Below are 57,290 nucleotides of genomic sequence, written 5' to 3'. Positions count from 1 at the left end.
ACACCACCAGCACAGGTTTATTTGGCATGCGGCTCAAATCACCGATGGTTTGCTTAACGTCGCTGACAAACTGTTGAGTCACAGAAGGGTCAAGCGCTAAGTAGCTGCCCGCTGAAGTCTGGCGAATACCGTTACGGATCGTATCTTCCAAGCTCTGATCCAACAGATACGCAGGCAGCATGTTTTGACCGCTGGCATACTTGTAACAGATGTAGCGTTTCAAGCTGGAACGGATGTATTCCGTCAGTTGAACCACGTCTTTCTCTTTTTGTCCCCACTCAACCATTGCTTCTAAGATCACACGTAAGTTACGAATAGAAATATCTTCAGAAACGAGGCGTTGCAGGATTTCCGTCATCTTTTGTAGAGGCACAATACGTTGCGCTTCTTTCACTAATTCGGAGTAGCTGCCTTCCATTTGTTCAAGCAAGTAACGGGTCTCTTGAATACCGATAAAGTCTTGCGCGTACTCTTTCAGTACGTGAGACAGGTGGTAAGTCAGAATGCGGTCGGGAGTCAAAAAGCCCACATGGCTGTTTTGCAGTTTTTCTCGGTGACTGTGGTCAACCCAAATACTCGAAATGCCCGGCAGAAAGTCGTCATCGCTTTCGTAAGGCACACCCAGTAAATCGATCTGCTCATTGCCCTCTGTCACCAGCAATTTTTCGCTTTCAATTCGACCGCGAGCAACTGGTACTTCTTGCAATTGAATCAGGTATTCACCATTGCTCATCCCTTCATTAAATCGCAAGTGAATGCCCGGGAATGGCACACCTAGATCGAGGTACAGCGCGCGTCTGACTCGTGCGAGTTCATCATTTAATGCCACAGCTTCTAGGCTCTCTTGTAAGCGAGAATCCAAGTCGATGAGCAGCGGTACTGTCATCGCAAACTCTTCTTGTTCACCCAATTTGCCTTTGCTGTTGCGAGAAGGGGTTGGTTTATTCGGTTTGGCAGCTGGCGAGCCCGCCCCTTGGGCGACAAAACTAGGCAGATCAGAACTGTCAGATTCGCTTTGCTTTCTCTGTTGATAGAACAAGAAGAAACCACCACCGCCTACAACAACGGCAAGCACAAGGAAAGTGATTTTCGGGAAGCCTGGAATGAGTGCAAACAGCACCAATAGGACACCACCAATCAATAAAGCTCTTGGTTGCGCGGTAACCTGACCACCGATATCTGAACCTAGGTCAGAGGAATCTTCATTTGAAACACGTGTAACGATAATACCGGCCGTAATAGCGATAAACAGAGCTGGAATTTGCGATACCAGGCCATCACCGACGGTCAAAATAGCAAACAGTTCAAGCGCTTCAGACGCAGACATGCCCTTTTGAGTCACACCAATGGTCACACCGCCCAGAATGTTCACCACAATGATCACCAGACCGGCAATGGAGTCCCCTTTTACGAACTTCATTGCACCGTCCATCGAACCGTACATTTGGCTTTCTTTTTCGATCAATGAACGACGATGACGCGCCTCATGAACGTCGATCACCCCAGCACGCATATCGCCGTCGATACTCATTTGCTTACCCGGCATCGCATCAAGGGAGAATCGAGCACTGACTTCCGCAACCCTTTCAGAACCTTTGGTGATCACCATAAACTGAACGATGGTGATGATCAGGAACACCACGATACCCACGACCAAGTTACCGCCAACTACGAAGTTACCGAAGGTATAAACGATCTGACCGGCGTCGCCTTGCAGAAGGATAAGTCGCGTTGTCGTAATAGAAAGTGACAAGCGAAACAGCGTTGTGATCAAAAGAACCGCCGGGAATGCAGAGAATTCCAGCGGTGAGGTAATGTAGATAGCAAGCATCAAAAGGACGACCGCTATACTCATGTTGGTACCGATTAGTACATCCACCAATGCCGTCGGTAAAGGCAAAATCATCATAAAGACGATCGCCAATAGCATCACGGCGAGCATGATGTCTTTGCGTTGTCCAACTTTGTTTAGAATATCGATCAACTTATTCATTTGATTCACTATTTAGAGATTTCAGATAACGTCGATGAGCACGGCGTGCCCCCTCAACATCATTTTGTTTCCAGCGCGCTTGGCTGAGACAAAACCATAAGCCCGCTTTATTTGAGTTGTTTGCTTCCAATAAGCTTTCGCACAGCTCGATTGAACGTGTGTAACGACCAGAATTCAGGCATGCTACCGCCAGTGTTTGGCGAGCTTCTTGATGATCTGGTTCGATTTCCAACAACGCATCCAGCAACGTGATCGCCTGTTCGGGCTTTTGATATTGAACTTGGAGTGCAGCGTGGATAAGCAATAGCTCCACATCTTTTGTTTGCAACATGGGGCTTAAACCTGAATCAGTAGATTCAACGCCATGGTGAGATAACGTTGGTCTAATTGCGTGTTTTGCAGCGTTTCCACCGCTTGGGAAAGCGCATGAGAACCATTTTGCTGTGCCAATTCCTGAAGTCGCTGCTGAGTCGTATCAAACTGCTGACGATACTTGTCTGGGCGAAGTAGCTCTGAATGGGTAAGCTTTGGCTTGGCGAGCGACATCAAGTACTGCTCAGACGGGCGAAGCTCATACAGTTTCTCTAAGTGCGTCGCGATGGCTTGACCATCAGGCAGCAGTTGAAAACGCTGTGGGAAATCGTTTTCAACTTGCTCAAGAGAGACATGAGTAAAGCCTTCAATACCAACGTTTAACGTACTAATTCTACTCATGAATTCGCCACATCATTGTGTAAGCGAACCAAGAGCGCGAATGCTTGTTCGATAGTTGGCAATGTCACTTCATCACCTTCAATTTGCGCAGAGAAAACCAGCGTCTGTTCATCGAGCAATCCGGTTTTAATGGTAAATGGCCAACCTTGCCCTGCATGGCAAAAGCTCAGTGCCTTCTTGATCGGCTCATTAGATTGATGCCACGGCAGCGCTTTCGCCAACATAAGAAACAAACAGTCCTGATGCTTCTCAAGGTGCAAAGTACCGCTCTGTTCAAAGCTCAACTGAACACGCCCTGCTGACGAGAAATCCACAGCGTCAAGCCCCATTCCTCGGCAAAAATCATCCACTGACGCATCAATCCAATTCATCGTCCCACATTTCCTCTTCTTCTAAATCAATCGCTTCATCAAGCGCTTTTTGCACGGCTTGTATTAGGTTTTGTCGCTGCTCTTCATCGTTAAACACATCAATTGGGATATGCCGAACCAGTTTATGCAGCTCTCTGAAAAAGCTAATTTTTCGCTCGGTGGATTCCAATTCCATGGCATTCGCTAAGTTCCAGATCTCTTCACTGCCTACCCAGCGCTGCTCAACCAAAGCAATGACATCTGACATCAAATCAGTAACTTGATAAGCCATGGCTTGCCTGCTGAGGTTTAAACATCTGATAGAGATTGCCAACTTGGTCTTGAAGGGTGTTCAGCGTTTTAAGCTTTTGCATATCTGACATCAAAAGCTGCAACTTAACTGAGTCGATATTGCTGCCTTGAACGCTTAAGTCAGCACTCATGCCTTGCAACATAAAGTCGACCGCTGTAGACACCTCTTTTTCACCAAAGCGCTCAACCACATCCTTGTATGCTGAGCCTAAACCTTGGTAGCTATGTACGGTGTCGCGATAGAAACCACGCAGTTGGTGCAAACTGCTGAAGCCTTGTTCTTGGCTGTATTCGTCAGCAAAACTGGATACGCGAATTTCAGTATCAATTTGAGACCACGAATCTGGGTTTTGCTCAAAGTTCAGAAGGGCTTGGTCGATCAGCGCCAGTAGGTTCTTACTTTCTGGGTTCGCGCCAAGAAACTTTTTCACCGCTTTTAATGCAAGGTACTGGTGGCTTTTCTCTTCAGAAAAACCATTAAGGTACGCTTGTAACTGGGCAATTGTTGATAAGTTGCCACTTGCCATTTTGGCAGCAAGGTCTTTGATCTTTTGGTTCTTCTCAAGATCAGGCACTTTTCTTAGGTAATCAGAAACCAACTCGTGGGCTTCATTAACGCGAATACCGCCATCTTTCACTTTGCGTTTGGTCAGATCTTTTTCCGCTTTTTCTGAGCCTAATGACGTCAGCTCTTCCATCGCGTCAAACAGTGATTGAGTAGCATTGTGTACACGGACAGTTTCGCCTCGATAGTTGCCACCAATTGACTCCCCAGAACGTGAAGACTCAAGACCGCTTCGAATTGGCGTGTCAAACTTGTTACCCGTTGTAATTTGATTATTGATAATACTCATTCACTTGCACTCCTTTCGTACAATATGAGCGAATTATAAGAATTGCATTTGCAACGGGCTGTCAAAATCAGACGTGTTTTTTTAGGGCGTTTTAAGTTTTCTAAAAACTCCCGACCAATAGTCACTATAAATACTGCACCATCCTTTTTATTCTCTCAGCATCAGTTATTGCGCATGTTTTCCTAAATTGAACGACTTCTCATACATCACCGAAACCCAACAATCTGCAATCAAACAGACACGTTTGATCCAAATCCGCGGTCGAGTTACTCAAGTTACCGGCACCATCATCAAAGCCGTGGTGCCAGGTGTACGTGTCGGTGAACTTTGTGAGTTGCGTAATCCGGATCAAACCTTGTCACTACTAGCGGAAGTGGTTGGCTTTCAACAACATCACGCGTTACTCACCCCACTTGGCAACATGTTTGGTATTTCCTCCAATACCGAAGTAAGCCCGCTTGGGAAGATGCACGAAGTGGGTGTTGGCGATCACCTGTTAGGGAAGATTCTGGATGGTCTGGGTCGTCCGTTTGATGGCACCCAAAGCAAAGAGCCGAGTGCTTGGTATCCGGTTTACAGAGACGCGCCGCCGCCGATGCAGAGAAAACTGATCGAGAAACCCATTTCCATGGGGGTTCGTTCGATAGACGGATTGCTCACCTGTGGCGAAGGGCAAAGGATGGGTATTTTTGCGGCAGCGGGCGGTGGTAAAAGTACCCTACTCGCAAAACTTATTCGTTCTGCCGATGTTGATGTAACGGTCCTCGCCCTTATCGGTGAAAGGGGTCGTGAGGTAAGAGAATTTATCGAGCACGACCTTGGTGAAGAAGGCATGGCAAGGTCAGTATTGGTTGTTGCGACCTCCGACAGACCAGCAATGGAACGTGCCAAAGCAGCGTTTGTCGCGACCTCTATCGCGGAGTACTTCCGAGACCAAGGTAAACGTGTCTTGCTGCTTATGGATTCAGTGACGCGCTTTGCCCGAGCTCAGCGTGAAATTGGCTTGGCTGCTGGTGAACCACCAACACGACGAGGCTATCCACCCTCTGTTTTCGCTGCACTACCAAAACTGATGGAACGTGCGGGTCAATCAGACAAAGGTTCCATCACCGCGCTGTATACCGTGCTTGTAGAAGGTGACGATATGACAGAGCCAGTTGCCGATGAGACCCGTTCGATACTGGATGGTCACATCATTCTTTCTCGCAAACTGGCAGCGATGAACCACTACCCAGCTATTGATGTACTTCGCTCCGCGAGCCGTGTGATGAACCAAATCGTGGACAAAACTCATCAAGCGTCGGCAGCTCATATGCGTGAAATGTTGGCAAAATATGAAGAAGTGGAACTGCTGATCAAAATTGGTGAATACCAACATGGTGCTGACAGCCGCGCGGATATGGCGATTGCACAAGGTGATGATATCCGAGCGTTTTTACGCCAAGGCACACACGAACCAAGTGAACTCGACGAAACCGTGGCTCAGTTACGAGGACTGGCGGGCTTATGATCGAGCAGTTACTAGAGATAAAAAAGATTCGAGCTGATCGAGCAGACAGTGCCGTTCAGCAGCAAGAGTATCGAGTCAATAGTGCGCTTTCTTTATTGCGAAAAGCCGAGCAGTCCGTGGTCGATTATCACCAATGGCGAAAAGAGGAAGAAGAGCGACGGTTTGCCAAAGCGAAGCAGAAAACGGTGGTACTAAAAGAGCTTGAAATATTACGCCAAGAAATCGCGCTATTAAGGGAGAGAGAAGCAGATTTAAAACAACGTGCCGCAGAGGCAAAAAAAGCATTAGAACAAGAAAACCAACGGCTTAAAGAAAGAAAACAAGAAGCCCTTGCCGCTCATAAAACAAAAGAAAAATTCATTCAGCTAAACGAACAAGAAATTGCTGAACAAATGCGTCAAGTGCAGTACCAAGAAGAGCTCGAACAGGAAGAGTTTCGTAGCGTCGTTGTTTCATAGAAGGTAAAGATGCGAGTCAAACACGATCACCCAAACACAACAGAATTCTCACAACAAGGTCAACAGAGTCCAGCAAGCAACATCTCTGAAGAACTTGAGTCTCGCTTTAACAACGCTCTTAAGCCAATGCCGTCAGAAGCGGAGCATGGTCAAGAGACGACTCGTTTGTACAAAGCGGCATTGAGTTTAGATAAGTTCGAACCCCTGAAGCCTAAAGCTCAGCCTGACCATCTTCAGCAAAAAAAAGCCAAAGACCAAGCTTCTTCTGAAAAAACGGACAAAGCTGGCAGTACAAACGGTGCTGACAGTTCAGACAGTGCGAAACATGCTGCTAAAGCCAATCTTTCTCCGTTAGAAAAAGACTCTACGCTAGGCACAAATCATCAAGCTTCAAAAGACGCTTCGAATAGTGATGTTGTAGAACAGCCAAAGACCGCGACAGAAGCGGAATCAGATATCACAAAACCCGTTAAGCCTAACTCGTTAGTCGAGCAAGCGATTGGGGATAAAGAACGCATAAAGCATGAGAACAGCTTGCACAATACGGGGATAACGGAGCGCCCAAGCAAGGACAAATCTCCTGCCGAAAACAACGATAAAGACGCTGCTCAATCTCTATCTGAAAAAGCGCCTCTGAGTAATATGGCAGGTAAACATGCACAGCAGCAAGAGGAAATCATTGTGAAAAACCAATCCGTCGGTTCCTCAGCAACAAAAGAAAAAACGACTCGTGATAACCAAGCTGATTCAGCAGGTTCAACCGCATCTCTTGATGGTCTGTATCACGATCCTAAAGCCATTATTAGCGGTTTCCAAAAAGACTTGAATAGTCAACCAACGCCAATCCAGCTTGATGGCAAAGCTGCTACCGCCGTGCAAAACGTATTAAATGGTCAGCGACAAAAGCCAGATACGACAACAAAAGACGCAGGCACTTTAAGTAACGCGCAAACTAATGCAGAAGCGAAAGCTGCGTTGTCAGCGTTTGAAGAGAAGCTAAAACACTCGAAGCACATTGATTTACATCATTCGACGCCTGAAGCCGACACCAAATTGTTCTCGGCGTCGAATATAAGCCAGCCGACCACCCAAGGTGATGTGATCCTCAAGAGTATGGAGGCACAAGCACCACAAAGTTCGGCAAGAGATGTGAACGAGCTGATCAGCAAGTTGGTTGACAAGATCTATGTGTCTTTGCCAAGTGCGAACGAGAAGGAAGTCCGACTGCTTCTCAATGAAGGTCAGTTAAAAGGTGGCGAGATCTCGATTAAACATGACAGTTCTGGTTACAGCGTCCTGATCAAGCAAGAGCATGCCCTGTCACTGATCAATCAAAACGCTAAACAAGAATTGGTTGAGCGCTTGCAACGCTTGGGTATCGACCAACCAATTCGAATCTCGGTCAGCGAACAAATGAACCAACAACAAGATCAACAACGCTCGCGACAACAACGCAGTATTTATGATGAATGGAAACCTGAGGACGAACGATGATACTTGATTTTCCCAAGGTCGACGCATCGAGCATCGCACTAAGCAACCAACTGTGTGCGAAGCAATGTCACTTTCAAGATAGCCAGAGCAACAGCCTGTCGGTCACGCTTGGACAAAAGCCTGAATTTTCGGGCTACCGTTTAACGCTACTCATTGGCGGACAAACGATTCAAATCGATTTTTGTGGTGCGCAGCTACAACAGTGGCTACATGGCATGCTTGACTCAACGGCATTTGAATCGCTGCCAAACTCATTGCAAATGGCGCTACTCAGCAGTCAGATTGAGCCCTACACCGATGTCATTAAGCGTCTGTTTGGGCAACTGCCAGTGTTGAGTAAGTTGCAACCTCATGAACAGCAAGCTCAGCAAGAGAATGTGTTGATGCTTACCATCAACCGTGATGACGCCTCTCTTAGCCTATGGGTAAATGAAGGTCGAGATGTGCTGATTGACGCCTTGCCACAAGCACCGTCTTACCTAAGCCAAAACATTGCGCTGCCGTTCTGGCTGAGCTTTGGCAAAACACGTTTAGCACTCGGTCAATTTGAACAATTGGAACTGGGCGATGTGGTGTTCTTCGATGATTGCTACATCGCACAACATCAAGTGCTCTTTCAGGTATCCAATCAAAACCTTTGGCGATGCCAACTCGACGAAACCACACTCCATATCCTAGAAAAAGAAACCAATATGAACGATATCAATAGCTCTGAAGCACTTACCGACCACCAGCAACTACCAATTGAACTCACGTTTGATGTTGGTCAGCAGACCATTACTTTAGAGCAACTTAACGCTCTGCAACCTGGTTTTACCTTTGAACTTAACCAACCAATTTCTAACCCAGTGACAATGCGAGCAAATGGCAAAATCATTGGTGAGTGCGAATTGGTGAACATTAATGAACGCCTAGGTGTGCGTGTACTCGAACTGTTTGGCGGTAGTCAGGAGCCAGCATGATCCAGTTACCTGATGAACTGAACCTCATCGTTACACTCGCCCTACTTGCTTTGATTCCTTTCATTGCAATGATGGCGACTTCTTTCGTTAAGTTGGCGGTGGTGTTTTCCCTATTGCGAAACGCACTGGGTGTACAACAAATACCACCTAACATGGCGCTCTATGGATTGGCGATCATTCTGTCGATCTTCATCATGGCACCAGTGGGTTTTGAAACCTATGACTACGTGACGCAGCATGAAATATCCCTAGAAGATTCCGAGAGTATCGAAGGACTGATTGAGAGCGGATTGCAACCGTATCGTGAGTTTTTGAAGAAGCACATTCGTGAAACCGAATCGGTATTTTTCACCGATGCGGCAAGAACATTGTGGCCACAAAAGTACGTCGATCGTTTGGAATCAGACAGCTTATTGTTGTTGCTCCCCGCCTTTACGGTAAGCGAGTTGACTAGGGCGTTTGAGATTGGTTTCTTGTTGTACCTACCTTTCATCGCAATCGACCTGATCGTGTCCAACATCCTATTGGCAATGGGCATGATGATGGTATCGCCGATGACGATCTCGCTACCGTTCAAACTGCTGCTGTTTGTATTGCTAGACGGTTGGACCAAGCTGACTCATGGCTTAGTGCTCAGTTACGGATAGTAAGGAGAGAAGCATGAATCCGGCTGAAATAATCCACTTTACCACTCAAGCTTTGACGCTTGTTCTGTTCTTGTCGCTGCCACCGATTGTCGTTGCAGCGCTGGTTGGTACTTTGGTCTCGCTCATTCAGGCGTTAACTCAAGTGCAGGAACAGACGTTGGGTTTTGTCGTTAAACTGATCGCCGTCATCATTACCTTGTTCGTCACCACACAGTGGCTAGGCGCAGAACTGCATGCCTTTGCAACATTAGCTTTGGATAAAATCCCGCAAATACGATGAGTTACGATGATTTGCACCAAGCGTTGTTCCTATACAGCTTAACGCTTCCTAGGTTAATGGCTTGCTTTATATTTCTGCCCATCTTAAACAAGCAAACTCTGGGCGGCACCATGGTGAGAAATGGTGTCTTGTGCTCCCTTGCGTTGTTTATTTTTCCGATGATTAACCAGCAGGATTTGCCCACAGAAACGGATGGGATCTGGTTGATGATCATCTTGGGCAAAGAGGTACTGTTAGGTCTGCTGATTGGCTTTGTTGCGGCGATCCCTTTTTGGGCAATCGAGGCGGCAGGCTTTCTCGTGGATAACCAACGAGGCGCAGCAATGGCGAGTATGTTCAACCCAACCCTCGGCTCACAATCGACGCCAACCGCAGTACTGTTGACTCAAACTCTCATCACCTTGTTCTTCTCGGGCGGTGGCTTTGTCGCTTTTATTTACGCGCTATTTAACAGTTATGCTTCTTGGCCCGTCATCAGCTTTTTCCCGTCCGTAACGGAAGAGTGGGTACACTTTTTCTATGCCCAGTTCGAACAATTAATGTGGCTTGGGGTATTGATGTCTGCGCCTTTAGTATTGGCGATGTTCCTCGCCGAATTTGGTCTGGCATTGATCAGCCGTTTTGCACCGCAGCTAAACGTTTTCTTCTTGGCAATGCCAATCAAAAGTGCCATCGCCAGTGTGTTGTTGATTGTGTACCTGGCGTTGATGATGAATCACTTTCAAGCACTTTTCTCTGAAATTGTACTGTTCAGAGAGCAGCTCAATACCATTTGGTGATCGCATAAGAACACAGTGGAGAGAGGCGAATAGGTGACTGTTCACTAGCTTCCGCCTCTCCGATGATTAAAACGCTTTTAGATTGAACTAAATTTAACTACGAAAGATAAACAGGCCCAGTAATGAGCGGAGAAAAAACAGAACTCCCCACCCCGAAAAAACTCCGGGATGCCCGTCAAAAAGGGCAAGTTGCAAAAAGTCAGGAAATCGTTTCATCGGCGTTGATTCTGGCTTTGATCACCGTGCTATTTGCGTTTGCCGATTACTATATGTCGCATATCTCCGCCCTACTTTTATTACCAAGTGAGCTGGCGTATCAGGGCTTTCAAGATGCTCTTCTCGATGTAGCAATCGCCATTGCCAAAGAAATGGTTTATCTGCTCGCACCGATCATCTTAGTCGCCGCTCTCATCGCCATCATGGCGAACATGGGTCAGTTCGGCTTTCTGTTTAGTGGCGAATCTGTCAAACCAGATATCAAGAAGATCAACCCTGTCGAAGGGGCTAAGCGAATTTTCTCGTTAAAGAGCATTATTGAGTTTATTAAGTCGATCCTTAAAGTTTCGCTGCTTTCATGCATTATTTGGGTAACGTTAAAAGGTAACTTAAACACTTTACTGCAAATTCCTACTTGTGGATTAGAGTGTGTGCCGACCATCACTGGCGTGCTAATCAAACAATTAATGATCATTTCGGCAGTTGGTTTTATTGTGATTGCTGCTGCCGACTTTGCTTACCAAAAGTTTGACCACACCAAACAATTGAAGATGACCAAGGATGAAGTGAAGCGCGAATACAAAGAGATGGAAGGCAGTCCAGAAATCAAAAGTAAGCGCCGTCAGTTGCACCAAGAGCTGCAAGCCTCCAACCAAAGAGATAACGTTAAACGCTCAAATGTTTTGGTAACAAACCCAACGCACATTGCCATTGGTTTGTACTACAAGAAAGGCGAAACACCTCTACCTGTAATTACCCTGAAAGAGACCGATGCGATGGCGAAACGCATGATTGCAATAGCCAAAGAAGAAGGGATTCCTGTCATGCAGAAAGTGCCACTCGCACGTGCGTTATATTCGGATGGCCAGCTAAACCAATACATACCTGGCGATCTTATTGAAGCCACCGCAGAGATCTTACGTTGGGTTGCGTCTTTGGAGCAATCTGAAGAGCAATAAGCAGAAGCAAGTTTTGTCTTTACAACAGCAAGCCTTGACCACGGTTGTTTTGACGTTTTTTCATTAGACGGTTTTTCATCAAAAACAAAAGGGAGCATCTGCTCCCTTTTGTGTTTTCTTGTTCGCTAGGATTTCACTGCGGACTTTGGTTTAAAGCCAAATCAGTTAAATCCAACCTTCTGCTAAGTACATCAAACGTAGTTGGCTTGGTGAACCTAGCTTTTCCAGCGCCGAAAGTTGCCCATCATCAAGGTTCGGGCTTTTATCCAAGTACACGCGTCCGTTCGCTGCATCAAGAGGCAGTTTGTAGGTCAAAGTCTTATTGATGTCTTGTGCCTTACCTTGATCAATGGCTCGGACGGCTGGCATCAACCAGTCCCAATCTTCATTGAGCAGTTTCTTAAACGCACCATTCGCCACCGATTCAGTTTGACTTGGAGCATCTTCCACACTCAGTTTAAGCATAGGATCGACATCTGGTACTAAATGCTCGCTAGCATCTGAGCCCAACATCTTCTTGAGCGTCAAACGCGCAGCTTCCATTTCTTGCGCTTCTTTTGGTGCTTGAGGCGATGTCATAGACTTGTCTTCCTTTGGACCTAAGTACGCCATTAAAGCGCGCACTGATGCTGCATCTTGCATGCTGAAAGTAAAGTCACCCTTGCTGTTAGACACTTCAATACGTGGTAACACGCCAGACATCGGCTCTTGACGAAGTTGATCTTGAACTTCGTTGTTCAAGCCGTAAGAGCCAGCTTGACCAGCAACAAAACCAGAGCCACTGATTAAGCCCGATGCTGCCACACTGCCTAGAGCTTCTTTTGCTACAGGAAGTACACCTGCGGTACCTACGGAGGTAACACCAAATGCTCCAAGGCTACCTGTTGCCATACCTAACGTGGCACCAATCGCGCCTTCTGCCGACAGAGTGGCGTGCCCGTGTGCAAGTGCTTGCTGCATTGGCAGTGCCAACCTTTGGTCGCGACCGGGTAACTGGGCAATTTGATCCAATTGGTGGTGGTATGCCTCTGCATCGCCATTGACGGCGGCTTTATGCAATTCACGCCCAGTGGCAACCAACAAGCCAACACCCGGTAGCGCCAAGTTAATCGCTGCGTTGACACCAGTCCCTTTAATCTTCTCTTTCGCCATCTCAAGTAACTCAGCACCAAAGCCATCCATCTTTCCTGGGTATTGGTTTTCGATGCTGACTTGTAAACGTGGGTCTTTGCTGATCGAATCGAACGTGCCTTTTAGATTTTCATAAGCGCTTCCGTCAACCTTTACTTCTTCCAATAGGCTGACGACTTCAAGGATCTTACGCTCAGTCAAAGGCTCGCCGCGATAACCTGATGGGCTAACAAGAGAGAACGCCAATAATGCCGTTTCTGGTTTTTCTTCTTTTAACAGCGCCTGTTTTAAATCTAAGTGAGTCTTAATGTTTTCTTGGAAGTACTTTTGATATTTCGAGCGCAGCACGTTTTCACTCACCGCTGCGAATTTTTGCCCTTTATGGAAGGTCGATGGCTCTTTGACTTCACCGCGCTTACTGATCACACGATCATCTTTTTGTGCCGCGACAGAACGGAATTGATCCAAGCTCGGAACGGGGCTTTGACTGATTTTGCTGGTTGGACTTACCATGGGAGAACTCCTTAAACTCGAAGCGTCTGAACGTGAGATTGTTCTTGATTGATAAATTGGGTTGGGTCTTGGTCTAGCATCGCAAATCGAGCCTGCCAGAGTTGCGTTTGCTCATTGAGGGCATGGAACCAAGTTGATAGGCTCGCTGCGTTTAAATGCTCAATTGGCTTTCGCCCCGCAAGAACCAACTGTCGACCATTGGGTGCAAGTGAAAGCGTTAAGCTCCCATCCGCAATGCCGAAATAATTAGCATGGGCGAGAAGTTCGAGACCTTTCAGTCTCAGTTCACCGCTTTTTTCGAGCCCACCAAAAGCCACCGATAAAATAAGATCGTTTTGTTCTGTCGCACTAAAGTAAATAACGTAACGATCATCAACCAATAACTGGCAACGATTTTCTTCAGAAAAAGAAAGTGGTGGTAGCTCGTTTATTTCGCAAAACTCTTTCAATAGAACTTGTAATGTATTCATCGTTTATTCCTTCTGTTTCACTATTGCTAGTAAACAACGAATGGCATAATTACGATGTCGAAAATGGCTTTTATTTTGTTAGTTTCACGATACTGTCGTGATTTGCGCCACAAAAAATGAGAAATAAACAATGAGTAATTTTGAGTTTAATAAATGAAAAAAGAGCAGCGAAATGCTGCTCTTTTAAGAGATTAAATATTAACAACCGATTATGAAATCTTTAATTTAGCTTATGGCTATCAAAAATAACTTCAGACGGTGGGAACATATTAGAAACAGGTGGATGAGCAATATCACCAAACATTCTTGCGCCAAAAGCTGATGCTGCCCAAGGGTCTACAATCTTCACATCTTTATTCCATGTACTTGGGTCTTTGATATCACTACCATCTTGTCGACCAACCAGAACATACAAGTGCGTTCCTGAGTGTCCTTTCTTGAATGCCACTACTTCAACCTTGGTGTTTTGATCCATTTCACCTTGCATTCCTTGAATCATTTCAGAGGCGGCGGCAAAGGCAAACGTCGTACAGCAACCGGCTTTAGCATCTTGAACAGATTTCGCGATGTTTTGCAGTGTGCCCATTTGAGGGCTATTGCCTCTTTGCGCTGCGACTTGAACCATGTTTGCCGACATGGTTGCTTTTTTATCTTGTTGAACTCTCGCTGGGTTGGCGTAGAACCCCTCTAATCTTGGTTTCGCTTTCGATTGATAGAACTCAGATCGCTTGTCACCGAACGTATTAAGGTCAGTACAGGCAAAATCACCCAGCTTTTGCAGTGCGCCTTGGTGCTTTCTGATCAGGGCATCTGCAGGGTCTGTTTTACCCGTACTGGATGGCTTTGAAGTGCTTGAAACACTCGGCCAGTTCTCTCGTGGTCCTGTCGATAGTCGCTCTAAATCTTTAAGGTTTCCAAGAGTCAGCTTATTCTCACCATTAAGTACGTTTTGCATCATGGCTTTTGCGACGTCTTTCGGCAGACCTTGCTTAACCAATAAACCCACTACAATCGCTTTCGCTTTGTTTTGGTGATTGATACGAGCGCTTACACTTGTGTTTTTCGGCGCACCTTCTTTAACAAAGATATCCTTGCCACCATGAGCTCGGACTTCTTTGTCGTCTGATTGATTTTGCGTAGATAGGTGTGCAGTCAGCTCGCTGAGCGAGTGCATATGTGATGTATTGATATTTACCATGACCATAACCTTTTAAACAGAGATGAAAGAGTGCAGCTTTTCGTGTTGTTCAGCCGACTGATGCTGAGTCGTTAGATATTGATTCCACAACTGGCAAAGCTCCATAAGCTGAGTAATCATGGTCGAAACTCGACTCACTTCTGACGTCATTGGCATGCTTACTTGCATGTGTACTTCTTGGTTTTCTGGGTTTATGCAGAACTGCACGCCACCTGATTCGCGGTATAAGAAGTTATATTCTAAAAGTGTCTGCAGTTTTTTAAGCTCAAATGCTTCTTCACCTTGGCAAACCTTGATTGAAAATAACAGTTCTTCTCTCTCATCCAAGCTTTGAACTTCAACTTCTTTGCCTGCAGACATATATACAGCCCACATTTGATTATCATATGCCGTCACTCGATCAATATCGAGCGTGTTACCAAGTTCAATTAGTAAGGTATTCACCTTATCCATACTCACCTACTATCCTGATATTTAATATTGATGTATTAATTTAACAACCAGATATAAAATCTCGAATTTAAAATACATCTATCACATCATTTTTGTTTTATTTTTTATTACTATGGTTAACTTTATTAAACTAACCATTACTGCAAAAACCAAATTAAGTATTCTTGAGCAAACGTTCCGCTCTTATGAGGCAATAGTAAAGCCTTTAAAGATGAACAGATTGTCAGTTGATGGGAGTATTGTGCTCAATAACAGCGACAAAATATGCCAGATATGGTCGGCTTTTTTTCGTTTTAAGCCGTTTATAGAAAGGTATACCCAAGAAACCTCAAGGCGCTAGGTTCAGCGAGAATGACTTGGGTATATGGTGAGAATCAAAGAATCTCACCATATACCCAGCTTTACTCTTTCAATCTCAAGCAAGTTACAGCTGCTGAGATACTTCAAGTTGAATGGATTTCGTTAATTAGATGAGGACTTAGCTAAACAAAGCCACCAGAATACATCGGTTTAAAGGCTTCTGTTGCCGCTTTATCCGCATTCGCCACACTGACGTTTGGTGCACTGGATTCTCTGCTCAAAACCACAACTTTGGTTTGCTCTTCCATGTTCGAGCTATTTTTCTTGATATGATCAATCAAGTCAGCAAGCTCCGCCTCTCCTTTTGGATCGCTTTTACCACTCAAACCCGCTTTTTCCATCTCTGGCGTCGTCACACGTATGGTCACATGAGGTTGGCGGCGACCCATCGCAACTTCTGCATCGTGGATTCGCTTTTTCATCATAGTATTGGCTGAAGACGGGTAACCTTTCTCGAGATGTAAGGTGTAGCTTTGTTCAACAGTAAAAGACGTCCCCGCAGGAACCAAAATTTCTCTCTCACCTTCAGCTTTGCTGATAGGTTCAATATTCATCCCGATGTCTGGCGTAGGGTTGATGACTAAAAGCGCACCTTTCGCCATGTAACTTTGTGCCACGTCTGGAGCACGCGTTGTACTCATAAATCCAGGAAACTGAAAACCGGTTCCTTTCTCTAACGCCGCATCGGCGACACTAGTGTGACAACCATGCCAGACTTTACCGGAGTATCGCTCAAACATTGGAGAGTCTAGCGCAGCCTGCAACATATCCACGGTCTGACGATACTCTTTCTTCGCCTGCGCTCGCTCAGCAGAACTGGTGTATTGGTTACGTTTTAGGAACGATTGAAGACGAATCTCCATTTCACTCTCGTTCTTTGGCGGAGCAAAGTCGCCGTAGCCTGGGTTGATAATATTCGCGCCATTCCCTGTGTAGAATCGAGTCGTCGCCAGCAGCATCACGTTAATCAACGTCGCTTGGTTATTCGCATCATCACCAATGGCTTCTAATACCGCTTGTTGGCGTTCAGCTGGCGTTGCTTTGCTACTCGCGACATCTTGCAAAAAGGCCAACGCATCTTGGTGATCAGGTTTGTTTTTTAGCACCAACTGAGCATCAAGCATGTTTGACTTATCTACCGTACGAAAAGTATCCCACACGTCATTACGGTCGCCGTAACGAAAAACATTACTCAGCGCTCCTTCCTGTGAAGATTCCGCCAACAAAGACGCAGCATTGCTGAGAAGCTGTTGGTATTGCGCAGGAGACTGACGCTCTAACCAATTGCCTAACGCTTCCGCTTTAACACCGTCAATGAATGGCTGTCCTGACGGTGTTCGCTCAGGCAATTCCGGCATGGTTCTCTGCTCGGTATTGTATAACTTCAAGTCGTTCATATTTTGCGCAGCGTAGAGAATTTTCTCAGAAGCCAGACCAAAGGTATCGTCCGCCTCTTGATGACTCTGAGCAGCCTGCGCCAGAGCATCAAGATATTCACTCCCAGCATATTGTGATGGGTAGCCTTTCCCTTGAGTCACAGAATGGTCGAACTCCTCAACACTCATTTTCACCGGTTCAATCGCAGGTAAATGAATTTCTTGCCCATTTAGCGTGATTGTCTTGGCTTCCATTCCGGGTAAGTCGATGTCTTGGCTCACTAGACCCTCGTAAGCACCAAGCCAATTGCCCGTCTCGCGCGCTTGCCACGCCATCATGCCATCACTGTCTACCGTCGCAGCGCCGTGGTCGTTGTGCTCCATCGCATAAGCATCCAGTGCTCCCATGATCTCTGTAAAACTGTGATCACGTGGCTGAATCATCCACCCCAATAGCAAGGCTCGAAATGCTTGCGCTTCAGAAGCGGGTATTTTGAGAAGGCGTGCCACTTCGTACATAAAAGAGGTGGTACTAGATGGTCCAGCAAACATAGGTAATTTCTTATCCATGTTCTGTTGGCGCCAGTTGACTGAAGTTGGCTCATCCTGACCAATCGTGGTTAAGGTTTTATCATTGATAACGAAACCACCATAGCCGGACTCATGCTCTGAACGCTCTTTTAAAGCAACGGCGTCGTTGTGATAAGCCGCAGGCTTCATGGCCTCCTGCATTCCTTGAAACTTGAATCCGGTCCCTTTATGAGGGTCGCCGTTTTGACGACTGCCGATAAAGTCATTGCCGGTTTTGTTGCCAAGCGCTTCACTTGTATTCCAATCGGCATACTTAAGCCATGCCCAACCATGGGGTTGGGTTGTGGTCGGAGTCGAGATCTCGGGCTTTGCCCCTGCACCGTGTGAGTGAAAAATGTTCAGCCTTTGATTCGCTTCCTTGGCATTCAGCAATGGCTGATTCACGGCATCGCCCATCATCTTAAGTCGCGAAGGATCACGAAATACCCTCAAATGACTATAAGCTAATGTAGTCAGTACCCGAGCATTGGCTTTAGGGTCATTGAGTACGCTGTTGAGCTGCTCTGCCCACTTAGCGTCGTCGTCACTCCAGCCGTCCAGAAAACCGATACCTGCGTCTTCATTTGTCTTTGCTACTGGCACTGAAGGATCTTTCGCTTGAGCGATCGCTACATTTTCTAGGATTCGACGCAAAAACGATTGAGACATGTACTCAACTGCAGGGTTCTGCAGCAGGTCATTGCCCAAATGGTTAAACTCAAATGCTTGGTTGGCTTCTGCAATCTTCTCCACCGACTGAGCAACTATCTGGTTTTTCACCGCATCAGAGGTTGTTGGAAACTGCGCATTCACCTTATCTCGGACCAAATTTTCAATGCTGCCTTCATACTGTGCAGCACGCATGATGGCATGGTTAAACTCCTCCACAGCCTGACGCAATGGCGGCATTGAGACAGGTTGCGTGTTCAGCGGCGGCTGATTACCAACTAGGGAAACGGAGACCGATGGGGTCTGACTTAAAGAGGTATTAACCGCTCTTGGTGTCTGTTGCGAGGACAGTAAAGCCGCGGTGCTTGTCGCCCCGTCTGTGCGAATCGTCGTTTGCATCGATCACCCCGCAATGGATTCAGTGATCGCATCAAACAAGGCACTGCGTAAACTGAGCGCATTTTGCCAAAAGACATTGAGGTCACTATTCACCACGGAGTCATCCGGCAGTGAAAAATTGAGTACAACAGTAGCGTTGTCTGCCGCTAACGAGAACGACGCAATGCCGACGACATCAGGGTGAGAATTAAGCGCCAACAGTTTGGAAGGCGATATGCCCCCTTCTGGCTGTTTGGCTGGTGACAAAGGGAACATGACCACCATGCGATTTTCATAATTGAAAATCGTGGCGTAATGCATACCATCTTCGCCAACCAAGTTACATTGACCATTCAAAAGCCGCCATTGCCCGCCAGATACGTCGGATAGCCAGTTGTTTATGATTTCTTCTTTGTTCATTGCGAGGACCCCTTTTCGTATTGAATAATCAAAACGATAAGCGCAAGGGCATTCGCCATATATCACTTTTGGTCAGAAGTTTTTAGGGCGGCTTTTATCAGTTAGCGCTCGCCGCTTTCATTTGCATGCTAGTGAGAGAAAGTTGATGCTGAATCTAGAAATAGCCAGCCACTGAAAACAAAAAAGCCCAGCATCGCTGAGCTTTCAAGTTTCAAAGATAGGCGTTATGAGAGTACCTGTTGGCGCTCGCTGAACTGCTTGGTAATCGCTTGTTTGAGCGCTTGCAACTGTCCGTCGATACTGGCATCAATGATGCCGACTTCCGTTTCCAAGATACATCCGCCATTTTTGAGTCGCGCATCGGCGATCACTTCAACATAACCAACTTCAGGGAAGTCACTGAGTATTGAAGAAACCTTTTCTCGAACCTCAGTCACTTGCTCTGGATGCACATGCAAGATCACTTGTTTTTGGTTGCTAACCAGTTGAAGCGCTTCTCTTACGACACTTGCAGTTGTATCCACATCATCAAAGCTGCTGATGATCTTTCTGACTGCATCCAGTACTACACCTGTCATTTTCTGTTCGACCTGCAAGTAGTATTCATTACATCTTGCTAGCGTCGCCATCATGGTTTCCGCGTTCTCGATCTTCGCTTGATCGATACCATCTTGATAACCACGTTGTCTTTCTAACTCATAGGCTTCGTCGGCTTTAGCAACAATGCTCTCGGCTTTGGAATGTGCTGCTTCAACCAAATGTTGCGAATCTAAGTAACTCACATAATCTTTTGCTTTGAGAATTTTTAGACCCGGAGCCAACTGTAAGTTGTCGGTTTTTATTTCAACAAATGAAACCATTGAGGAATTACCTGTTTTGCGATTTTCTTTATAAGTCGATAAGCAAGATCTCGATGCGTTTCATCCAACCAATCTGCATTGAGTGTCGTTTGAGTGAGTGAACGTTCGAGTTTGAACTGCCATCTTTGCACGAGCTCAGAGGGCGATTTTGCCAATAGGAATCTTATCCATAGATAGCCGAGCTCACGGGCAGTCTTTTCAAAGCTGGCTTCATCTAAAGTCGGCGGCAGCGATTTTTGCCAACCGCTTGGCCAGTTTGAAATCATCATTGGTCCTTGCTGAATCAGAAAGCGGGTTTCATCGACACCAAAAACATGATTGAGACACTGTTTAGGCTGTTTCAATACAACTTGGCGCATCGATTCGCAATACATTGCTCCGCCAATCATCAACAACAATCTGTTGGTCGCTTCGGCTGGCAACAGTGCCAAACTGTTAAATGGATGATTAAAGACATGGTCAGTAATCGACGATAGCTGCCACTCTTCAATGCACCACTGATTGATTGTCGCTTGCTCCCTCCAGCCTTGGAGTCGTAACAACCAAGGCTGTTTTTCGCTTACCCAGCTCTCATCAATATAGCTGCAAGGACAATAGTTAAACTGATGCTGAATCTGAGAAACCGGCGTATCAGAATTAACCACGTTTTGCATTCCTGCGGCACCATGCAAACGTCGCCGCGTTAGAACCAATGACGAGTAGCACTAAGAATACGAGGATTGCAATCAAATGGCTTGCCGTGTCTTTGGTTACTTGAATCGACAAAATACTTTCAAATTGGTTGCCCTGAGCCGTCACTCGAACTTCTGAAGATGGCACCATAACCACGCTAATACGATCATAATTCAGCCCTTCGATACTGTTGTTCACTAACAGCTTGATTTGAGGGACGTAAGAATCCAGAGCGACATCCGCTGCGTGTTTGATAAACACAGATGCCGATGCTGGCGTCGGACGCTCACCTGGACGAAGGTTTTGATCTTCAAGTACAACGTGAACGCGAGCCACTAGCACACCATCAATCTGTGACAAGGTTGAAGACAGCTCTTGCGATTTCGCGTAGATAAGTCTCGCTCTTTCAGCAAGCGGAGACGAGATCAGGTCGTCTTTCGGGAACACTTCTTTCAGTGTTGAAAATTGCTCTCTCGGATAACCTTTACGTTTCAGTGCATCAACCGCAAACGCAATCTGGGCGTTATCGACCATCAATTTAACGGTGTTGTCTTTATCTGGCTCTTTCGTTGCCACTACGCCCTCAGAAAGCAGAATAGACAGCATTTCATTGCCTTCTTTCTGGCTTACTCCAGTGTATAGCTCCGTCTGACAACCGACTAAAAATAAAACGAGTAACATGCACGCGGCACGCATTGTCTTCATCATGACTATTGGGCCTTCAACAGTGTTTCTACGTTCTGTGTCGTTTTACCTACCGTCTTAGCAATCAGCTCTTCTTGAAAGGTAATTCGAGTCAACGCCCACTGCATCTGCAAAAGTTGAGCGGGATCGTCACCGACCATTTTCATGCTGTCGGTTAAACTGGTTTTTGCATTGTCGATGGTATTTTTCAGTTCGCTGATGTTTTCTAACAAGCCACCTTCTAAACCGTGGTTTCCCTCCGGCGCTAGCATCGCTTGCTCGAAACGCTCACTAAGCCCCTCTTCAGCTTGTGCGTCTTGCACTTGCTCGAGGTTGGTTTGCATTACTTCTGTGTACTGCGTATTGATCATATCCATTCCTATGAGAGGTCTAGTTTGTGGCTGTAAGTCAACATGTTCTTGACCATGGCATTCTTTTGTATAACAAAGCTCAGCTCTTTTCGGACCATGTCCAACACTGGGGCTTGATCGGGGATGTCTTTCAACTCTGCCCAACTGTGCCAAAGCGCTTGTTCTTTTTGCGCGCCAAGCGGGAAATGCTCAGAAAGCAACGCTTTCAACTCTTGGCGGTCTTTAGGGGGTTCCGCTAATAAGCGCCCCGAAAAACTGCCCAACAACTCTTGCTCTAATGATGCCAACAATTCTGGTGACGCTTTATCGGTGCCCTTTGCACTTCTCTCCTGACTAAAGGCGTACCATAACGCTTCTTTCTTCTCGCTAGGCGAGGAAAACGCACCTTCAAGCGTACTGTTGAGCGTAGTAGCACTGAAATTTCCAGTACGTTTTAGCGTCTCGTACCATTCCTTTATCGCCGTTGTTTTGGCTTCGGCTTGTGTGACGCTGTCCGTGCTCTTTTGCGTCGACGATGTGCTCTTATCTGATGAGCTATCACTCATTAAACGGCTCATCTTGTTCGCATCATGTGCATCAACTCTAGAAGGTTGCTGCACATGACCGAGCGTGTAGTTGAATGCGTTGTTTTCAACCTTCATTAAAGGTTCCTGATGTCCTTAGAGAAACTCATGGCAAAGGCTTGGTTTTCTTCACTGCCTTTTGATGCCATATCTAGCCAAGACTCCGCTTTGCTTGATAGCCCAGCTTTTCCTGCTGCTAACGCTGCCAGACTGATTAAGTCTGGGTACGTCATACAAAGCGGTTCAAGTAGACGATGAGCGTCTTCGTACAAGCCACGATTCATCAAACTCATTGAACGAATCATAGCGACGACTTCTTCTGCACCACCTTGTGACTCAAGGCATTCCGCGATGGTATTTGCCTCTTCATGACGATGCAGACCGGTTGCCATCAACGCTGTTTCAGCCAGCAGCAAACGCATGTCTTTATCCATAACTTACACCTTCTGCAGAATCGACTGCATCACGTCTTTGATTGCACGAGTTGTGGTCGCGTTGATGTTGTAAACCACAGACCATTTGTTGATTGTGTGCTGCAGCTCTGCAAGCTTCGACGGATCGTCTGCGTTCGTTTCTAGGTTTTTGATTGCCGTGTTTACGTCTTCGTTCGCTTTTTGAGCTTGTGCTTCTAGTTTCGCCTTAACGTCGTCGAGATAAACACTTTTACTCGAATCATAAAATGACATAGGTATCGCCTCTTTTTATTTATTGTCTTTGAAAGTTTCAATTACAGTTAAGGCTGCTTGATACGCCTCATGCTGTTTGAGTAGCAATTGATATTCTTGTGGTGAACAACCAAGATCGAGCTGACGCTTTACTGCTGACTGCGCTTGCTTGAACTTGAGGATGATCGCCTCTTTTTCTTGCTGTCCTGAATCGCCTTGTAATAACTGCTCAAGATTTGTCATTGGTATTTTCACCTTCGTACCCTAGATCAATAGTGATCACTCGCCCGCCTTTTACGAGTTCAATCCCTGCAGGAGTAACGCTAGAAATGCGATATCCTTGAGGAGTGCGGGCACCTACCATGTAACGAACATTGTCTGTGAGGATGACGTAAGGGACTCGACCAAAGTTCACGCTACGAAACGGAAAATCGATGTTGGTTCCTTTGCTTACCTTAGGAATGGACTTCAAAACCAAATAAGGTTTCTCGCCATACTGCTCACGGAAATCTCTCGTTACGCCATAAAATCGAGTGGTCTCAATGTCATCAAGCTCACCACGAACTTCGATGCGGTCACCGCTAGTCACAAGTTGAACTTTTTTCAAGAGCTCCGCTTTTTCTAACAGTTCTTTAAGCGTATCCATGTACGCACCCGCTCTTTGCAGCTCGACCTTCCAAGCAACAAGTCCAGGGACATCGCGTTCTAATATCTGCTCAACTTGGCTCCAACGACTTGCGTCATCGATATAGCCCGTTAGCAGCAGCGTGCCTGTCTCATCACCATTTTCGACTTTGACTTGGTGATAACCGAGGTTGCGCAAGATAAAGCGCACACCACGGCGTATCTCTTCCATCGTTCTCAGGTCACTTTTGTAGTTGATACCCAAGGCATCAATCCGACCAAGTAGTTGGAGTTTCTGTGTTCTGTCTTCGACGTAACCTTCAAGTACCGCCTGTCGAGCACTTGCGTTCCATTCAACACGAACATCGTCAAGTTTGAGCTCGCTAAGAATGTTGCGCACCAAGACAATCGGTTCTGCTGCGGTGATGGCGTCTTTGTCATTGGCATGAATTTGACTGTACCAAACGCCTGCAAATATCACGCTTGGAATCAAGCTACACATCAATCCAATGAGCAGTGTTCTCTTCCAACCTGACGATGGTTTATGGCTGACGGGGGCAGCTTGCTTGTCTGATGCATCGCTTGCCACATCGATAACCAAATCGTCTTCTAGATAACCGACTGCAAAGGTTAAACGACCCGCAGAGACCAGCGCGTTTCGCGCCAGCTCAATGCCACCAGCATCCACGGTGACACTCTCATTGTTGATGGAGACCTCTTCACAATCGCGCAATAAAACTGTTTCGCCATCGCAAACCAAAACAAGGTGACTTGCTTTGATGCCAGAGTCGGTTAACACCAAATCTGCAGTAAAATCATCACTACCTAATACCAATGAATCATTGGGTAAGGTGACTTCCACTCCGGAATGGACACCGGAGAGGATACGAATTTTCCATTGCTGCATTGAGGCTACTGCTCCTCTAATGGTCGAACGCAATGATTCTCTGAGCCATTACACTCTTTAATTTGTACTCGCCATCCTTTTTGTCCCGTAGGAAGCTCGCATTCTGCTAGCAACGATGACTTTCCTTGTGACAACAAATCTTGCTGGTAACGCTCGGCTTGCACTTGAGTCGTACAGCTGTACAAGGCAAGCGCTGATTTAAGGTCTGCACTGTTGTTTGAAATGTTGTTTAACGTGCCAATCTTTGGTCTTAAATCATATTCATTGCCGATGAGAACGTTGTCGCCAATACCATCCACAACGATTCTTGGCTCGATAATGAACATACGTACCGTTCTTCTTGTGGTGTTTTCCGTACTTCTAAACAAAGCACCAAGATATGGAATGTCTCCTAGCAAAGGGACTTTTCGCAGCTTGTTGCTGATTTCGTCACGGTATACACCACCGATGAGCAGGCTTTGTCCCTGTTTCACTGTCGCCAGTGTGCTGATTTCTGTCTTGCGAATTGAAGGCACACCGTCGATGTCACCATCAGAGATTTGCGCACCATCTTCTAAGTGCAGACTCAGGTTGATTTCTGGTCTTTCCACAAATCGATCGCCGACGATACGAGGCACGATTTTCAATAACGTACCGTACGTCACTTGCTCTAATGCTGCCGTCTCTTTACCGATCAACTTGACGTAAAAGGTGCTGCTGTTATTGAGTACGGCTTCCACGTTTTCTTGTGTTAGCAAGGTTGGTCTTGAAACCACCTGCGCGCTGCCTCTAGATTCAAGCAAACGGATTTGAGCCAATAGGTAATTCAAGTTCGTTGCGTCAAGCAAAGACTTAAAGGTTTGTCCGCTGCCAAGCTCGACATCGCCATCACCGACATCACCCGTTGTTTTGAGATCCAGAATGCTGTTGTTACCAACCGCAACGCCAGCTCGCCAGTCAACACCAAGCTGACTCAAATCGTTCGCGCTGATATCAACAATTGAAAGCGCCACTTCGATTCTTGACTGCGGCTGATCCAACTGAGCAATCAACTTACGATACAACGGCAATCGAGCTTGCGTATCGCGCACAATGATCGCATTTAACCCTGGCTCAGCTTCTACCGATGCGCCGCTATGGACAGAAGCTTTTTTAGTCACTGTCGCAGACTTACTCGCTCCGGCTTCGTCGCTCTCATTCGCCACCTTAACTTGAGTTTGAACACCGGATAGAACTCGGCTCAATACCGAAGCAATACCTGGCACCGTCACCCCTTGGTCACGATAAGTGATCTCTCTATCCGTCGCAGAGGCGTACTTCAACGGAATAATGTCAACAAACAATTCATCCGTAGAGTTGGATTTTTGTACCAGTCGGCTTTCCAGCGCTTCTGCCGTTTGCACAACCAGATCGACGTACCTCGGAGGACCAGCCAAGTAAACCAGACCTTTATTTTCTGCTGCGCGCCAACCGTAACGAGAATCCCAGATCCCGGTTGAAATCAGCGTGCTACGCAGTTCACGAGCCGTTAGCAATTCTAGCTGTAGCAATCGCGAACGAGTTTCCGTCGCTTTGTATACATGAAGTACCGCGCCATCGAAGTACCACATCAAGTTGTAAACTTGCGCCAGATAGTCGAGAAACTCGGCTGGGTCTTCTGGTGTAAATCGACCACTGACACGGTCATTTACTTTGTCGCTCACCGATACAGAAACGCGGTAGTTTGCGCCAAAGTTGTTCAGTAATTCTTTTAGCGAATCATTGTCCGCGTAGTAACGAAACGGTTGATCAGACCAATTAAGCTCAGAAGCATGAGAAGGAAGTGCCATCACCAAGCTTGAAGCACACACCGCTGATAACACGAGTCTGCGCATTTGTGTCTTTAAAACTGCAAGCATTATGGAATCCAAACACTGTGGCTAACGGTATGATTAACACGCTGGTGCTCGAGCAAATCGCTGAACTGCTCCACCAAATTCACGTGTTGAGAAAGTTGCGTACAAAGCGCTTCTGTCGTTGCGCTTTCCATATTCATTTTGCCTTGCACAATCAACTGCGCTTTGTCGTTCACCGTTAACGTGCAACGCGTATCTCGCAACGTTTTCAAAGAGAGCTGCATACAGTGCTTTAGCGCCTGTTCTTTCTGATAATCAAGGTGCTGTTCAAACTGAAATGGGAGAACGGTTTCCCACAAGACCCATGATGATTGCTGCCGAATGTTAAGCAGCATCTGGTCGACTTCGATGTCATAGGAACCATTATTTGAGGCAATAAAATCCCCAACCCCTAGCGTTGCCGCTAGAGATTTCATCATTTGATCTAACATATTTAGCCCTATTTAAATCTGGCTGAGATGGTTACAAGCTTGACCGCACTGGTTGCTCTGAATGTCAAAGTAGTAATGATCTACGCTGCCAACAGTTTGCATGTCTTGAAACCATTGCCAAATTTTCGCGACGGCATTTAGGTCGCTGTATACAAGATCACACGCATCCCAAACATCGTTTAGCTCAGGCGCTTGTACTCGCGCTTCGCTACACCATATTTTCCATTCAGAGATAAACTTATCCGACGTTCTGCTGTACTCAGATAAGCCCTTGAGTTTTTCTAGAGTTGGTTTCCACTCTTCAACCAATGCTCGATGAGATTCAACCACTTGGTTTTGCTGCTCATTGAGAACACTTAGCTGCTCATGCAATTCACTCTGCTGGCTCTTAATCAGTTCCAGTTGTTGCTCTGCAAAAATCGCACTGCTCTCTTCTCCAGACAATCTCAACCAATACTCTTTCTGAATACTCAGTTGATTGATTAACTGTTCAAGCTTGATGGAATCATGCAACACCGTCTGATCCGTCTGCTGATTAACCCACTCATTTAGAGTCAAGTACATCGAAAGGATCAGCGTTTTAGGTGACGCTAGATTGAAGCGGTAACCTAATCGGTGATTAATGTAATCCAGTCTTTGTTCAAAAGTGCTCAACGCACGATTGTCACTGAGTTGCCCACCCACCTCTAAAAAGAGGCGCATAGCAAATCGATCTAGAGACGTACCAAGCTTTTGATATGTCTTAATCAGCTGACTAGCACATAAACAATCGACGACATTGCGATCAAGCAAGCGCTGGAGTAAAGACAATTGGTCGTAACTCAGAACGCCTTCACTGAGTAGCTGTCGGTGATTGACATTAACAACATTGGGCTCTTGCGATGATTGGGATAAACCTTCGTATCGTGCGCCTCGCTGTAATACAGTGACCTTCCTTTGCGTCACAATGTTGTTAGGAAAAAGCGAACGGCGTCGCCAATGCTGCTTTTTCATTTGTGTTCTTCTCCGCATCTACTTCGAACAATCCAGAAGGAAGTAGAGGTAATAGTTTTGTTCGTTGTTACGCTGAGCATAATAGAGTTTACGTCAGTTAATGCCTTTCAAAATTAGTCAGAAAATTTTAGTCGTCAGACATTTCACTTAGCAATTGCTACTTGTTCATCTCCAGAACGAACCTTACTTGGTGTCGTTCCGAAGCGGCGGCGATAACTTTGTGTAAAGTAAGATTGGCTTGAGAACCCCGCTTCCATCGCAACGTCGACGATGCTCATTTTGCTTGTGAGCAATAGCTTGTGAGCATGCAATAAACGACGTTCACTGATCCACGCTCTAGGAGAAATACCATAATATTCATTAAAGAGCTCTTTAAACGTAGTCAAACTCGCACCAAATTCTTGGGCGTAGTCGGTCAGTTTCCACTCTTTAAGGTAATGAAGCTCCATAAAGCGACGCAGTCGATCTGAGGTTCGGTTTGTCAGTTGTGATAACAACGCGTAGAGGTGTTCACCTTGGTCCCCATGCAACAATAAGATGAGCATTTCCTCATACTTTAAGCGCATAATAGCATCAGGAAAAGACTGTTCTTCTAGCGTCTTCATTCCTGATAGTGTCTGTTCTATCAATAAGTTGAGAGTAAAAGGGAACAATCCAGACTGAACATTCTCAACCTTTGGCAACGACATCAAAAGATCACTATGCTTTTGCAATAGTTGACTCACCAGTTCATTGTCAAACTCGATAACAGAAGCCGTATATTGACCATCTATCGGTGTGTATTCTAGTAAGTAATCCCCTTGAGAGAGATAAATTCCACAACCAGCAACAACGTCTAGCGTGCAATCCCCTGTTTGGACTCTCAGTTGACCATTGTGAACGACAACAATGTGAGATTGACTAGAATGAAATACTTCATCGTGTTTTTCATAGCAGCAAGCACTATGGATTTTTCGCAAGCGCGAGTCGACCCTTTCTGTGTTTAGTTGGCCTAACACATCCATTTTCTACCCTTCATAATTTTAATTTCTCTAATCCCCATCAGAGAAACTGTCAAAGTCCCGCAGTGCGAAGACAAACGCAGGACAATTTCAATTAAAGAAGCAAAGAAAAGAGCATAGAAGCGCATAACACTCCCATACCCCCCGAATAATAACGAATAGCTCAAGCGCTACCTTTGGTAGCAAAATAATCTTGGCAAAGAAACCTTCCCGATATTGTTATGTATTGTTTTCGGGAATTAATAAGCTTTTGCTAAAGTTCAACTTATAACTAGTGATACTAAAGCAGCAAAAACTCTTTTTATATTAGAATAAATGAAAGTACTAATATTAAAGTCCACTTCATTTATATTGATATTTCTAACAACTTTGAGCTGTTTATTTTTAAACCATTCTACCTAGCCAACGTATCCAAGGCGGTGGATATAACCATAAAAATTATGATGGGTGCAACCGATATTCATATAAAGACAAACTGACCCGATGACCTAAGTTGATTGATTAATAGAGACCTAGGTCTGGAGATATTACTTTCAATTGTCTTAATTTTTTTAAATAATAAAGACAAATGAAAACGATTACTTTTTTAGTAATTCTTATAAGCTTCTAGCTTTAAGTCCTTATGTACACTGCCTTGCGTAAAAATATACTGCTCTTCTTTTTTTGCGATAATTTCACCTTGAGAACGCAATATAGCGCGCACTTTCATTTCGCCATTTCCAGCTTGTATTGGAGCAATAACAACCGAGTACTGAACAGGTAACTGAACCCCTTGATAGTCTTGCTGTACAACTGTAAAGCATTGATTATCTGAAACCTGACATACTTCGACGTTTACAGAAGTACTCACTGGAGCGACGTAATCATCAAACGTTATCCAACCAAATAGCGTTCCTTGAATATGATTAGAAAACCCATCTGATACCGTATTTGTGGTAGCACAAGCGCTGAGAAGCAATGCACTTAGTATCGGAATATACGTATTACATTTCATTATGGATTCTATTTGACTGAATATGTTTTAAATAAAAATGAGCAGGCGCAATTTTGGTACACAAATATATAAAAGATCAACTATTATTTTATACACCATTCGGACAATATAGATTCTCAAAAGTAAGACTCATTATTATTTGATAAGGAATTTTTATTGCCTTTATTTTATAGTTGATACTGCTTCCAAATAAATGCTCAAACTTTCTGCAAAGGTAAGTGGTACAACACTTGAGACATAAGCAACATAGTTGATAAGTTTTTATTATCCGCATAGAAAAAACGCTTATATAAAAAATTCCAACCAATATTGATAAACATCAGTTTTAACTTTCCATAATTTCGATGATAAAATTCTAAAAAGGACTGCTTCTATGTCAGCGCGCCAAATCGTAGATGAGGTTTTGCTTAACTTTGCTCATCAAATAGGTTTGCCTGAATTACATTTGACTGAAGACGAACTGGGTTTAGCTTTTGACGATAACTTAAGAGTGCATTTCATTTTCCACCCAGATACAGAAACGCTTCAACTAGAAGCAGAGATTGTCGACCTACAAATTGTTAATTCTGATCTTTATCGTTCTTTTTTGGCATTCAACTATCATTGGTCTGAGCATCAACTGTTTTTTAGCCTAGATAACCACAGGCACAAGCTTTGTTTAAACAGGTTGCTTCAGACCGAGCAGCTCGACTATGAGTTGTTTGAGAGTGCACTTGCTGAGCTGCTCACACAGAGCGAATCTTGGGAGTCATTGCTGTCTGCCCATATCGCAATGGAAGTTTCACCATCTATGCTTCAGAGCTCGGACTTAAGAGTTTAGGTACCCTATGTCCAATGACATCCAACCAACACCAAAGAACTTGTCTATCGACCGGTTAGAACATACCGAGCAAACAGCCTCTGTAAAGCAAGGCTCGTTTCTAGGTCGAACCGTTGTGCAGATAAGCCCTAAAGAGCGAGAGGTGAACCGAGCTAACTCCAAGCTAGAGTTAAGTGAGTCTCTGTCGATGCTTGCAAACGTCGATATTTGCAACTCAATCTTAAGCTTCGAGAAAGATTCCAATGCGGTACAAGCTTTGTTAAATAGAAAGGTTCAAGTGCTCAGTCAACCTCAATAAGACCGACTTTAAACAAGCACTCGCTTCGCCAAAAACGAAAAGCCCCGAACTCTCGGGGCTTTTGTTGTTTCTAAACTGCAGATACAAAAAAAGACGTCCTAGGACGTCTTTTTTCAAGAATGTGGCGGTGAGTGAGAGATTCGAACTCTCGATACGTTGCCGTATACACACTTTCCAGGCGTGCTCCTTCAGCCACTCGGACAACTCACCGAATCAAATTGTGGTTAGCATCATTTGCTAACGAGGCGCTAATTTAATGATTATGTTCCTGATGGTCAAGGCTAAACACGAAAAAAAGCGCCCTTTTGCGTTTGTTTGCTCACTATCTAGCTAAATTGCGCAAAACTGGGGCAATTAGGCTTCTTGATAGTAACCTGGTACTCGGAACCAACGGCGACACTGATCTAAGAAGTAACCGTAAAGGACACCCATGCCACATGACACAACTGCATTACTTGCTACTGCAGTGATGATTTGGTCAGTTGACGCGCCTACTGCCAGCAAAATGCCCGCATAGACTGGAGATTGGAACAATACGTACGCCACCAAGTCAGACACGTTCTTCATAAACGAAGAGGGTGATAGTTTGTTACCTTGGCGTAATACCCAATCACGGAACATACCGTAAGGCCATGCAATCGCGATGTTTACTGGGATAGACAATGTGCGTGATGCTAAAGACTGCTCAAACGTCATACCCGAAATCAAGATCTCGATAATCATCCCTGTAATAAAACAAAAAACCACCATAGCAAAAGTATCCGCTGCGGCATTGCGAATACAAAATGGTCCACGAGACTTCATTTACAACCTCTAAAATCAAATACCAATAAAAACGACATCTATAAAATCATTTACTGCATTTAAAACCAAATAGCAGTTAATAGCGCTATTAAATCACATTATTTTTAGTTTATGATTCCGTTTTAAAATATGAGTTGTAAATTAATAACTAACTTTCAAAGAAAAAGTAGCAGCTTTCACCAAAATCAGTAAAAAGCCCCATAAAACACTTCAAAATGGAGTTTTAAAACGTAATTTATTTACTTTTAAGCCAGTTAGCTCACGAGAAAACACAGAAAACTAGAGAAATATCTGGCAAATGAATTTCAAAAAGATCGTCTTATGCTATTGGATCAAGCAAATTCAGAGTAAACACGAAGTTTATAGAATGGGAAGTGAAGATGGAGGTTATACCCAAGTAACATCGAGATGCTAGGTTCAGCAAGGATGACTTGGTTTGTAGGCGCAGCGGCGATTTAAAGATCTAGTTACTCTAAATCGAGAAATGACAACACTTTGAGTCCTGCATCTTGAAATCACTTGGGTATAAGTAGTGTAGGAAGTACCCTACACTACTTAGTGAATGCACGGAGTTAGTGTTCTGCTAACAGTACCGTCAGTTGGTCGATGTCCTCTTGCTCAGGGGTAAGCGCTTTACTCAAATAGTCTTCGATGCGTTGGATAACTTTATTCAGTTCATCAGAAACATTTGGTTTGGCACTTTCGAAAATGTGAGAAAGTGTCGTCATTGCTTGTTCCAAGTTGCCATCATCTAATGCCATATAGAAGTTCAGCAACAATGCCTCGGCGTTTTGAGGTTTAGGTTGTTCTCCGCTTTGCTTGTCTTGGTATTGATAAAGTATCGACGCATGACGATACAAAGCATCATCGAGTTCTGATTCAACAATCGGTTTGGCGATGATATGGTTTGCTCCGACATCTAACATACGCTCCTGCGTTTCTTTGAAGACGTCTGCAGTACAGCCGAAGATCAAAACCGAGCGAGCTGGTGCATCCATAGAGCGAATAACAGCAATCGCTCCTACGCCATCAAGTACTGGCATGTGGTTATCCATCAACACCAAATCAAATTCATGCTTCGACACCTGCTCTACTGCTTGCTGCCCATTCTCAACACAAACGCATACAAACCCTTTAGAGCGCAAGAAGGTCTCCATAATGATGGTGTTCGTACGGTTGTCTTCCACGATAAGCGCACGTAAGCCTTGGCAATCAAGTTTATGTGTATTAGATGCTTCTAACACCCCAGCCTCACAAGGGTTGAGCTCAAGTTCGACAATAAACTTGGTGCCAATACACTCTTGGCTTTGAACAGTAATATTGCCGCCCATATGCTCTGAAATCTGCTTCACTATCGCCAATCCAAGACCCGTGCCGCCATATCGACGTGTTGTCGACGATTCGGCTTGTTCGAATGGTCGGAAAATGCGTTTCTGCGCATCAGGGCTGATACCAATCCCTGTGTCTTTCACACTAATGGTTAGTTTGGTTATGCCATCTTTCACATGCTCAGTCAGTTCGACTTCAACAAAACCACGATCCGTGAACTTCACTGCGTTATTGAGGAGGTTAAATAACACCTGGCGCAGACGTGCTTTGTCATTGTTGTACCAACGTCCAAACGGAACATTAGAAATGACTCTAAATTGCAGCCCCTTTTCGGCACATAAAGTGTGATACACACTGTTGATACTGCCGAGAATCGATTCGATTGGGAAAGGCGTGTTGTCGAGCTCAATGTGTCCTTGCTCAATTTTCGAGTAATCGAGAATTTCATTCAGTAGCGTCATCATGTGATCGCCAGAATCATACAAGGTATTTAAGTGCTTTCTTTGTTCGTCAGTTAGATGAGTTTTCAGCAGTATTTGTGCAGTTCCCAACACCCCATTCATCGGCGTTCGGATTTCATGAGACAAGGTTGCTAAGAAGGCTGTTTTTGCGTTTGTAGATGCCTGCGCCTTAACCCGTTCACGCTCAAGGTAAACCGTCTTTTCATTGAACTTGGTGATTAAGTGCCCGATTTCATCTTCACTCTCATAGGCGATATCAATAATGCCACCCGTTTTGGAGTCATCCACTTTCTTAGCAATTCGAACAATCGGTTCTACAATGTATCGGTTTAATAGGTAGTAACCCACCAGCACGCAGAGCAGTAGAAATGGGATAACACCAGTCTCAACGCTCATTACTTGATTAAAGACTTGATCCGATACTTTGACCTTGGCATTCACCACATCCATGCGCCAATTAAAGCCACCAAACCCGAGCTGGCTGATGTATATGTTCTTAGTAAGCTGAAAGTTGTGCTCAATCACAACTTGGTCATCGGCATCGCGAATCACAACACCTAATGAGTATTGATTTGTATGTTCACGAATGAACTGGAATAACGCTTCCAAAGACAAGTCTACGGTTGCCACTCCGGCAAAAACACCCTCTTTGTAGTAAGGCGCTGAAGCCGTGATCATCTGAACTTGCGTGAAGGTATCGATATACACGCCAGACCAACTCACTGCCCCTGCAGGTTTGTTTGCAACAGACTGGTACCAAGGTTCGTTGTCGTAACCACCAGACTCTGGATTATTGTAGGAATGGATTTGATCCAAGCTGCCGTTGTCATTCTTATTGAAGAATAAGCTTGTATATTGCCAACGTTCATCTTCCAATGTTGGTTTTGGCCATAATCCGCCACTGACGATGATGTCGTCGCTCACCGCGAGTAACTGGGGAATCGTATCTTGAAGTGAAATACTTGGTGTTGGCGTCTGCCCTAAGCCTACAAGGCTATTGAGCAAACCAACGGAACTGGTTAGCGGTCCTTCAATCTGTGAGGCGAGCAATTGAGTTCGCAAATCCAAATTACGCTCAAGCTTTTCACGCACTGGTGGCTCAACAACAAGGTAAACAACAGAACCAATGGTCGCGATGAAGAAACACAAATAAAGTGTCAGGGCGAGAATGCTTTTGTTTCTGAGTGACGAACGAATTTCCATAGATGTAGACGAATCATTCCCTAATATCGATTTATCACTGATTGATTGGTAAGATTAGCCAACCAACCAGCCCATTAACAAATGGTATTCTATTTTGAAACTACAAGACATCCTTTCTCTTCCAGAACTTGATGGAAAACTACTAAACCTAGCGAAAACTCAAGGCTTTGTTACGTCTATGGCATGTGCGCCAAACGTGTTGAATCCTCAAGAGTGGCTACCATTCCTATGGGGCGGTGAAGAAACAGCACCTTTCTCTGATGGTGAGCAACTAGAACAGTACATCGATGAGATCATTCAAATGTGGAACCAAACACGCCCAGCGCTTCTGGAAGGTGCATGGCTGTGGCCTGAAGGATGCGAGCTGGATGATCAAGATATCGTATCTGCAAACACGCGTGATTTCTGTGAGGGTGTACTTCAAGGCTGGCAATTGTCTCGTGACGATTGGGAAACGTTGATGCCTGATGACAGTGAAGACAGTGCATTGCTTGGTGGCGTACTGCTTTCTCTAACTATGCTTTACGATCCAGAAACGACAATCACGACACTTGCAGAGCAAGGTATGGAAGGTCTAGAGCAGTTTGAAGAGATCTTCAACGCAATGCCGATGATGCTTTGCGGGCTGACTCAACGTGGCGTAATGCTAGCTGAGCAAGAATAAACTCACCACCCTGTGAGATACATAAGACAGAATGAAAAAGCTCTCCAATCCGGAGAGCTTTTTTGATCAATCTAGAATAACATGAGGGATATATCGCGCCATATCTTGGGTAACTAAACTGCTGTCTTCTCGAATGGAGATCCCGGCTGCTTTATCATTCACTAACCAACTACCAATCAACGTATGGCTTGAGCCAAACTTAGGTAGCGGATGATATTGTTGAATGATGTTTTGGCTCGATTCATACGGACCCGGTGTTTTCACCAATCGCTGACCATTTTTGACAATCTCAATGTTGGCACCTTCGCGAGAAAACAGAGGTTTAATGACATAGTCTTTTAAGCTAGCCGCTTTTGGATCATTGGCAAAATACGCGGGCAAAAGATTCGGATGATTTGGAAACCTCTCCCAAAGCAAGGGTAACAACGCTTTATTAGACAGAATCGATTTCCACATCGGCTCTAACCAATTCACACTCGCAGTTGCCAAGTACTGGCTGTATTCCTCTTCGAACATGAACTCCCAAGGGTAAAGTTTGAACATCCAGCGAATCGCTCTGCCATCGACATCCACAAATTGCCCATCTTGCGTCACGCCAATATCTTCGACAAAAACAAAGGCGGTTGCTAACCCAGCTTCTCGCGCACAGTCTTCGAGGTATTGCACCGTGCCTTTATCTTCTTCGGTGTATTTGCAACAACTAAAATGCAGCGTTTGACCCGGTTGCAATTTGGCAATATCGGCAAAGCGTTGAATCAGAAAGTCTTGCAGAATATTAAACTGATCCGCACTTTGGTGAATGCGACCTTTATTGACAACATCCTCTAACCACACCCACTGCCAAAAGCCAGTCTCAAACAATGACGTTGGTGTGTCTGCGTTGTTTTCTAATAACTTTGCAGGAGAGGAGCCGTTGTAAGCAAAGTCCATCCTCGAATAGAGAGAAGGCTCTCTTCGTTGCCAAGAGGAAGCGACTTGTGACCACATTGCTTCAGGAATCGCACACTGTGTCAGTAACTGCTCACTTCGCACAACCTGATCGACGATTTCAAGACACATTTGATGAAGCTCTTCCGTTGGGTCTTCAATGTCTTTCTCTATCTGTTCAAGGGTAAATTGATAGTAAGCACTCTCATCCCAATACGGTTGGTCGTACATAGAATGGAAGCCAAAACCAAACTGGCGTGCCAATTCACGCCAGTTTTCTCTTTCTTGTATTTCTCGTCGAAACATTTCAGTTAACCGCCGCGGCTGACTGACACAGCTTTACCAAAGCCACCGCGAGACATCGCACGACCAATCGTACCGCCGCCGCGCTTATTTAGGTTACTGGTAGCGACCTTAGTGGATTGATTGCGATAAGAGCCGTAAAACTGCCCTGCACCGTTGTAATACTTCGATTTATAACGGTACATCGGCTCTGAGTAATAACTTTTGTTGTAACCCTTAAGCCCACTCACCGCGCGACTGAAGAAGTAACCACCAACAAATGGGACATATGAGTGATGACGAGAACTGTAGTAACAATCATCCTCGTAAAAGTCATTTTCGCACTCATATTTGTTGTTGTAGCGCGGCGCATTTTCTTCTGCACGCGCCATTGCTTCTTGGTAGGCGATGTCACACTGCTCACTGAATTCAGGCGCGGCAGATTTACACTCGTCAGCATCGACGTAGATATAGCCTTCCGTTTCTGATTCTTGAGTTGCGAGGAAAAAAATCCCACCAAAAGCAACGAATGGAATGATTCGTCCGACTTTAAAACTCTTGTCCATTGAGGAGCGTTTTACATTGGAACTGCGTTTCATCGTTCCTCCTAGTAGGTCATGCAAGCTGCGTTAAGCACACCGACAGACACAGAGACGGCAGCTAAAACAATGCCTGCTGGTACTTCATCATTCTCAATACGCTCCGATACTTTCGGCAGCAGAATAAAACGCACAATACCAAACGCAATGATCTGTGCCAGCATCGCTACAACGCCCCATACCATGAAATCCACAATATTGACTGAGTTAGTCGCAGCGCCGGCAATAGCCAGACAGTAACCAAGAAAAGCACCACTTAACGCAACTGCCGCAGCGGTATTTTTCTCTTCCTTGATCAGATGCCATTCGTCATAAGGTGTCAATCTGACGTAGACGAACTTAAACGCCAGCACGAAAACGATCGAAACAGAAAAGTAGAGAAGAAAATTGGGAAAACCTGCCAACAGGTCGGCAATCATATGCATTATTTGTCCTTGTTCATGTCTGTCCAAGCGAAGTCATCAATTCGCTCGTCGGCAATGTAAAACAGCTTAGTGCTTGGTGGCACTTGAGCATTTAAATCTGGGTTGAGTTCAATCCCGTCACCAAGATCGAACGCGATCAACGTAGCTTGGTGATGCTTCTTGATAAATCCGAAGATCTTTTCCACGCTGGTTGTCGGTTGATCTTGTGGGTAAATCACCGAGTACTGTGTCATACCCCGAGTTGAAGCAAGTAGCTCCTGATGAAGTGCGCTCGAACCCGGATCTACTGCCGCTTTCGCAAGCATCTCCGCGCCAACGGCTGGAATGCATTCCGCTTTTGGACAGTGCTCACTCAACAGTCGACCTAGCGCTTCATCTTTAAAATAAGCCAGCAAGTGTGCGTCAGGATTCACTGAGGCACAATACAATGCGGCAGAGAGAGTAATATCATCGCTAAGATTATCGACAATAATACAGTTAGCATCGGTGATGTTGGCGTTTTTCATCTCTTGCGCGTCGGTGTAACTGTTCACCTTGATAAAACCAATTTCACCTGGTAATGGGTTTTCAATGTCTGAACGACTGCATAACACAATTGGGCGTTTGCCCTCTTCTTCATGCTGCAACATGCGGATAAGGTGCATGGTTCGTGCGCCATTCCAACCCAATAATACGATATGGTTATCCACTCTTACTCTCCGTTTACCCAGTATGCCTGCTCGCCAATAGTCAATTGCGCCACCAGCCACTCGCCCCAAAATGGCAGCAAATAAACTCAAACCACCAGGGATAATAAACAAAACCACAACCCACTTACCCATATCACTTGAGGGTGATAAGTCACCATAGCCAACCGTTGAAGCAGTCACCATGAGGTAGTAAATAAAGTTAGAGAAGTTTTCGGTCAGTGCATGCTCTCCTGCAAGAGTCAACAATAACCACGAGATGGCAATGTATGCGCCACTAATGACGAGAAGGTTTCGGTTGCTTAATTTGAAAAGATGGGTGCTTAGCCACTTTTTCAGTACTAGCCATACAGCCATAAGTTTCCGATTCCTTTCTGATTGCTATAACTAAATACTAACCTATTGATTGTAAGAAATAAAAAAACCAGCCACATTCGGCTGGTTTTTGAGATTTATATTAACAAACTACAGTCTAAGTAGACGGAATGACTATGCGTTGCCTTTAACTTGCATGTTTAACTGCTCGGCAAAATCTAGCATGCGGTTGAGCGGAATCAGTGACTTCACACGTAGTGCTTCATCAACAAAGATTTCGTGCTCTTCACCACCTTCACGCAGCGCTTGCTCAATTGCTTTAAGACCGTTCATCGCCATCCAAGGGCAGTGTGCACAGCTACGACATGTCGCGCCAGCCCCTGCTGTCGGTGCTTCAATCAGTTCTTTTTCAGGCACTAACTGTTGCATCTTAAAGAAGATACCTTTGTCTGTTGCGACGATCATTTGCTTTTGAGGCAGCTCTTTCGCTGCTTTGATTAGCTGACTTGTCGAGCCTACTGCATCGGCTAGCTCTACAACACTTGCAGGTGATTCTGGGTGCACTAGGATTGCCGCATCCGAGTATACGTTCTTCATCTTGCGTAGCGCATCTGCAGAAAACTCGTCGTGAACTACGCACTCACCTTGCCATAGCAACATGTCTGCACCAGTTTTGTTTGCAATGTAAGAACCTAAGTGGCGATCCGGCCCCCAGATGATTGGCTTATCTTCTGCGTCTAGATGCTCGACGATTTCAAGCGCGATACTAGAAGTCACAACCCAATCAGCACGTGCTTTTACTGCCGCAGATGTGTTTGCGTATACCACCACCGTGTGGTCAGGGTGAGCGTCACAGAACTCGCTAAACTTGTCCGCCGGGCAACCAAGATCCAGTGAACATTCTGCTTCTAGCGTTGGCATTAGAATACGCTTTTCTGGTGTCAGGATCTTTGCAGATTCACCCATAAAGCGAACCCCACCAATGATCAGTGTACTTGCTGGATGACGGTTACCAAATTTTGCCATTTCTAGCGAATCACCAACAAAACCGCCGGTCTCTTCAGCCAGAGCTTGGATTTCAGGATCAGTGTAATAGTGGGCGATAAGTACCGCGTCTTTTTCTTTAAGCAGCTTTTTGATTCGCTCGATGTAATCGGCTTTTTCTTGTTGGCTTAATGGGATTGGTTTTGGTGGGAATGGGTAAACTGTGTCGATTTTATCTAATATGTGGCTCATTGCTCTTGCTCTACGCAACTTCCTTTAATCCGAGTATTGTAACCTTGTTGATTTTCAAAAACCAACCCGTAACCGGAATTTATAGCAGTCTAGCCGTATATCTTTGTTGTGAGTGACAATTCTGATTGTTGCCTTTAGACATTCATCGCATCAATAGGTCTTTAAAAAAGTGCGCGGTGAAGCCCAGAGAAAAAGGGAGCCTGAGCTCCCTTTTGTTGTTTTACTTCAGCTTAGAGCTAGCGACTTTCGCCGATGCACTGCCTGGGTACTCATCCACCACTTGCTGATAGTATTTCTTCGCTTGCGCTGCATTGTTGTTACGCTCAGCAATATCGCCTAGCTTGACTAATGCATCTGCACGCTTGTTGGAATCTTTGTAAGAAACCACGGCTGCAAAGCTCTTCACAGCTTCTTTATCCTGTTTCTTCGCGAAGTACAACTGACCTAGCCAGTAATGTGAGTTCGCAGAATATGTTGAATCAGGATAGTCCTTTTGGAACTGTTGGAATGCAGCGATAGCACCGGTGTAGTCGCGTTTTTTAAGGATCAAATCCACCGCGTCTTGGTAAGCCGTTTGTTCATCGGCATTCGATGTGTACTTACCACCCGTCTCTGCTGGTTTCGTTTCTTTAACAGGTGCGGCTTTCATTTCGCCACGCACTCGATCAAGCTCAACAAACAGCTCACGCTGACGTTTCAGCATTTGCTGCATCTCGTAGCTATTACGCTCTAACTGACCACGTAGATCACTGATCTCTTGTGACATTTGGTCAATTTGCTCTTGCATTTGAAGCTGAACGCGGTTGCGATTTTGCAGCAAGCGCTCTAAACGCTCGATGTCGGTTTCTGAAGAAGATCGAGTAGATACTGATGACGTGCTGTTGAGATCTGATACTGGAGCTGGTGCAGCGAACGCGAAGTTCGCTGCACTTGCCAGTAACGTAAGCGTAACAGCGCGCTTAGTGTTACTGAACATGAGGTTTACCTCGAATTAGTATACTAGAACCGCACGACGGTTCTTAGCGTAAACTTCTTCAGATTGACCTAGAAGAAGTGGCTTCTCTTCACCGTAGCTAACGATAGAGATTTGGTCAGCTTGTACACCTAGTGCTTGTAGGTAGTTTGATACTGCTTCTGCACGACGCTCGCCTAGTGCGATGTTGTACTCAGGAGTACCACGCTCATCAGCGTGACCTTCGATAGTTACTTTTAGAGCAGGGTTCTTGCTTAGGTAAGAAGCGTGAGCTGCTAGCATTTCTTCGTAATCACCTGCAATTGTTGAGTTGTCAAATGCGAAGTAGATAGTTTGAGTTTCACGTAGCGCTTGCTCTTTTAGCTCTTGCTCCGTTAGCTGACCGTTTTGATCGATCGGAGTAACGACTGTTGTTTCTGCAGCACCAGTGTTTGTTTCTGCACCAGTGTTAGAAGCAGCGTCATCGCTTGAACTACATGCTGTCATAGCCATCACAGGAATCGCGATTAGTAGCCCTTTTAGAACCTTGTTCAGTTGCATCTTATTTTCCTTTATTAATCAATTTTTTCTTACTACAAAAACGGTGACCATGCGGGAGCTCTTACACGCCCATTTGTTGCCGGTAATCTAGCTTTAAATCGACCATCAATTGACACCATCGATAGTACGTTTTTCTTGTTGTAAATCGAGCTATAGATAACCATGCCACCATTTGGGGCAATGCTCGGAGACTCATCAAGCAACGTTTTTGTTAGCACCTGAAGAGCACCTGTTTCCAAATCTTGTTTAGCCAAGTTGAAGCCCGAATCACTGCGATTCACCATGACAAGGAATCGGCCGTCAGGAGTGATTTGTCCACCCAAGTTCTGACTGCCTTGCCAAGTCAAGCGGTTAGTTGAACCGCTGCCCAAATTTACTTGATAAATCTGAGGTTTACCACCCCTGTCTGATGTGAAAATCAGCGATTTGCCATCGGGGTGCCAGAACGGTTCCGTATTATTTGATCTGCCACGCGTAATTTGTGTCAGCTTACGTGTTTTTAGATCCAAGGTGTAAACCTGAAGTGAACCTGTCTTAGACAGTACCAAAGCAAGTTTACTGCCATCCGGCGAGAATCTTGGCGCACCATTATGACGAGGGTATGACGTTACCTTCTCACGCTCACCGGTATAGATGTTCATGATGAAGATTTCAGCCTGACCATTTTGGAAGCTCACGTATGCTAGCTTCTGGCCATCTGGTGACCATGCAGGAGACATAAGCGGTTGCTTAGAACGAAGTACCAAACGTTCGTTGTAACCATCGTAATCCGCAACGCGAAGTTGGTATGGGAAGCGATCTTTGTCATTTACAACAACGTAAGCAATACGCGTCATAAATGCACCGCGTTCGCCAGTAAGTTGCTCGTAAACAAGGTCAGAAATGCGGTGCGCGTATTCACGCATGCGTGGAGCTTCAACCGTTGCTACTTTATTGAAAAGAACATGATCTTTAGAAAGTACCAGCTCACCATCACCACCAAGAGCTTTACTCTGACCGCCCGTTAGTTGACCACGAACAACGTCCACTAATTGGTAGTTAACCACATAGTTACCTTGCTCGTTTTGCTTAATTGAACCAGTTAGCAGAGCATCAACGCCAAGGCCAGTCCACGCATCAAAGTTCACCTCTGATTCATTGAATGGAGTTTGTGGCATTTTGCTCGTTGGTACAGGGCTGAATTTACCACTGCGTTGCAAATCAGAAGCAATCACAGCTGAAATATCAGTTGGAAGAGGTTTACTGCCTTCCCATTTGAATGGAACAACAGCAATTGGTCGTGCTGAATCAATACCATCAGTAATCACCAGCTCTAGTGCAGCATGAGCCACACTCGTTAGACTGCCAAGCAGTACAAACATTCCTAGTAAAAGGCGTTTAATCACGTCTCAGTTCCTTAATTTAATAATCAACCGTTAAGTTAACATCACGAATTTTATCTATAATGGCGCGGTCTTTTGGCATAGGGAAATTACCAACTTGATTAACTGCGCTCTTTGCTGCGCTACATAAACGAGCATCACCACTGATAATTGAAACACTACTCACTACGCCATCTGTTCCTGTTGGCACAAGCTTAATGTTCAACCTGCACGACTTTCCCACAAGATAGTCATCCTTGATGATACGACTTTCGATTAGCTGTTTATAGATCGCACCATAACGATCAGCTTCCGAATTAACATGCTGATTCTTTGCTTCTTGGTTAAGTTCAGATTCACTTTCTAGACCAGCAAAGATGTCATCCAACGCTGCTTCTTGCTCTTTACGCTCACGCTCTAATCGCTCAAGACGCTCTTTTTCTTTGCGCGCTTTTTCAGCTGCCTCTTTCGCGGCTTTTTCTTTCGCAATACGTTCTTGCTCTGCTTTTGCTGCGGCCTCACGTTCACGACGCGCTTTCTCTTCTGCTTCTTTCGCAGCTTTCTCGCGCGCTACACGCTCTTGTTCCGCTTTTGCTGCGGCAGCTTCTTTAGCAATGCGTTGCTGCTCAGCTTTACGTACAGCCTCTTCTTTGGCTTTACGTTCTTTTTCTGCTTTTGCTGCACGTTCTTTTTCTTTACGAGTGCGTTCTTCCTCTGCCTTACGCTCTTGCTCTTTCTTCTTACGAGCAGCTTCGGCTTCGCGAGCGGCTTTGGCATCTTTCGCCTGTTGCTCTTTCAGTTTACGAATCTGTTCTTCTTCTGCTTTGCGATTTTTCTCAAGCTGCTCAGCTTCACGTCTCAACTTATCAAGACGGTCTTGCTCTTTCTTTGCAGCTTTTTCGCGTTGCTGACGAATCTCTTTCGCTTGCTGTTGAACAAGTTTAGGGTCAATGACCACTGCCTGCACCATTTGCCCCGTAGGTTCCGGCTTAGACATTGTGAAATCTGTACCCCAAAGCAGAGCAACGACTAACAGCGCATGCAAACCAACCGATATCGCTATCGGCTTGGTGTATTCTTTGCGTTTCTTCTTGTTGTCTTTCATAGATGTACGATGTCTATTCCTTGATATCGGTCATCAGACCCACTTTTGGGATGCCTGCACGACTTAACTCGTCAAGCAAAAGTACAACGTCAGCATATGGCGTCGCCGCATCGCCGCCCACCGCAACAGGTGAATCTGGCTTGATAGAGCGTTCTGCTTTCACTCGTACAATCACGTCTTGTAGTGATAGACCGCGCTGAACCTCTTCGTCATTCACGCTCAGACCTAAATTACCGTCGCGATCAATTTCAATGATGATAAAGCTGCTGTCTGTATCACCCGCTATATCTTGCATCGATTCAGCTGTCGATGTTTGTGGAAGATCTACATCAACACCTTGGGTGACAAATGGAGCGGTTGCCATAAAAATGATCAGCAATACGAGCATGACGTCGATATATGGCACGACGTTGATCTCTGCTGTCATTTTACGCTTTTTAGGTTGGTAACCCGCCATGCCTTATTCCTTACTTGCGCTGTCTCTACCCGCCATCGCTTGACGGTGCAGGATGCTGTGGAATTCTTCAGAGAAAGTCGCGTAAGTGTGCTCTAACTTACTTACTTTGTTGCTTAGACGGTTGTAAGCCATTACTGCTGGAATAGCGGCAAATAGACCCATAGCAGTTGCAATCAGTGCTTCTGCAATACCAGGAGCCACCATAGAAAGTGTCGCCTGCTTCACTTCACCTAGTGCAATAAAGGCGTGCATGATGCCCCAAACAGTACCAAATAGACCAATGTACGGGCTAATTGAACCAACTGTGGCAAGAAATGGTAGGCTCGTTTCCAGTTCATCGACTTCACGAGCAACGGAGACACGCATCGCACGACCCGTACCTTCCATGATGTAAGCTGGAGAATTCGCATTGCTTTTGCGTAGACGTGCAAACTCTGTAAAACCTGCGTAGAAGATTTCTTCTGTGCCAGTAATGTCATCTTTACGGGCTTTTACCTTTTGGTAAAGCTGAGAAAGATCAGTACCTGACCAGAATTTGTCTTCAAATGACTCGGCATCTTTCGATGCTTGAGACAACACTTTGCTGCGCTTGATGATCATTGCCCAAGATGCGACAGACATACCGAGTAGTGTCAACATCACAAGCTTTACCAACAGACTGGCCTGAAGAAAGAGATCTAAAATGGAAATATCAGCAGTCACTATTTGTTAGCTCCGAATTGATAAAAGATGGGATAGCTATTGGTTTCATTTTCTTATTATCGATACATGCTACCTTAACAATTGTCTTGCACAATGTTTTGCCTTCATCATTGACTAACTCTTGACAGAATTGCAGAGACGCACGTTTTATTTCTGACACTCGGGTAAGAACGGTCAAATGCTCGTCCAATCTAGCCCCTTGGTTGAAATCGATATCCATGTGTCGGACAACGAAACCTATATTTTGTTCCAACAACAGATTTTGAGAAATGCCTTTTGCACGCAATAACTCAGTACGCGCACGTTCAAAGAATTTTAAATAATTTGAGTGATAGACGACGCCGCCCGCATCAGTGTCTTCGTAATACACCGTGATTGGCCAGCGGAAGGAATTTGATGTGCCTTGCAAGGGAGTACCAATATATTCAATTCTTTAAAGCAATTACTATAACTGAAGCGACAGCAATTGGTACTGAGCTAAGGGAATATTTTTGAAATTTGTAGAAAAAATAAAAGCCAGACTATGAGTCTGGCTTTTATTCGATGATTTAGTAACCGACTTTATTTCAGTCTGTAACGCTTACATGAAATACAGTGCAGTTAGATAAATTAAGATAGCGAGCGAGAAATAAGGACTGAACAGCACCTGCCAGTACCAATTTCTTGGCTTGAAACCCACACCATATACCATGCTTGAGCACACTGCCCAAATCAGCGCTGGTGCGATAAACGCATTAAAGCCACCAATTTCTCGATGGTATGCGTTCGGATCCCACATCACCAACCCTACATGCATAAAGCCAAGGATTAAGGCCAAGACTCTTAGCAGAGTCTTGTCCATTGGTGCGTGAAGTTTCGCTACCTTGTCAGCGAGATTACTCACTGTCTTTATCCATCATTTCTGAGTGCTCTAACCAAAGAGCGTTGATGATACCGAATGCACAAGCAAGTAGTACACCTAGAATCCATGCGAAATACCACATAGTAATAGCTCCTTAGTATAGTGAGTTTTTGTTTTCTTCGATGAACTGGTCATCCAAGCGGCCAAACATCTTGTAGTAAGTCCAAGACGTGTAAGCAAGGATGATAGGAACCATAACAAACGCTACGCCTGTCATTAGGTTCAGAGTCAGTTCAGATGAAGTTGCATCCCACATTGTTAGACTTTGGCTTGGCATCAGGTCTGAAGGCATTACGAATGGGAACATTGCAATACCAGCAGTAAAGATAACACCAGCGTTGCCAAGGCTTGACGTTAGGAACGCGATACCACACTTCTCTAGGCGAGATGCCAATACTGCTAGAAGCGGCATAGCAACACCCAGTACAGGTGCAGCCCATAATAGTGGGTAAGCTTCAAAGTTGTTCATCCACGCACCAGCTTCACGGATAACCTCTTTGTTTAGAGGGTTAGAAGCTGCTGCAGTGTCGATGCCACCTACGATAACGTAGCCTTCGATGCTTTGGATCCAGAAACCAGCAACCACAAATGCAATAACAGTTAGTAGACCTGTTAGCTGAGCCACATTACGAGCACGAGTATGTACTTCGCCAGTTGTCTTCATTTGAAGCCAAGTTGCACCTTGCATCAGGATCATGAACAAGCTTACTAGACCACATAACAGAGCAAATGGGTTTAGTAGACCAAAGAATGAACCGTGGTACGTTGGCATTAGGAATTCATTCAACTGGAATGGAACACCTTGTAGAAGGTTACCAAACGCTACACCAAAGATGATTGGTGGAACGAAGCCACTGATTGAAATACAGATATCCCAAGTGTTACGCCATTTTGGATCTTCGATTTTTGAGCGGTAATCAAGACCAATCGGACGTAGCCAAAGTGCCGCTAGAGTTAGGATCATCGCTAGGTAGAAACCAGAAAACGATGTCGCGTAAACCAAAGGCCATGCTGCGAACAATGCACCACCAGCAGTGATAAGCCAAACTTGGTTACCATCCCAGTGCGGAGCGATTGAGTTAATCATTACACGACGTTGTGTGTCGTTTTTACCGATAACAGGTACAAGCGCGCCTACACCCATATCGAAACCGTCAGTAATAGCGAAACCAACTAGTAGAACACCGATCAGTACCCACCAGATGAATCGCAAGATTTCGTAATCAAACATCTTGTTGTCTCCTTACCTTACGCTTCTACTTGGCGGCTAACTTTGTCTTCAACAGAGTCAGCGTTTTGCTCGAAGTGGTAGCGACCAGTTTTCAGGCTGCTTGGACCTTTACGAGCGAATTTCACCATTAGGTATACTTCTGCAATTAGGAATGCAGTGTACAGCGCTAGGATTGCAAATAGTGAAGTCCAGATTTCACCTGCTGTTAGTGCTGAAGCCGCAACGTGTACCGGTAGGATTTCACCTACTGCCCACGGTTGACGACCGTACTCAGCAACAAACCAACCTGCTTCGATCGCAATCCATGGGAGTGGAATGCTGAACAATGCAGCTTTAAGAATCCATGGTTTCTGTTCGATCTTCTGACGACATGTTTGGATAAATGACGCACCAAATACGAATAGCATGATGAAGCCACACGCAACCATGATACGGAATGACCAGAATAGCGGCCATACTGTTGGGATTGAGTCATCTGCAGCAGCTTGGATTTGGTCTTCTGTCGCGTCAACAACGTTCTCTGTGTAACGTTTTAGAAGTAGACCATAACCTAGGTCACCCTTCACTTCGTCAAACGCAGTCATGTTTGCTTCTGACTTGTCGCCTGCGCGCAGTTTTTCAAGCAATTCATATGCGTACATACCAGTACGGATACGGTCAACGTGCTCTTCACGTAAGTCGTGTAGACCTGTTACTTGCTCATCAAATGAACGTGTCGCGATGATACCCATTACGTAAGGGATCTTAATTGCGTAATCGGTATTCATTGTTTCTTGGTTTGGTAAACCGAACAGTGTGAACGCCGCTGGTGCTGGTTCTGTGTGCCATTCAGCTTCTACCGCTGCTAGCTTCACTTTTTGAACTTCACCAAGCTCGTAACCAGATTCATCACCTAGCACGATTGTAGACAGGATTGCTGCCATACCGAAAGAAGCTGCGATAGCAAACGAACGACGAGCGAACGCCACATCACGACCTTTCAATAGGTAGTAAGAACTGATGCCTAGAACGAACATTGCACCACACGTGTAACCAGACGCTACTGTGTGTACAAATTTAACTTGCGCTACAGGGTTTAGTACAACATCTGCGAAGCTCACCATTTCCATACGCATGGTTTCAAAGTTGAACTCAGCGCCAACTGGGTTTTGCATCCAGCCGTTCGCAATAAGAATCCAAAGTGCAGAGAAGTTAGAACCCAGAGCAACCAACCAGGTTACCGCTAAGTGTTGACGTTTAGATAGACGATCCCACCCGAAGAAGAATAGACCAACAAAAGTTGACTCCAGGAAGAAAGCAACCAGTGCTTCGATCGCCAGTGGTGCACCGAAGATGTCACCTACATAGTGGGAGTAGTAAGACCAGTTCGTACCAAACTGGAACTCCATGGTAAGGCCGGTAGCCACACCAAGTGCAAAGTTAATACCGAACAGCTTACCCCAGAACTTGGTCATGTCCTTGTAGATTTGCTTGTTCGTCATTACGTACATCGATTCCATAATGGCCAAAAGGAAGGCCATACCAAGAGTCAATGGTACGAATAGGAAGTGATACATCGCTGTCAGTGCAAACTGCAACCGCGACAGATCAACTACGTCAATCATGGTAACTCCTATGTGTCGGCTGAATGACACTCTCTACATATTGCAATCCATACACAAGTGTTATTCACACTTGAAAAATGTTGAATTATCACAACGCTTTGTTGCAAAAATGTGCTTCATTGGTTAGTTAATTGTTAAGCATCAGCTAATATAGCTGGGTCTAATATTACTTGTAAAAACAGTTTGTTTCAAAAGGTTTATGGCGAGAAACCGCTTTGATATACATCAATCTTTATGCGCTGATTTTGCACAAAAATCCATCACATTGATCCAGATCAATCGATATTCGATGAGTATGTTAATAGAGAGTAATCAGGAGAGAAAATAATCAGTTAGGCAAGAACATAGAGTTAACAATCTATAAGTTTCTATTACCTATTTAGTATTAGAAGAGATTTAATAAATGAGAGGTCGGTCAACATTGGTGAAACGCTGAGCGCTAAGCACCCAGCGATGGAATCTTACTTTTCAATTCCGAAATGCAGATAAGCGCGATCTGTGGCAATTCTACCACGGGGAGTGCGTTGCAAGTAGCCTTGTTGGATTAGATATGGCTCAAGAACGTCTTCAATGGTGTCTTTCTCTTCACCAATCGCGGCTGCCATGTTGTCTAAACCGACAGGTCCACCACCAAATTTCTCCATGATCGCAAGCAACAGCTTACGGTCCATGTAATCAAAGCCTTCTGCATCCACATCAAGCATGTTCAGCGCTTTGTCTGCTGTATCAGCACATATATGACCATTACCTTTCACTTCGGCATAGTCACGAACACGGCGCAATAGTCGGTTAGCAATACGTGGTGTACCACGAGCACGGCGAGCGACTTCCAATGCACCTTCTGATTCCATCGACAAGCCCAAGCAATCGGCACTGCGCTGAACGATATCTTGCAGGTCTTTTACTTTATAGTACTCAAGGCGCTGCGTAATACCGAAACGGTCACGAAGTGGCGAAGTCAGAGAACCTGCACGCGTCGTTGCACCGATCAAAGTGAAAGGTGGCAAATCAATTTTGATAGAGCGTGCTGCAGGACCTTCACCAATCATGATGTCCAACTGGTAATCCTCCATTGCTGGATACAACACCTCTTCAACCATCGGGCTTAAGCGGTGAATCTCATCAATGAACAGCACATCGTTTTCTTCTAAATTAGTCAGCAGCGCCGCCAAGTCTCCTGCTTTCTCAAGCACTGGGCCAGAAGTGGTTCGAATGTTCACTTCCATCTCATTGGCGACGATATTCGCAAGCGTGGTTTTACCCAAGCCCGGAGGACCAAAAATCAAAAGGTGGTCAAGCGCTTCATTTCGCAATTGAGCGGCTTTGATGAAAATCTCCATCTGATCACGAACGTGATCCTGACCTTGGTAATCTGCTAGTTTCTTAGGACGAATCGCACGGTCGATGACATCTTCATCACGAAACGAAGGATTTTCTGGAGCGATTAAACGATCGGCTTCAATCATATTGTTCCCTTGGGCTTTCCGTTACACCATTGATTTTAGTGCTTCACGGATCAGTTGCTCACTGGTCATATCCGGTTTAGCGATCTGAGAAACCACTTTCGATGCTTGAGTCGGCTTGTAGCCCAGAGCTAGAAGCGCACTGATTGCCTCTTCTTCAGCGTTGCTGGATGTCGAACCAGAATCCGCAGGAGCAGCATCGGTAAACGGCGTAAATAGATCGCCAGCGCCCCACCCTTTCAGACGGTCTTTCATTTCTACAACTAGGCGTTCAGCGGTCTTCTTACCAACACCAGGCAGCTTCACAAGCGTTGAAATGTCTTCACGCTCAACGCAAGAAACGAATTGGCTCGCTGTCATACCAGAAAGGATACCTAGACCTAGCTTAGGACCAACACCATTCGCTTTGATCACTTCACGGAACAGCGCACGCTCTTTGACTGTGTTGAAACCGTAAAGCAATTGCGCGTCTTCACGCACAACAAAGTGAGTATAAATAATGGCTTCTTCGCCGACATTTGGCAGTTCGTAGAAACAGCTCATTGGCATCTGAACTTCATAACCAATGCCATTAACTTCAATTAAAACTTCAGGTGGTTGCTTTTCAAGCAGAGTGCCGCGAAGACGTCCAATCACTATAAATACTCTTTGGAAATGAATTTGCGACAGGATAATAAAGAACTGGATAGACATCCAGTCCTTTATGCGGTGGGGTTAGATTTTTGAGACAACTTGATCAAGCTGTTGAGTCAGATTGCGCACCGCGACCACTTGCCCGTTCAGTTCGCTGCCGTATCGCGCGACAGTTTCGGCAATGATTTTGGTGTTCACTACGCCGTTAGCAACTTCACTGCTGGCTTCATCTAACTCTTTTAAAGCCGTCATTTGCGTCGCCATGATGCCAGACAGACTCTGCACATCGTGAGAGATGGTGGTAACTTGCTGAATAATGGTGTTCATTCGCTCTGTACTCGATGTCACAACGCTTTGACCATGCTTCACTTCTTGCTCACTGCGATCAAGCAAGTTCCGAATTTCCACCGCCGACTGACTGCTCTTAGCTGAAAGCTCTCGCACTTGGTCCGCAACGACCGCAAAACCTCTGCCCTGCTCACCCGCTCTCGCCGCTTCAATAGCGGCATTCAGAGCGAGCAAGTTGGTTTGTTCCGCAACCGACGTAATCAAGTCCGCCACTTTCATGATGTCTTCATGGCTGGTAATGATCTGGCTGATCGCTTGGGTAGAGTCCTCCAATAATTCCGAGCTTTTCTCAGCTTGTTGATGAACGCCCTCACTCTTCTCACGCAGCTCTTCGACAAACTTGCTGGACTCTTCAATCCCCGTCGTCATGTGATGCACTTGCTGACTCATTTGCTCGGCTGCACTGGCTTGGGATTCACTGTTTACATTAAGGGCGTTCACTTGAGCATCCAATTGCGATGATTGTTCATCCAACACTTGGGAGACTTGTTTCAACTCACTTGAGTTTTGATTCGCCTGTTCTAGCACCTCTGCTAAACGTAGCTCCCCTTCTGTCGCCTTTTGTGCCACCAACTCACTTTCTGCTTTAGCTTTCTCTGCACTTTCAATCGCGATGTCTCGCTGCTTGGCGGTAAAGGCTTGCGCAATACAAATCACCACCAGCGGTAACACGGTACCTGACCATATCTCCACACGCTGCGCCGATTCAGACAACACGAGTTGGGGAAAACTAAAACCAGACACATGCTGATACGTCATTACCGCAGAAAGCACTATCACTAACGCGCTCCAAGAGATCGCCATGATACGAGTGCCAGATAAAAAGAAAGCGACGACTAACAAAGGCACCCAGTAAGTTTGGGTAGAATCGACCACGCCACCACTTTGATAGATGATGTTGAGTGCATGCACTGACATGCCAACAAAACCAAGATTGAGCGACAATGCCGGTTGTTTGAACCATCTCAGGCTGAAGACGGATATTAGTTCGAGTGCGATTAAGAGTACTGAGGTGAAAATTAGGCTTTCATGTCCATGTTTGGACCATTTGATCAGGCTGTAGATACCGACGAGGAAAGCGATGAAGGTAAATAGAGAGAGGATGTCTGCTTGACGTTGTTGAGTTCTTGTCCATTGAGTTTGGCGCGGCATAAATGCACTGCGCCACAGCGTGGCTGGATTCATGTTCAATCTTCCTTGATTGATTCCTTGTTAGACCTCTGACCACTATAGTTTTGTAACATTTTCTCAACAAATCCAATCCATAAATCTGTCTGAGATGTCTCATTTTTAATACGAGAATACGCCTAACGGTAACGACCTTTTCTTGCACTGGTTGCTTTGCCTGCGAGCGCCACTAGTGTCTTATTGGTGTTAGCGTGACAAATGGCAACACCCAACGCATCAGCGGCATCGGCTTGAGGCTTGGCTGGCAATTTAAGCATGTGTTGAACCATATGTTGAACCTGAACTTTGTCTGCGCCACCAGTGCCTGTTACCGCTTGTTTAATGAGACGAGCCGCGTACTCATGCACCGGAAGATCCGCATTCACAGCCGCCACAATTGCACTACCACGCGCCTGTCCTAGCTTTAATGCAGAATCAGCGTTCTTCGCCATAAACACTTGTTCGATAGCAAATACATCTGGTTGAAACTGGGTGATGATTTCCGTCACGCCTGCGTAGATTTGCTTGAGACGACCTGGCAACTCTTTTTCAGAAGTGCGAATACAGCCGCTGCCTAGATATTGCAGATGACGACCTTGCTGGCGAATCACGCCGTAACCGGTAATACGAGAGCCTGGGTCAATACCCAAAATAATTGACATGAAAAGTCCTAATCAATAACTCACTGTAAGTATGAGAATAGTTGCCATTAAAACAAAAACTCCCGCAGGTGCGGGAGTTTTTTCTTTAATTGTTGTGCGCTTATTCTGCGTCTTTTTCTTTCGCAACTGTTACTGCAATCGCTAGCTCTTCTAGAGCCGCTGGGTTTGCAAGGCTTGGTGCGTCTGTTAGTAGACACGCCGCCGCAGTTGTTTTAGGGAACGCGATAACATCACGGATGTTCTCTGTACCACATAGCAGCATCACGAGACGGTCTAGACCGAATGCAAGACCTGCGTGTGGAGGCGTACCGAATTTTAGCGCGTCCAGTAGGAAGCCGAATTTCAGTTGTTGCTCTTCTGCATCGATACCTAGGATATCGAATACCGCTGCTTGCATTTCTGCGTTGTGGATACGTACAGAACCACCGCCTACTTCGTAGCCGTTTAGAACCATGTCGTATGCGTTTGAGTTCGCTACTGCTGGGTTCGCTTTTAGCTCTTCCGCAGTCACACCTAGAGGTGATGTGAATGGGTGGTGCATTGCGTGTAGGTTGCCTTCGTCGTCTTCTTCGAACATTGGGAAGTCAACAACCCATAGCGGAGCCCAAGTGCCTTCTTTCGTTAGACCTAGGTCTTTACCAAGTTTAAGACGAAGTGCACCTAGTGCTTCAGCAACGATGTTAGCTTTGTCTGCGCCAAATAGGATGATGTCGCCAGATTCCGCTTGAGTGCGATCTAGAATGCCGTTGATCACGTCTTCGTTTAGGAATTTAGCTACAGGAGATTGGATACCTTCCATGCCTGCTGCACGGTCGTTAACCTTCATCCATGCTAGACCTTTCGCACCGTAGATACCTACGAATTCTGCGTAGCCGTCGATTTGCTTACGAGTAAGCTCAGCACCACCTGGAACACTGATAACTGCAACGCGACCTTTCTCGTCGTTTGCTGGACCAGAGAATACTTTGAACTCAACGTCTTTTACTAGGTCAGCAACATCTACTAGCTCTAGTGGGTTACGTAGGTCTGGCTTGTCAGAACCGAAACGACGAATCGCTTCGCTGAACGGCATTACTGGGAATTCACCTAGATCAACGTTCAGTAGCTCTTGCCACATTTCACGAACCATTTTCTCAGTCGTTGCACGAACTTGATCAGCCGTCATGAATGACGTTTCGATATCGATCTGAGTGAATTCTGGTTGACGGTCAGCACGCAAGTCTTCATCACGGAAACACTTAACGATTTGGTAGTAACGGTCAAAACCAGACATCATTAGAAGCTGTTTGAATAGCTGTGGAGACTGAGGAAGCGCGTAGAAGCTGCCTTTGTGAACACGGCTAGGTACTAGGTAGTCACGAGCGCCTTCTGGTGTCGCTTTTGTTAGTACTGGTGTTTCGATATCTAGGAAGCCGTTGTCATCTAGGAAACGACGAACAAAGCTAGACGCTTTAGCTCGTAGCTTGATGCGGTCGCTCATTTCTGGACGACGTAGATCTAGGTAACGGTACTTCAGACGTTGCTCTTCAGAGTTCTTTTGGTTGAAGTCTAGAGGCAGAACGTCGCTGCGGTTGATGATTTCAAGACCTGTAGCAAGGATCTCAACTTCACCTGTTGCCATGTCTTTGTTTACTTGGCTTTCTGGACGAACGCGAACCTCACCAGTTAGCTTGATACAGAATTCATTACGAAGTGTGTTAGCCACTTCATACGCATCTGCCATATCTGGATCAACAACTACCTGAACGATACCTTCGCGATCTCGCATATCGATAAAAATAAGACCGCCTAAATCACGACGACGGTTAACCCAGCCGCAAAGTTCTACAGTTTGTCCTGCAAGGGACTTGTTCAGGTGACCACAGTAATGGGTACGCATAATGAAATTCCCAATCTCTCAAATATTGTTAACTACGCTCTGTCAGCCTCATTGCCGAGCAGAGTAAAGATCCATTTATACGCTGAAAGCCTATGAAAATCGACTACTCAACATACAATTAAGTGTGTTTTATCATTCATTGGTGGTTTTTAGTACAACAAATGTTCAAAAGCGCACCAAAGCGAAAAAATTGGTGGGGATTATAGCGTGAAATTACCCATTTCAGCAAAACTCTCGTAAAGTGGGCTCAGGAAAAAACGTAAAGCAGAGATATGGATAATTTACCCCTTCGACTTGGATTGACCATGTGGTCGCACAACCAGTGGCAACAAAGCTTTTATGGCAGTGGCACCAAACCAGCAGAGCGACTCGAAAAGTACGCGCAGGTGTTCCATACCGTAGAAGGCAACACCACCTTTTATGCCACACCGACGCTCAACACGGTGCAAAACTGGAAAGCCGCGACTCACGACGATTTCAAATTCACCTTTAAGTTGCCAAAAGCCATTACTCACGAGCAGATGCTCAGAGGTTGCGACGAACAGTTACGTGACTTTATGACCATCATGGAACCACTTCATGAGCGTGTTGGGCAATGGACGATTCAGCTCCCCGCTGCATTTGGTCCAGAACACCTCGATAGATTGAAGAAATTCTGTGCCAGCTTTCCGCCGAATTTCCCGCTTGGGGTGGAAGTTCGTCACATGGCGTTTTTCTCCAAAGGTGAAGAAGAACGTGCGTTGAATCAGTGGCTGTTAGAGAGCGGCATCGACCGCATTATTATGGACAGCCGCCCTGTATTCGCCGCGCAGCCGATAAAAGAAGCAGTGATCGATGCCCATCAGAAAAAGCCTCGCGTTCCGGTTCATGCAATCGCAACCGCCAAACACCCGATGATTCGTTTTATCGGTCATCCAGACATGGACGACAACCTGCGCTTTTTCGAACCTTGGTTGAAGAAGCTGCCGATGTGGATTGAACAAGGCATTCAACCGTACTTGATGATTCACACACCAGATAACGTCTTAGCACCAGAACTGGCTGAAAAGTTATATAAGCAGCTACAACTTAAGCTCTCACTGCCAAACTTGTCTGTATTTCCTGCCAACGATGGCAACTCGCAAATACAAATGTTTTAGACAAGCTTATAATTAAGCAAATGACAGAGGCGCGAATTTCCCATAAAATACGCGCCTTTTTTGATGCCTGACATTTCAGGCGGCTTGTATGCAGAGATTTGGTTATGAACCCTAAGAGCAATCCAGATACTATTTTTTCGGCTCCAATCGATAAAATTGGGGATTTCACGTTCGATGAACGCGTGGCGGAAGTTTTCCCTGACATGATTCAGCGATCGGTGCCGGGTTACAGCAACATCATTTCTGCAATTGGTATGTTGGCAGAGCGTTTTGTTAAGCCTCACTCAAACATCTACGACCTAGGTTGTTCTTTGGGTGCTGCTACGCTGTCTATGCGTCGTCATATCAAACAAGAAGGTTGCCAAATCATTGCAGTGGACAACTCTCCTGCGATGGTTGAACGCTGTAAGCTTCACGTCAACGCGTACCGCAGTGATACGCCAGTTGATGTAGTCGAAGCGGACATTCGTAATATCGAAATCGAAAACGCGTCTGTGGTGGTATTGAACTTCACGCTGCAATTCCTTTCTCCAGAAGACCGCTATGCTCTACTAGAGAAAATCTACGCAGGTCTGCGCCCAGGCGGCATTTTGATTCTGTCTGAAAAATTCGTATTTGAAGATGAAGTATCTAACGAGTTGTTGATTGATCTTCACCACGACTTTAAACGTGCAAATGGCTACAGCGAACTTGAGATCAGCCAAAAGCGCAGCGCAATTGAAAACGTGATGCGCCCTGATTCAAAGAAAGATCATAAAGAGCGTTTCGCAGAAATTGGTTTCTCAAGCTACGACGTTTGGTTCCAGTGCTTTAACTTCGGCTCGATGTTTGCGATTAAATAAGCTTCGCGACACAGTTCGCTCTCATTAGGACGTCATCCTCAAGAGCGAGGAACGAGCGAGTTGGGGATCTCTTATCAAAAACGATAAAAACCGAGATTCCCTATCACGTTCATCCCTCACTGTAGGGAATGACACATTTAACTTTTACCTAGGGTCTGCTGACTCCATAAACTCAGTGAAAAACTATGTTTAATTTTGCTAATTTTTATCAGTTAATCGCTCAAGACACTCGTCTTCAGCCGTGGCTAAACGTATTACCTCAACAGTTAACAGATTGGCAAAACGCTGAGCACGGTGACTTTGGTCGCTGGCTAAAAGCGCTGAACAAGATCCCACAAGGTGCACCAAACCAAGTGGACATCAAAAACTCAGTAACCATCAGCAACGATACGCCTTTCCATGAAGGTGAGCTGAAAAAGCTAGAAAGCCTACTACGTACATTCCACCCATGGCGCAAAGGTCCATACACAGTGCACGGTATTCATATCGATACTGAATGGCGCAGTGACTGGAAATGGGATCGCGTTCT

At 45.4% G+C, this 57,290-nt stretch carries 63 protein-coding genes and 1 tRNA gene (2 of these 64 cut by a window edge); 14 read left to right on the top strand and 50 right to left on the bottom strand.

The features are described 5' to 3' along the window. The 6 genes in view from vcrD to sctW are tightly spaced (at most 5 nt apart) and all read right to left on the bottom strand, a layout consistent with a single transcriptional unit that may run on beyond the window. A protein-coding gene (gene vcrD, locus OH459_RS02790; protein ID WP_102970155.1) for a SctV family type III secretion system export apparatus subunit VcrD crosses the window boundary here: on the bottom strand, positions 1 to 2,002 show its 5' portion. 125 nt of this gene lie to the left of the window's left edge; only the first 2,002 of its 2,127 coding nucleotides appear in the window; its start codon is at positions 2,000 to 2,002; its stop codon lies beyond the left edge, outside the window. Next, positions 1,986 to 2,324, bottom strand: a complete 339-nt coding sequence (gene vscY, locus OH459_RS02785) for a type III secretion system chaperone VscY (RefSeq protein WP_009698254.1) — start codon at positions 2,322 to 2,324, stop codon at positions 1,986 to 1,988. The genes vcrD and vscY overlap by 17 nt, the downstream gene beginning before the upstream one ends. Positions 2,325 to 2,329: 5 nt before the next feature. Next, positions 2,330 to 2,707, bottom strand: a complete 378-nt coding sequence (gene vscX / locus OH459_RS02780) for a type III secretion system protein VscX (RefSeq protein WP_005441811.1) — start codon at positions 2,705 to 2,707, stop codon at positions 2,330 to 2,332. After that, positions 2,704 to 3,078 carry a type III secretion chaperone SycN gene (gene sycN, locus OH459_RS02775; protein ID WP_005441809.1) on the bottom strand — a complete coding sequence of 125 codons (375 nt, stop codon included), beginning with the start codon at positions 3,076 to 3,078 and terminating at the stop codon, positions 2,704 to 2,706. Before sycN ends, vscX begins: the two co-directional genes overlap by 4 nt. Continuing rightward, positions 3,065 to 3,349, bottom strand: a complete 285-nt coding sequence (locus OH459_RS02770) for a TyeA family type III secretion system gatekeeper subunit (RefSeq protein WP_005441806.1) — start codon at positions 3,347 to 3,349, stop codon at positions 3,065 to 3,067. The genes sycN and OH459_RS02770 overlap by 14 nt, the downstream gene beginning before the upstream one ends. Beyond that, a complete protein-coding gene (gene sctW, locus OH459_RS02765; protein ID WP_005441804.1) occupies positions 3,330 to 4,223 on the bottom strand; it encodes a type III secretion system gatekeeper subunit SctW in 894 nt (297 codons plus the stop codon). Before sctW ends, OH459_RS02770 begins: the two co-directional genes overlap by 20 nt. Positions 4,224 to 4,410: 187 nt before the next feature. Here sctW and vscN point away from each other — a divergent pair, with 187 nt between their 5' ends. From vscN to sctU, 8 genes are all read left to right on the top strand, one after another. Next, a complete protein-coding gene (gene vscN, locus OH459_RS02760; RefSeq protein WP_005450237.1) occupies positions 4,411 to 5,733 on the top strand; it encodes a SctN family type III secretion system ATPase VscN in 1,323 nt (440 codons plus the stop codon). Beyond that, positions 5,730 to 6,191: a type III secretion protein gene (locus OH459_RS02755; RefSeq protein ID WP_005441793.1), complete on the top strand. Its 462-nt coding sequence runs from the start codon at positions 5,730 to 5,732 to the stop codon at positions 6,189 to 6,191. The genes vscN and OH459_RS02755 overlap by 4 nt, the downstream gene beginning before the upstream one ends. Before the next feature lie 9 nt (positions 6,192 to 6,200). Next, positions 6,201 to 7,685 carry a type III secretion system needle length determinant gene (locus OH459_RS02750; RefSeq protein WP_269985330.1) on the top strand — a complete coding sequence of 495 codons (1,485 nt, stop codon included), beginning with the start codon at positions 6,201 to 6,203 and terminating at the stop codon, positions 7,683 to 7,685. After that, positions 7,682 to 8,647, top strand: a complete 966-nt coding sequence (gene sctQ, locus OH459_RS02745; RefSeq protein WP_017188264.1) for a type III secretion system cytoplasmic ring protein SctQ — start codon at positions 7,682 to 7,684, stop codon at positions 8,645 to 8,647. The genes OH459_RS02750 and sctQ overlap by 4 nt, the downstream gene beginning before the upstream one ends. Beyond that, positions 8,644 to 9,294 carry a SctR family type III secretion system export apparatus subunit VscR gene (gene vscR, locus OH459_RS02740; RefSeq protein WP_005426130.1) on the top strand — a complete coding sequence of 217 codons (651 nt, stop codon included), beginning with the start codon at positions 8,644 to 8,646 and terminating at the stop codon, positions 9,292 to 9,294. Before sctQ ends, vscR begins: the two co-directional genes overlap by 4 nt. Positions 9,295 to 9,307: 13 nt before the next feature. Continuing rightward, positions 9,308 to 9,574 carry a SctS family type III secretion system export apparatus subunit VscS gene (vscS, locus tag OH459_RS02735; protein WP_005441784.1) on the top strand — a complete coding sequence of 89 codons (267 nt, stop codon included), beginning with the start codon at positions 9,308 to 9,310 and terminating at the stop codon, positions 9,572 to 9,574. Further along, positions 9,571 to 10,353, top strand: coding sequence for a type III secretion system export apparatus subunit SctT (sctT, locus tag OH459_RS02730; protein ID WP_045488063.1), 783 nt, complete (start codon positions 9,571 to 9,573; stop codon positions 10,351 to 10,353). Before vscS ends, sctT begins: the two co-directional genes overlap by 4 nt. A 122-nt stretch (positions 10,354 to 10,475) precedes the next feature. Beyond that, a complete protein-coding gene (sctU, locus tag OH459_RS02725; RefSeq protein ID WP_005450246.1) occupies positions 10,476 to 11,528 on the top strand; it encodes a type III secretion system export apparatus subunit SctU in 1,053 nt (350 codons plus the stop codon). A gap of 165 nt (positions 11,529 to 11,693) precedes the next feature. Here the strand turns inward: sctU and OH459_RS02720 are convergent, their stop codons facing one another. From OH459_RS02720 to OH459_RS02625, 20 genes are all read right to left on the bottom strand, one after another. Beyond that, positions 11,694 to 13,172, bottom strand: coding sequence for a cation transporter (locus tag OH459_RS02720; protein WP_009698258.1), 1,479 nt, complete (start codon positions 13,170 to 13,172; stop codon positions 11,694 to 11,696). An 11-nt stretch (positions 13,173 to 13,183) separates the two neighbouring features. Further along, entirely contained in the window at positions 13,184 to 13,642 is a 459-nt protein-coding gene (locus tag OH459_RS02715) for a CesT family type III secretion system chaperone (RefSeq protein ID WP_017188265.1), read from the bottom strand. Positions 13,643 to 13,862: 220 nt separating this feature from the next. Then, positions 13,863 to 14,840 (bottom strand): hypothetical protein, encoded by a 978-nt coding sequence (locus OH459_RS02710; protein ID WP_009698260.1) that lies wholly within the window; start codon positions 14,838 to 14,840, stop codon positions 13,863 to 13,865. A gap of 12 nt (positions 14,841 to 14,852) precedes the next feature. Continuing rightward, positions 14,853 to 15,293, bottom strand: a complete 441-nt coding sequence (locus tag OH459_RS02705) for a type III secretion system chaperone (protein ID WP_005450259.1) — start codon at positions 15,291 to 15,293, stop codon at positions 14,853 to 14,855. 482 nt (positions 15,294 to 15,775) lie between these two features. After that, entirely contained in the window at positions 15,776 to 18,667 is a 2,892-nt protein-coding gene (locus tag OH459_RS02700; RefSeq protein ID WP_269985315.1) for an ADP-ribosyltransferase, read from the bottom strand. A gap of 3 nt (positions 18,668 to 18,670) precedes the next feature. Next, positions 18,671 to 19,066, bottom strand: coding sequence for a hypothetical protein (locus OH459_RS02695; RefSeq protein ID WP_269985313.1), 396 nt, complete (start codon positions 19,064 to 19,066; stop codon positions 18,671 to 18,673). A 224-nt stretch (positions 19,067 to 19,290) separates the two neighbouring features. Beyond that, positions 19,291 to 19,926, bottom strand: a complete 636-nt coding sequence (locus tag OH459_RS02690) for an HrpE/YscL family type III secretion apparatus protein (protein ID WP_017819085.1) — start codon at positions 19,924 to 19,926, stop codon at positions 19,291 to 19,293. Beyond that, positions 19,905 to 20,570 (bottom strand): SctK family type III secretion system sorting platform protein VscK, encoded by a 666-nt coding sequence (gene vscK / locus OH459_RS02685; protein ID WP_009698262.1) that lies wholly within the window; start codon positions 20,568 to 20,570, stop codon positions 19,905 to 19,907. The genes OH459_RS02690 and vscK overlap by 22 nt, the downstream gene beginning before the upstream one ends. Further along, positions 20,563 to 21,306 (bottom strand): type III secretion system inner membrane ring lipoprotein SctJ, encoded by a 744-nt coding sequence (sctJ, locus tag OH459_RS02680; RefSeq protein ID WP_005441767.1) that lies wholly within the window; start codon positions 21,304 to 21,306, stop codon positions 20,563 to 20,565. The genes vscK and sctJ overlap by 8 nt, the downstream gene beginning before the upstream one ends. Before the next feature lie 2 nt (positions 21,307 to 21,308). Beyond that, complete coding sequence (sctI, locus tag OH459_RS02675) at positions 21,309 to 21,653, bottom strand: type III secretion system inner rod subunit SctI (protein ID WP_005450269.1); 345 nt, start codon at positions 21,651 to 21,653, stop codon at positions 21,309 to 21,311. An 8-nt stretch (positions 21,654 to 21,661) separates the two neighbouring features. Then, a complete protein-coding gene (locus OH459_RS02670; protein WP_009698264.1) occupies positions 21,662 to 22,294 on the bottom strand; it encodes a YopR family T3SS polymerization control protein in 633 nt (210 codons plus the stop codon). Continuing rightward, positions 22,294 to 22,650: a YscG family type III secretion system chaperone gene (locus tag OH459_RS02665; protein WP_005441753.1), complete on the bottom strand. Its 357-nt coding sequence runs from the start codon at positions 22,648 to 22,650 to the stop codon at positions 22,294 to 22,296. Before OH459_RS02665 ends, OH459_RS02670 begins: the two co-directional genes overlap by 1 nt. Positions 22,651 to 22,653: 3 nt before the next feature. Next, positions 22,654 to 22,902 (bottom strand): type III secretion system needle filament subunit SctF, encoded by a 249-nt coding sequence (gene sctF, locus OH459_RS02660; RefSeq protein ID WP_009698265.1) that lies wholly within the window; start codon positions 22,900 to 22,902, stop codon positions 22,654 to 22,656. Positions 22,903 to 22,917: 15 nt separating this feature from the next. Continuing rightward, on the bottom strand, positions 22,918 to 23,124 hold the full coding sequence (locus OH459_RS02655; RefSeq protein ID WP_005450274.1) for an EscE/YscE/SsaE family type III secretion system needle protein co-chaperone: 207 nt from the start codon (positions 23,122 to 23,124) through the stop codon (positions 22,918 to 22,920). Further along, positions 23,111 to 24,412: a type III secretion system inner membrane ring subunit SctD gene (gene sctD, locus OH459_RS02650; RefSeq protein ID WP_269985301.1), complete on the bottom strand. Its 1,302-nt coding sequence runs from the start codon at positions 24,410 to 24,412 to the stop codon at positions 23,111 to 23,113. The genes OH459_RS02655 and sctD overlap by 14 nt, the downstream gene beginning before the upstream one ends. A gap of 5 nt (positions 24,413 to 24,417) precedes the next feature. Continuing rightward, complete coding sequence (gene sctC, locus OH459_RS02645; protein WP_422485278.1) at positions 24,418 to 26,220, bottom strand: type III secretion system outer membrane ring subunit SctC; 1,803 nt, start codon at positions 26,218 to 26,220, stop codon at positions 24,418 to 24,420. Between the two features lie 68 nt (positions 26,221 to 26,288). Beyond that, positions 26,289 to 26,717, bottom strand: coding sequence for a YscB family type III secretion system chaperone (locus tag OH459_RS02640; RefSeq protein ID WP_005450277.1), 429 nt, complete (start codon positions 26,715 to 26,717; stop codon positions 26,289 to 26,291). 12 nt (positions 26,718 to 26,729) lie between these two features. Further along, entirely contained in the window at positions 26,730 to 27,710 is a 981-nt protein-coding gene (locus tag OH459_RS02635) for a T3SS regulon anti-activator ExsD domain-containing protein (RefSeq protein ID WP_005450278.1), read from the bottom strand. A gap of 143 nt (positions 27,711 to 27,853) precedes the next feature. Next, positions 27,854 to 28,714: a helix-turn-helix transcriptional regulator gene (locus OH459_RS02630; protein WP_005450279.1), complete on the bottom strand. Its 861-nt coding sequence runs from the start codon at positions 28,712 to 28,714 to the stop codon at positions 27,854 to 27,856. A gap of 583 nt (positions 28,715 to 29,297) precedes the next feature. After that, complete coding sequence (locus OH459_RS02625; RefSeq protein ID WP_005450280.1) at positions 29,298 to 29,705, bottom strand: YscW family type III secretion system pilotin; 408 nt, start codon at positions 29,703 to 29,705, stop codon at positions 29,298 to 29,300. A 373-nt stretch (positions 29,706 to 30,078) separates the two neighbouring features. Between OH459_RS02625 and OH459_RS02620 the strand changes: the two genes are divergently transcribed. Both OH459_RS02620 and exsE2 read left to right on the top strand, forming a co-directional pair. After that, positions 30,079 to 30,525, top strand: coding sequence for a type III secretion system chaperone (locus tag OH459_RS02620; RefSeq protein WP_269985294.1), 447 nt, complete (start codon positions 30,079 to 30,081; stop codon positions 30,523 to 30,525). A gap of 7 nt (positions 30,526 to 30,532) precedes the next feature. Beyond that, entirely contained in the window at positions 30,533 to 30,823 is a 291-nt protein-coding gene (exsE2, locus tag OH459_RS02615) for a T3SS regulon translocated regulator ExsE2 (RefSeq protein ID WP_005450284.1), read from the top strand. Positions 30,824 to 30,945: 122 nt separating this feature from the next. On the opposite strand, the gene OH459_RS02610 is transcribed toward exsE2, so the two are convergent. From OH459_RS02610 to OH459_RS02600, 3 genes are all read right to left on the bottom strand, one after another. After that, positions 30,946 to 31,033, bottom strand: a tRNA-Ser gene (locus OH459_RS02610). 144 nt (positions 31,034 to 31,177) lie between these two features. Next, positions 31,178 to 31,627, bottom strand: coding sequence for an L-alanine exporter AlaE (locus OH459_RS02605; protein WP_005441741.1), 450 nt, complete (start codon positions 31,625 to 31,627; stop codon positions 31,178 to 31,180). 572 nt (positions 31,628 to 32,199) lie between these two features. Beyond that, complete coding sequence (locus tag OH459_RS02600) at positions 32,200 to 34,620, bottom strand: hybrid sensor histidine kinase/response regulator (RefSeq protein ID WP_269985289.1); 2,421 nt, start codon at positions 34,618 to 34,620, stop codon at positions 32,200 to 32,202. A gap of 94 nt (positions 34,621 to 34,714) precedes the next feature. Here OH459_RS02600 and OH459_RS02595 point away from each other — a divergent pair, with 94 nt between their 5' ends. Next, on the top strand, positions 34,715 to 35,284 hold the full coding sequence (locus OH459_RS02595; RefSeq protein ID WP_005450287.1) for a YecA/YgfB family protein: 570 nt from the start codon (positions 34,715 to 34,717) through the stop codon (positions 35,282 to 35,284). 66 nt (positions 35,285 to 35,350) lie between these two features. Here the strand turns inward: OH459_RS02595 and OH459_RS02590 are convergent, their stop codons facing one another. The 21 genes from OH459_RS02590 to aspS form a co-directional block, all read right to left on the bottom strand. Continuing rightward, on the bottom strand, positions 35,351 to 36,517 hold the full coding sequence (locus tag OH459_RS02590; protein ID WP_029789032.1) for a glutathionylspermidine synthase family protein: 1,167 nt from the start codon (positions 36,515 to 36,517) through the stop codon (positions 35,351 to 35,353). A gap of 5 nt (positions 36,518 to 36,522) precedes the next feature. Next, positions 36,523 to 37,092, bottom strand: coding sequence for a DUF1190 domain-containing protein (locus tag OH459_RS02585; protein ID WP_005450289.1), 570 nt, complete (start codon positions 37,090 to 37,092; stop codon positions 36,523 to 36,525). An 8-nt stretch (positions 37,093 to 37,100) separates the two neighbouring features. Next, on the bottom strand, positions 37,101 to 37,517 hold the full coding sequence (locus OH459_RS02580; protein ID WP_005450290.1) for a DUF350 domain-containing protein: 417 nt from the start codon (positions 37,515 to 37,517) through the stop codon (positions 37,101 to 37,103). Next, positions 37,517 to 38,560 carry a potassium channel protein gene (locus OH459_RS02575; RefSeq protein ID WP_050921746.1) on the bottom strand — a complete coding sequence of 348 codons (1,044 nt, stop codon included), beginning with the start codon at positions 38,558 to 38,560 and terminating at the stop codon, positions 37,517 to 37,519. The genes OH459_RS02580 and OH459_RS02575 overlap by 1 nt, the downstream gene beginning before the upstream one ends. A 132-nt stretch (positions 38,561 to 38,692) precedes the next feature. Continuing rightward, positions 38,693 to 39,754 (bottom strand): quinolinate synthase NadA, encoded by a 1,062-nt coding sequence (nadA, locus tag OH459_RS02570; protein ID WP_005450292.1) that lies wholly within the window; start codon positions 39,752 to 39,754, stop codon positions 38,693 to 38,695. A 220-nt stretch (positions 39,755 to 39,974) separates the two neighbouring features. After that, positions 39,975 to 40,730, bottom strand: a complete 756-nt coding sequence (gene ybgF, locus OH459_RS02565; protein WP_005450293.1) for a tol-pal system protein YbgF — start codon at positions 40,728 to 40,730, stop codon at positions 39,975 to 39,977. A gap of 15 nt (positions 40,731 to 40,745) precedes the next feature. Continuing rightward, entirely contained in the window at positions 40,746 to 41,267 is a 522-nt protein-coding gene (gene pal, locus OH459_RS02560; protein WP_005450296.1) for a peptidoglycan-associated lipoprotein Pal, read from the bottom strand. A 32-nt stretch (positions 41,268 to 41,299) separates the two neighbouring features. Next, positions 41,300 to 42,652, bottom strand: a complete 1,353-nt coding sequence (gene tolB / locus OH459_RS02555) for a Tol-Pal system beta propeller repeat protein TolB (RefSeq protein WP_009698274.1) — start codon at positions 42,650 to 42,652, stop codon at positions 41,300 to 41,302. Between the two features lie 16 nt (positions 42,653 to 42,668). Then, entirely contained in the window at positions 42,669 to 43,733 is a 1,065-nt protein-coding gene (gene tolA / locus OH459_RS02550) for a cell envelope integrity protein TolA (RefSeq protein ID WP_017819043.1), read from the bottom strand. Between the two features lie 13 nt (positions 43,734 to 43,746). Beyond that, positions 43,747 to 44,190, bottom strand: coding sequence for an ExbD/TolR family protein (locus tag OH459_RS02545; protein ID WP_005450302.1), 444 nt, complete (start codon positions 44,188 to 44,190; stop codon positions 43,747 to 43,749). 3 nt (positions 44,191 to 44,193) lie between these two features. Continuing rightward, entirely contained in the window at positions 44,194 to 44,892 is a 699-nt protein-coding gene (tolQ, locus tag OH459_RS02540) for a protein TolQ (protein WP_005450306.1), read from the bottom strand. Next, on the bottom strand, positions 44,882 to 45,301 hold the full coding sequence (gene ybgC, locus OH459_RS02535; RefSeq protein WP_005450307.1) for a tol-pal system-associated acyl-CoA thioesterase: 420 nt from the start codon (positions 45,299 to 45,301) through the stop codon (positions 44,882 to 44,884). The genes tolQ and ybgC overlap by 11 nt, the downstream gene beginning before the upstream one ends. Positions 45,302 to 45,472: 171 nt before the next feature. Continuing rightward, on the bottom strand, positions 45,473 to 45,775 hold the full coding sequence (gene ybgE / locus OH459_RS02530; protein ID WP_017188312.1) for a cyd operon protein YbgE: 303 nt from the start codon (positions 45,773 to 45,775) through the stop codon (positions 45,473 to 45,475). After that, entirely contained in the window at positions 45,768 to 45,875 is a 108-nt protein-coding gene (cydX, locus tag OH459_RS02525; protein ID WP_000270284.1) for a cytochrome bd-I oxidase subunit CydX, read from the bottom strand. Before cydX ends, ybgE begins: the two co-directional genes overlap by 8 nt. A 12-nt stretch (positions 45,876 to 45,887) precedes the next feature. Next, positions 45,888 to 47,024 (bottom strand): cytochrome d ubiquinol oxidase subunit II, encoded by a 1,137-nt coding sequence (gene cydB / locus OH459_RS02520; RefSeq protein WP_005450311.1) that lies wholly within the window; start codon positions 47,022 to 47,024, stop codon positions 45,888 to 45,890. Between the two features lie 17 nt (positions 47,025 to 47,041). Continuing rightward, positions 47,042 to 48,628, bottom strand: a complete 1,587-nt coding sequence (gene cydA, locus OH459_RS02515) for a cytochrome ubiquinol oxidase subunit I (protein WP_005450312.1) — start codon at positions 48,626 to 48,628, stop codon at positions 47,042 to 47,044. A gap of 461 nt (positions 48,629 to 49,089) precedes the next feature. Further along, the gene (gene ruvB, locus OH459_RS02510; protein WP_009698277.1) at positions 49,090 to 50,094 is read right to left on the bottom strand and encodes a Holliday junction branch migration DNA helicase RuvB; all 1,005 of its coding nucleotides are present in this window, start codon (positions 50,092 to 50,094) and stop codon (positions 49,090 to 49,092) included. A 21-nt stretch (positions 50,095 to 50,115) separates the two neighbouring features. Beyond that, a complete protein-coding gene (gene ruvA, locus OH459_RS02505) occupies positions 50,116 to 50,727 on the bottom strand; it encodes a Holliday junction branch migration protein RuvA (protein ID WP_005450335.1) in 612 nt (203 codons plus the stop codon). A 78-nt stretch (positions 50,728 to 50,805) separates the two neighbouring features. Further along, the gene (locus OH459_RS02500) at positions 50,806 to 52,257 is read right to left on the bottom strand and encodes a methyl-accepting chemotaxis protein (RefSeq protein WP_256901892.1); all 1,452 of its coding nucleotides are present in this window, start codon (positions 52,255 to 52,257) and stop codon (positions 50,806 to 50,808) included. Between the two features lie 122 nt (positions 52,258 to 52,379). Continuing rightward, positions 52,380 to 52,901: a crossover junction endodeoxyribonuclease RuvC gene (ruvC, locus tag OH459_RS02495; protein ID WP_005426231.1), complete on the bottom strand. Its 522-nt coding sequence runs from the start codon at positions 52,899 to 52,901 to the stop codon at positions 52,380 to 52,382. A gap of 100 nt (positions 52,902 to 53,001) precedes the next feature. Further along, positions 53,002 to 54,780: an aspartate--tRNA ligase gene (aspS, locus tag OH459_RS02490; protein ID WP_269985272.1), complete on the bottom strand. Its 1,779-nt coding sequence runs from the start codon at positions 54,778 to 54,780 to the stop codon at positions 53,002 to 53,004. Between the two features lie 272 nt (positions 54,781 to 55,052). On the opposite strand from aspS, the gene OH459_RS02485 reads away from it, so the two are divergent. From OH459_RS02485 to cmoB, 3 genes are all read left to right on the top strand, one after another. Then, positions 55,053 to 55,919: a DUF72 domain-containing protein gene (locus OH459_RS02485; protein ID WP_269985270.1), complete on the top strand. Its 867-nt coding sequence runs from the start codon at positions 55,053 to 55,055 to the stop codon at positions 55,917 to 55,919. A gap of 104 nt (positions 55,920 to 56,023) precedes the next feature. After that, positions 56,024 to 56,761, top strand: a complete 738-nt coding sequence (cmoA, locus tag OH459_RS02480) for a carboxy-S-adenosyl-L-methionine synthase CmoA (protein WP_005426299.1) — start codon at positions 56,024 to 56,026, stop codon at positions 56,759 to 56,761. 185 nt (positions 56,762 to 56,946) lie between these two features. Beyond that, a protein-coding gene (gene cmoB / locus OH459_RS02475) for a tRNA 5-methoxyuridine(34)/uridine 5-oxyacetic acid(34) synthase CmoB (protein WP_005450339.1) crosses the window boundary here: on the top strand, positions 56,947 to 57,290 show its 5' portion. Its footprint extends 628 nt past the window's final position; 344 of the gene's 972 nt are visible here — the first part of the coding sequence; its start codon is at positions 56,947 to 56,949; the stop codon falls past the right edge of the window.

Origin of the sequence: Vibrio sp. MM46 (assembly GCF_027587135.1) — a bacterium.
GTDB lineage: Bacteria > Pseudomonadota > Gammaproteobacteria > Enterobacterales > Vibrionaceae > Vibrio > Vibrio harveyi.
This window is presented reverse-complemented; position numbering and strand designations above follow the sequence as displayed.

Coding starts and splice junctions, on each gene's coding strand:
- vscY (WP_009698254.1), bottom strand. CDS start 2,324: ATGTTGCAAACAAAAGATGTGGAGCTATTGCTTATCCACGCTGCACTC.
- vscX (WP_005441811.1), bottom strand. CDS start 2,707: ATGAGTAGAATTAGTACGTTAAACGTTGGTATTGAAGGCTTTACTCAT.
- sycN (WP_005441809.1), bottom strand. CDS start 3,078: ATGAATTGGATTGATGCGTCAGTGGATGATTTTTGCCGAGGAATGGGG.
- OH459_RS02770 (WP_005441806.1), bottom strand. CDS start 3,349: ATGGCTTATCAAGTTACTGATTTGATGTCAGATGTCATTGCTTTGGTT.
- sctW (WP_005441804.1), bottom strand. CDS start 4,223: ATGAGTATTATCAATAATCAAATTACAACGGGTAACAAGTTTGACACG.
- OH459_RS02755 (WP_005441793.1), top strand. CDS start 5,730: ATGATCGAGCAGTTACTAGAGATAAAAAAGATTCGAGCTGATCGAGCA.
- OH459_RS02750 (WP_269985330.1), top strand. CDS start 6,201: ATGCGAGTCAAACACGATCACCCAAACACAACAGAATTCTCACAACAA.
- sctQ (WP_017188264.1), top strand. CDS start 7,682: ATGATACTTGATTTTCCCAAGGTCGACGCATCGAGCATCGCACTAAGC.
- vscR (WP_005426130.1), top strand. CDS start 8,644: ATGATCCAGTTACCTGATGAACTGAACCTCATCGTTACACTCGCCCTA.
- vscS (WP_005441784.1), top strand. CDS start 9,308: ATGAATCCGGCTGAAATAATCCACTTTACCACTCAAGCTTTGACGCTT.
- sctT (WP_045488063.1), top strand. CDS start 9,571: ATGAGTTACGATGATTTGCACCAAGCGTTGTTCCTATACAGCTTAACG.
- sctU (WP_005450246.1), top strand. CDS start 10,476: ATGAGCGGAGAAAAAACAGAACTCCCCACCCCGAAAAAACTCCGGGAT.
- OH459_RS02720 (WP_009698258.1), bottom strand. CDS start 13,172: ATGGTAAGTCCAACCAGCAAAATCAGTCAAAGCCCCGTTCCGAGCTTG.
- OH459_RS02715 (WP_017188265.1), bottom strand. CDS start 13,642: ATGAATACATTACAAGTTCTATTGAAAGAGTTTTGCGAAATAAACGAG.
- OH459_RS02710 (WP_009698260.1), bottom strand. CDS start 14,840: ATGGTAAATATCAATACATCACATATGCACTCGCTCAGCGAGCTGACT.
- OH459_RS02705 (WP_005450259.1), bottom strand. CDS start 15,293: ATGGATAAGGTGAATACCTTACTAATTGAACTTGGTAACACGCTCGAT.
- OH459_RS02700 (WP_269985315.1), bottom strand. CDS start 18,667: ATGCAAACGACGATTCGCACAGACGGGGCGACAAGCACCGCGGCTTTA.
- OH459_RS02695 (WP_269985313.1), bottom strand. CDS start 19,066: ATGAACAAAGAAGAAATCATAAACAACTGGCTATCCGACGTATCTGGC.
- OH459_RS02690 (WP_017819085.1), bottom strand. CDS start 19,926: ATGGTTTCATTTGTTGAAATAAAAACCGACAACTTACAGTTGGCTCCG.
- sctJ (WP_005441767.1), bottom strand. CDS start 21,306: ATGATGAAGACAATGCGTGCCGCGTGCATGTTACTCGTTTTATTTTTA.
- sctI (WP_005450269.1), bottom strand. CDS start 21,653: ATGATCAATACGCAGTACACAGAAGTAATGCAAACCAACCTCGAGCAA.
- OH459_RS02670 (WP_009698264.1), bottom strand. CDS start 22,294: ATGAAGGTTGAAAACAACGCATTCAACTACACGCTCGGTCATGTGCAG.
- OH459_RS02665 (WP_005441753.1), bottom strand. CDS start 22,650: ATGGATAAAGACATGCGTTTGCTGCTGGCTGAAACAGCGTTGATGGCA.
- sctF (WP_009698265.1), bottom strand. CDS start 22,902: ATGTCATTTTATGATTCGAGTAAAAGTGTTTATCTCGACGACGTTAAG.
- OH459_RS02655 (WP_005450274.1), bottom strand. CDS start 23,124: ATGACAAATCTTGAGCAGTTATTACAAGGCGATTCAGGACAGCAAGAA.
- sctD (WP_269985301.1), bottom strand. CDS start 24,412: ATGCAGCAATGGAAAATTCGTATCCTCTCCGGTGTCCATTCCGGAGTG.
- sctC (WP_422485278.1), bottom strand. CDS start 26,220: ATGGCACTTCCTTCTCATGCTTCTGAGCTTAATTGGTCTGATCAACCG.
- OH459_RS02640 (WP_005450277.1), bottom strand. CDS start 26,717: ATGTTAGATCAAATGATGAAATCTCTAGCGGCAACGCTAGGGGTTGGG.
- OH459_RS02635 (WP_005450278.1), bottom strand. CDS start 27,710: ATGAAAAAGCAGCATTGGCGACGCCGTTCGCTTTTTCCTAACAACATT.
- OH459_RS02630 (WP_005450279.1), bottom strand. CDS start 28,714: ATGGATGTGTTAGGCCAACTAAACACAGAAAGGGTCGACTCGCGCTTG.
- OH459_RS02625 (WP_005450280.1), bottom strand. CDS start 29,705: ATGAAATGTAATACGTATATTCCGATACTAAGTGCATTGCTTCTCAGC.
- OH459_RS02620 (WP_269985294.1), top strand. CDS start 30,079: ATGTCAGCGCGCCAAATCGTAGATGAGGTTTTGCTTAACTTTGCTCAT.
- exsE2 (WP_005450284.1), top strand. CDS start 30,533: ATGTCCAATGACATCCAACCAACACCAAAGAACTTGTCTATCGACCGG.
- OH459_RS02605 (WP_005441741.1), bottom strand. CDS start 31,627: ATGAAGTCTCGTGGACCATTTTGTATTCGCAATGCCGCAGCGGATACT.
- OH459_RS02600 (WP_269985289.1), bottom strand. CDS start 34,620: ATGGAAATTCGTTCGTCACTCAGAAACAAAAGCATTCTCGCCCTGACA.
- OH459_RS02590 (WP_029789032.1), bottom strand. CDS start 36,517: ATGTTTCGACGAGAAATACAAGAAAGAGAAAACTGGCGTGAATTGGCA.
- OH459_RS02585 (WP_005450289.1), bottom strand. CDS start 37,092: ATGAAACGCAGTTCCAATGTAAAACGCTCCTCAATGGACAAGAGTTTT.
- OH459_RS02580 (WP_005450290.1), bottom strand. CDS start 37,517: ATGCATATGATTGCCGACCTGTTGGCAGGTTTTCCCAATTTTCTTCTC.
- OH459_RS02575 (WP_050921746.1), bottom strand. CDS start 38,560: ATGGCTGTATGGCTAGTACTGAAAAAGTGGCTAAGCACCCATCTTTTC.
- nadA (WP_005450292.1), bottom strand. CDS start 39,754: ATGAGCCACATATTAGATAAAATCGACACAGTTTACCCATTCCCACCA.
- ybgF (WP_005450293.1), bottom strand. CDS start 40,730: ATGTTCAGTAACACTAAGCGCGCTGTTACGCTTACGTTACTGGCAAGT.
- pal (WP_005450296.1), bottom strand. CDS start 41,267: ATGCAACTGAACAAGGTTCTAAAAGGGCTACTAATCGCGATTCCTGTG.
- tolA (WP_017819043.1), bottom strand. CDS start 43,733: ATGAAAGACAACAAGAAGAAACGCAAAGAATACACCAAGCCGATAGCG.
- OH459_RS02545 (WP_005450302.1), bottom strand. CDS start 44,190: ATGGCGGGTTACCAACCTAAAAAGCGTAAAATGACAGCAGAGATCAAC.
- cydX (WP_000270284.1), bottom strand. CDS start 45,875: ATGTGGTATTTCGCATGGATTCTAGGTGTACTACTTGCTTGTGCATTC.
- cydB (WP_005450311.1), bottom strand. CDS start 47,024: ATGTTTGATTACGAAATCTTGCGATTCATCTGGTGGGTACTGATCGGT.
- cydA (WP_005450312.1), bottom strand. CDS start 48,628: ATGATTGACGTAGTTGATCTGTCGCGGTTGCAGTTTGCACTGACAGCG.
- ruvB (WP_009698277.1), bottom strand. CDS start 50,094: ATGATTGAAGCCGATCGTTTAATCGCTCCAGAAAATCCTTCGTTTCGT.
- OH459_RS02500 (WP_256901892.1), bottom strand. CDS start 52,257: ATGAATCCAGCCACGCTGTGGCGCAGTGCATTTATGCCGCGCCAAACT.
- ruvC (WP_005426231.1), bottom strand. CDS start 52,901: ATGTCAATTATTTTGGGTATTGACCCAGGCTCTCGTATTACCGGTTAC.
- aspS (WP_269985272.1), bottom strand. CDS start 54,780: ATGCGTACCCATTACTGTGGTCACCTGAACAAGTCCCTTGCAGGACAA.
- OH459_RS02485 (WP_269985270.1), top strand. CDS start 55,053: ATGGATAATTTACCCCTTCGACTTGGATTGACCATGTGGTCGCACAAC.
- cmoA (WP_005426299.1), top strand. CDS start 56,024: ATGAACCCTAAGAGCAATCCAGATACTATTTTTTCGGCTCCAATCGAT.